The sequence below is a fragment of the Amycolatopsis sp. NPDC102389 genome, from assembly GCF_044765885.1.
Taxonomy (GTDB): domain Bacteria; phylum Actinomycetota; class Actinomycetes; order Mycobacteriales; family Pseudonocardiaceae; genus Amycolatopsis.
In genome coordinates this window covers 16,799-72,418 of the sequence record NZ_JBIWKX010000018.1, presented here as the reverse complement: position 1 = coordinate 72,418, position 55,620 = coordinate 16,799, and the positions used below count along the sequence as shown (strand labels likewise).

Below are 55,620 nucleotides of genomic sequence, written 5' to 3'. Positions count from 1 at the left end.
GTCACCGCCGCCACGGCCTGACCTCGTCCGTCCGGCCGGGGGGGGGGGGGGGGGGGGGGGGGGGGGGGGGGGCGGCTCCCCCCCCCCCCCCCCCCCCCCCCCCCCCACCACCTGCACCCAGCCCGTTCCGGCGCCCTGTGGCCGCGCGACCGCTGTGACTGTTGGTGCGTGTGGGGCGTACAAGGCGATCATCGAGTCCGTGAAGGCCTCCTTGAGGGACTCTGGGTCCCTCAAGGGGGCCTTCACGGCACAGCTGACTGGGTAGGTAGGTGAACGGCCGGCGGTCAGAGACCCGCCATGAGGTCGGTCTCCGTGATGCCCGGACCCTGCCCGGCACGGATGAACCACTCGACGCCGAACGCCTGCGCGAACCCCTCGTCCGGCATCGCGAGGAAGAACGAGTCCTCGCTGATCTGGCTGGCGTGCGCGCGCATCGCGGCCCGTTTGTACGGCAGGTACGCGCTGACGTCGACCCTCGCGGTCAGGATCTCTTCCGGCTTGCCGAACTCGGAACCGTCCTCGAAATCGGGGAGGTCCTCGGCCTTCAGTTGCCCGGTCCGCACCGCCTCTTCCATACCGCGGCGCATCTCGTCACTGTTGCTCGTCGCCTCGTAGACGCGCGGCGTGCCCGCCAGCTCGGCCGCGCGCATCCCGACGCGGTGCACCTGGATGTGGTCCGGATGCCCGTAGCCGCCGTTGTCGTCGTAGACGGTCAGGACGTCGGCCTGCTCCTCGCGCAGGATCGCGGCCAGCCGCTGCGCGGCCTCCTCGACGTCGGCCTGCCAGAACGTGCCGGGCACGTCGTTGCGCGGCTCGCCCATCATGCCGGAATCGGTGTACCCCAGGAACTCCACCCGCTTGGCCCCCAGGACCTCGGCGGAAGCGTGCGTCTCCTGCACGCGGCGCTGCCACAACTCCTCTCCGTCGTCGAGGAACCCGTCCGGTACCTCGCCGACCTCCCCCTTGGTCGCGACGACGAGCACGACACGGTGACCTTCCTCGAAGGCCTTGCGCATGACGCCACCCGCGACGATGCACTCGTCGTCGGGGTGGGCGTGAAAACTCACCAATGTGGCCATGCTGGGGAAACTACCGGGAGGCACCGACATATTCCGGCGGTCCGCCTCAGCCGTCCGAGCCGTCCGGACCGGAGGGCGAGGCGAGCGGGGGTCGACAGGGAACCGGACGAAAATCACTCCGCTGTCGAATAATCGGCTGAGCCATTCGGGTTGTGTTGAAACTCAGCAGACTTTCGCCCGCCGGCGACTAAAGTAGGGACTTTTTCCTCGCGATCATCCCTATTCGGCGCCTCGCCAACAAGGGATTTCGGCGAACCGGCCTGAATCGTTAAGAGTGGGCTCCTTAAACTTGAAGCTTTCTCTGTTAGCGTGCCTTGCTTCGGCTTGATTTTTCGGGTCGCGCGACGGGGATGAGGGGTTCGATGCTTGAGGCGCGGGAACTGCTCGGTCCGACGAGTGGAACGAAGGAGCAGAACCGCCGCAAATTGATCATCGAAATCATGATCAAAGCGGATCAGCAGTCACGTCTCGCTCAGCGGCTCGGGGTTTCCGGGGCGTCGGTGTCCACCGCCGTCGCCGATCTGGCGGACGAGGGAAAGGTGGAGGTCGAATCGGGGCGCAAGGGTGGCGTCGTCCGCCTGCCCCAGACCCGGGGAATCGCGCTGGGCATAGATCTCGGTTTCCGCCGGGTGGCGGTCATCGCCCGGCCGGTGGACCGGTCGTTCGACTCGGTCGACCCGCAGATCGAGATCGAAGGGGCCAATCACGGATTCCCCCGGCTGCTTCCCCAATTGGAGAGCATGATCCGCGCCGCCGTGCGCTCGACCGGGCAAGAACTGGGGGACGTCGTCTCGGCGGGCCTCGCCGTGCCCAGGATGATCGACCCCCGTAGCGGCCGGTTCACCACTCCGGTCCTGCCGCCGTGGTCCGACGCCGACGACCCCGCCGCCAGTTTGGGGAAACTTCTCGGCGTCCGGGTGGCGGTGGACAACGACGCCAACCTCGGCGCGATGGCCGAGCAGACCTACGGCCTGGACAAACCGCTGGAAACGGTGGTGTACATCAAGGCGTCCACGGGCGTGGGCGCGGGAATCATGATCGGCGACAAGCTGCTGCGCGGCGAGCGGGGGATGGCCGGCGAGATCGGCCACCTGACCATCGAGCGCGACGGCCAGGTCTGCCTGTGCGGCGGCCGTGGCTGCCTCGACACCCTCGTCGGTGCCGAAGCCTTGACCGGGCAGGTGCGCCGCGCGGGGCGGCGGGACTACCGGCCGCCCGACAATCTGGGCCTGCTGATCGGCTTGGCGCAGCAGGGCGACGCGGCCTGCCGCCGGATCATCAACGACGCCGGCCGGACGCTGGGGTTCGCACTGGCCCAGCTGTGCAATCTGGTGAACCCCCGCCTGGTGGTGCTCGGCGGGGAGCTCGCGGGTGCGCAGGAACTCGTCATCGATCCCTGCCGTCAGGAACTGGAGCGCTTCGCCCTCGCCGGAACGGTCACGGACGACACCCGGTTCGAGTTGCGGACCAGCGGGCTGAACTCGCTCGCCGAGGCGCACGGCGCGCTCATTCTGGGGCTGCGCGCCCGGCAGCAGGATCATCCCGGTGACGGTGCCTCGGGCGGCGTCGTTTCGAATTGAAGAAAGGGACGTTCCGTTCCCGGCGTCATGGTTGAAATCCGTTCGGGAAGTATGTCGATTAAGACGGCTCACTCAGACGTGTGATTCTTGCGGGGCGGCGAGACCGCTTCTCCCGGATCGCCGTATCGCCCGGCTCTTTCGCGCCGGACTTCCCGTGGGGCCGCCCGAGGCAGACAATCGACTCCCGTTACGATCCTGCCTTCCCTGGCGATTCGTAAAGCCGGGGGATGCTTCTTCTCCTGCCGACCAGGAGACAGCCTGACTCGAAGGTGCTGATCATGAAACTGCTTCCTGTGCTCCGTCCGTCGCCCGCGCGCGACACCGCCGACGCGGTCATGGAGCCGTCCGCCGAGGATGTCGGGTACGAGCCGCCTTTGCTCTTCGACCTCGGGCACGTGCGAGAGCTGACCCTGGGCAGCTCCTCCAGCGGAAGTGCCGACTCCAATTCGCAGTATTACTGGTGATACCCGGTGAGCGCAGACGTGCCGGGCCTGCTGGGTTCCTTCCCCGGAACCGCGACGGCGACCGCCGGAACCCTCCGCGTACCCGCGGAACCGGTGTGGCCGGAAGAGGCTTCGTGGGTGTCGTTCGGGGAATGGCGGCCCCGCGAACTGCGCGCCCTGACCTGCCCGGGAGGGAAGCTGGTGCTGGTCGGCCAGTGTTTCGCGACCGATGCGGAGATCCGCCGGGACTTCCGGCGCGCGCTCGACGGTGACCGGCCCGCCGAAGTCACCCGGTGGCCGGGCAGCTATCTGGCGGTGGTGATCCGGCCCGGCGACGTGACCGCGTTCGTCGATCTGGCGGGGCAGTACCCGCTCTACTTCCACGCGGCATCGGGGCGGACCGTGCTCGGCACCAGGGCGAGAGTCACCGCGCGCGCCGCCGGGCTGCCGTGGGAACCGGACGTGACCGCGCTGGCCGCCGAGATGTTCTGTCCGGGCGTCCCCCTCCCGACCGGAAACCGCTCCGTCTACCGTGGGCTCGGCCGGCTGTCCGGCGGGCAGGCCGTCCGGGTGGACCGTGACGGTCGATGCCGGACCTGGACCTACGAAACTCTCGCGCCGGACCGGGGCCGGTCGCCCGAGGACGCCGCGCAGGCCTTGCGAGTCGCCCTCGAGAACGCCGTCCGCGCCCGCGCCGCCCAGCCGTTGACCGCCGATTTCAGCGGTGGCTTCGACTCGACGTCGATAGCCTTCCTGGCCGCCCGGTACCGGGACGAAACGCTGCCGGTGTTCACCTACCACCATCCGGACGCGCCGGCGGACGATCTGGTCCACGCCGAGCGCTACCTGCGCTTCGATCGGCGACTGCGTTCCACGGTCGTCGCCGGCACTCCTTCTTCTCTTTCCTACCAAGGACTCGACACGGCCACCGCCACTGACCTCCCCGATCCCGGCGCGGTCAACCAGGTCCGGACGAGGCTGCGGTTGAGGCAGGTCGCGGCTGCGGGCGCCGGGGTGCACCTCGGTGGCGAAGGGGCAGACGCCCTGCTCGTGGCGGCGCCGGGGTATCTGGGCGACCTCGCGAGGGAAGGAGCGTTGCGACGGCTGGGGCGGGAGAGCCGTCAGCTGGCCAAACAGCGCCGGGTCGCCCCCGCGCGGGTGCTGGCGCGCTCCGCGGAGCTTTCGATGACCTCGCTCGGCCGGGCGCTGCGCCTGCTGGCGAAACGCTTCGAGCGGCCGTCGGAACGACACATCCAATGGCTCGACGCGATCGCCTGGTGGCCCGGCCCCGGCACCGAGACCACTTGGCTGTCCCCGTCGATGGGGCGGGGGCTGGCCGAACTCGCGCGGGCCGGCGCCGGTGAACTCGCGCCTCCGGACGGCGCGGGCGTCGGTGACTGCACGGCGGTGGCGGAAGTCCGGGCCTCCGGGGCGGTCCAGCGTCAGCTCGACGAACGCGCGCGACCGTGGGGGGTGTGGCCGCAGGCGCCGTTCTTGGACAACGACGTCATCCGGGCCTGTCTTTCCCTGCCCTCCCATCGGCGTGCCGATCCGATGACCACCAAGCCCCTGCTGGGCCGGGCACTCTCCGGTCTCGTCCCCGACGCGGTTTTTTCCCGGCGTACCAAGGGAAACTACACCGGTGAGGACTACAAGGGCGTACGTCTGGCCTCGACGGAACTGAGTGCCCGGGTGTCTTGCACGAGACTCGCCGACCTCGGCGTGATCGAACCGGCCAAGGTGAAGACGGTCTTTTCGCGTGCCGAAGCGGGCCTTCAGGCGCCGTTTCCCGCGCTCAACCGGTTGCTCGCCGCGGACCTGTGGCTGCAGGGGCTCGAAAGGTGTGACGTATGACCGGGGCTTCGAAGGTGGTCCATCTCGAAGGCGCCGCCCACGAGGGGGGTGTGGTGCTGAACCTGCGAAGCGGCCGGTGGTACGCGCTCAACTCCACCGCCACCTTGCTGTGCCGTGAACTCCGTACCGGCGGGATCGAAACCGCGGTCCGTGCCATCGGCGATCGCTATCCGGCGGTGGACGAACACCGGGTTCGCCGGGACGCGGGCGAGATGATCAAGACGCTCGCCGATCGGGACCTGGTCGTTTTCGAGCCCCCGGCCGTCGCGGAGAGGGGCGCCGCCGGTCCGCCGGTCGTCGCCAGCTCCGGGACCGGCCGCTACCGGCTACGCGCCGGTGTGGCGGTGGCCGTCGCGGTGGTCATGCTGAGCCTGCCGTTCCGCTGGACCTTGTGGGTCGCGTCCGTGCTGCGTGCCCGTGACGTCCCCGAGGCGACGACGGAGGAGGCGGTCGCGATGGTGCGGACGGTCGAGACGATCGCGGGGCGGTACCCCTGCCGGACGGCCTGCCTGGAGCAGTCGCTGGCCGCGGTGTTCACGGCGGCCATGTCGCGCCGGAAACTCGGCTGGGTCATGGGGGTCGCCGAAGATCCGTATCGGTTCCACGCTTGGGTGGAGGCTCGCGGTGTACCGGTGCTTCCGGTCGAAGAACCCGAGTTCTCCGAATATCGGAGGGTGCTGATCCGGTGAACGCGGAAAGGCGACCGCGAGGGACCGCGATCGCCTTTCGTCGTCGCCGCTCAGTGGTGCAGTAGCGTGCTCCACTCGTAAGACGGCACGAGGTAGATCACCACGATGATGATGATCAGCCGGCGGACCTTGAGGAAGGGCGGAACGGTGCAACGACCTTCCAGTGTGAAACGGAATTTCATTTCTTCACCTCACCCGAATAATCACCCGCCCCGCCCGGTTCTGTCGTGCTCGAGCGGGGATTACTTCGAGTCTTACACGCTTTGCGGAGTCGGGACGTCGTGCGTTCACGGCACTGATCGTACGTTCCGCTCGTGACGTTTTTCGGCTTGAGTGCCGATTTCCGTCAAATGTGCCAGGGATCGATTTCGAAAAAAAGATCACTCGCCGGAAAGAAGGCCGGTCCGGTCCGAATTGAAGGAGCGGCCGGGTTTCGGCGGCCGACGGGCTCGCTTCGCCTGATTCAGGCCCCGGCCCGCCGGTCGTGGCGATCGGCGAGCCGGTGGGCGGGACCGCACCGGCCCGCCGAAGCCGCGTCTGGCGAATCCAGTACTTCCGGGCGGCGGGCCGCCCGACGATTTGAACGTCCTGCGAGCCACCCAGGCGCGGCGAAGATAATCCCGAAGCCGGGCCCCCGGTGGCCGGACCCCGGGCCGGGCCTCGGTAACGGCCTGGGCGAATCACCCGTTCGGGCTAGGCCTACGCGGGGAAGGTCCGCCCCAGGAACTCCAGCGTCAGCGCCCAGGCCGCCGCGGCTGGCTCCGGCTGATGGAACATCGGCGCCACATGGTTGTGGAACGCGTGCCCCGCGCCCTCGTGGATGTGGATCTCCGCCCCGTCGTGGGTGGCGACCGCGTCGGCCAGCTTCCGCACCCCTTCGGCGGGAATGTAGGGATCCGCGCCCCCGAACTGGAACTGGATCGGGCAAGTGATCTCCTTCAGCAACGGAAGCTGCTCCGGAACCCGGGACCCGTAGTACGAAACCGCGACGTCGGGGTCGCCTTCGGCGGCGGCCGCGTAGGCCATCGAGCCGCCGAGGCAGAAGCCGAAGACACCGGCGCGGCCATCGGTTGCGGGCAGTGCCCGCAACGTCGCCAGTGTCGCGAGCACGTCGGTGACGGCGCTCGCCGGGTCGAGCCTGCCCGCGACCGCCATCGACGCCGAGACCCCGGCTTCGTCGTGCGTGGCCGACCAGCCGGGGGAGATCCGCCAGAACAGTTCGGGCACCGCGACGACGTAGCCGAGGGCGGCCAGGTCGGCGGCGACCGACTTGAGGTAGTCGTCGAGACCGAAGATCTCCTGGATCAGCACCAGACCCGGGCCGGAGCCGGATTCGGGCAGCCAGAGCGGGGCGTCGAACGAGCCGTCGGCGACGGTCACCTTGGTCATCGGGTTCCTTCCAGCGCGCGCACGAGGCAGTCCGTCACGAGGGCGGCCTGCGTACCGTCGGGGTCGAGGTCGGGATCGAAGATGGTCAGCTCCAGCCCGGCGGCGCCGGGGATCGCGAGCAGCCCCCGGAGCAGCTCGACGAGCCTGTCCGGGCTGAGCCCGCCGGGATCGGGACTGTCCACGGCGGACACGAATTCCGGGTCGAGGGTGTCGATGTCGATGTGGATCCAGAAACCGTCCAGTGGCGCGAAAATCTCCCGTGCAGCGGCGAGCGCGCCGTCGGTGCCGGCCGCCATGATCTCCTGGCTGGTCACGACCCGAAGCCCGGCTTCCCGTGCCTCGGCGGACTCCTCCGCGCGAACGCCGAGCACGAGGACGTCTTCGTCGCGGACGTAGGGGCGCAGACCGTCCACATCGGCCAGTTCCGGCTGGCCGCGGCCGGTGACGACGGCGAGGGCCTCGCCGCCGACGGAGGCGACGTGATCGGAATTGCCGAGATGCCGGAAGTCGTCGTGCCCGTCGAAGTAGACGATGCCGAAACGGCCTTCGCGACGCAGTGTCAGCATCGCCGCGAGCGCGATCGAGCAGTCGCCGCCGAGCACGACCGGGAAGCCGCCGTCCGCGCGGATCTTCGCGAGGCGTCCGGCGAGGGCGGCGGTGTAGGTCGCGATCCCGGCCGCGTTGCGCACGCCGGTGCCGGGCGACCACTCGGGCAGATACCGCGGCGGGGTGACGACACCGCCGTCCCGTGCGCCCAACCGGGTGAGCAGGCCGTGGTCGCGCAGCGCGCCAGGTGCCTTGTAGCAACCCGGGACCACCCCTTCGGCGGGCGGGCGCAGTCCGAGATTGGACGGAGCGTCGAGCAGTACGAAATTCCCCATGCCCCCACCGTAGTAGTGACGCCTGGTGCCACGCCGTCCGTCCCTTTAGGTTGATGGGACGGACAGAGGAGGCTCAATGGCGGAGCGGACGAAATACATCCTCGACGAAGCGGACATGCCGACCCGGTGGTACAACGTCGTCCCGGATCTGCCGGAGCCGCCACCGCCGCCCTTGCACCCCGGCACCCGCGAGCCGGTCGGCCCGGACGACCTCGCGCCCCTGTTCCCGCAGGCGCTCATCGCCCAGGAAGTCAGCACCGAGCGCTACATCGACATCCCGGAAGAGGTCCTGGACGTCTACCGGCTCTGGCGTCCGTCGCCGCTGTTCCGCGCGAGGCGGCTGGAGAAGGCGCTCGGCACCCCGGCCCGTATCTACTACAAGTACGAGGGGGTCAGCCCGGTCGGTTCGCACAAGCCCAACACCGCCGTGCCGCAGGCGTTCTACAACGCGGCGGAGGGTGTCACCAGGCTGACCACCGAGACCGGCGCCGGGCAGTGGGGGAGCGCGCTCGCGTTCGCGTGCGCCACCTTCGGGCTCGAGTGCGAGGTGTGGCAGGTCCGCGCCTCCTACGACCAGAAGCCGTATCGCAAGCTGATGATGGAGACCTTCGGCGCGACGGTGCACCCGAGCCCGTCCGAGCTGACCGAATCCGGCCGCGCGATCCTGGCCGCCGACCCGGAATCGACGGGGAGCCTCGGCATCGCGATCAGCGAGGCGGTCGAGCAGGCGGCGCAGGCGGAGAACACCCGCTACGCGCTCGGCAGCGTGCTCAATCATGTGCTGCTGCACCAGACGATCATCGGCGAAGAGGCGCTCAAGCAGTTCGAGCTGGCCGGGGACACCCCGGACGTCCTCGTCGGCTGCACCGGCGGCGGGTCCAACTTCGGCGGGCTCGCTTTCCCGTTCCTGCGCGAGAAACTCGCCGGCCGGATGGACCCGGTGATCCGCGCGGTCGAACCGGCCGCCTGCCCGACCCTCACCCGCGGGAAGTATGCGTACGACTTCGGGGACACCGCCGGGCTGACGCCGTTGCTGAAGATGCACACGCTCGGTCACGACTTCATCCCCGACCCCATCCACGCCGGTGGCCTGCGCTATCACGGGATGTCACCGCTGATCTCGCATATCTACGAACTCGGGCTGATCGACGCGATCGCCGTCGGGCAGGAGGACTGCTTCGCCGCGGGCGTGCGGTTCGCCAGGGCGGAGGGCATCATCCCCGCGCCCGAGCCGACCCACGCGCTCGCCGCGTGTATCGAGGAAGCGTTGCGGTGCAAGGAAACCGGGGAGGAGAAGGTGATTCTGACCGCGCTGTGCGGCCACGCGCACCTCGACCTTCCGGCGTACGGCGCGTACCTGGCGGGCGACATCTCCGATCACGCGCTGTCCGATGAAGTCCTCGAGAAGTCACTGGCCGGTCTCCCGTAACGCGCGGGTCAGCCGGTCACCTGGTAGCCCGAAGTCCGGTTCCGCCCGGTGTTCTTGGCCTCGTACAGCGCCCGGTCGGCGACGGCGATCACCGCGTCCAGATCGCTGACGCCCGGCCGGTCGGCGAGACCGATCGACACGGTGACGTGCTCCGGCAGATCGTCGTCGCGCGAAGCCACGCTCGACCGGATCCGCTCCGCGATCGCGTGGGCGTGCACGGCGGGCGTGCCGGGCAGCAGGACGACGAACTCCTCGCCGCCGAACCGGCCGACCAGATCCGTGCCGCGCACCTCGGTGCGCAGCGTTTCCGCGATCGCCGCCAGATACCGGTCGCCGACCAGATGCCCGTGCCGGTCGTTGATCAGTTTGAACCGGTCGACGTCGACCATCAGCAGGCTGGTGTGCCGCCCCGCGCGCCGCGCGCGGTCGAGTTCGTCGGTCGCGGCCTCGCGCCACGCCTTGGCGTTGAGCAGGCCGGTCTTGGCGTCGCTGCGCGCCTGCCGTTTCAGCTGCCGCAGCAGGACGCCGCGATGCAGTACCAGCGTGATCCCGACGACCAGCAGCAACACCACCGGCCAGTCCCGCAGCGCCCACGCGACGATGACGCCGAGCGCGATCGTCGCCGCTTCGAGCGCGTATTCGAACGGTTTCGCCAGCGCGTCGCGCAGCCGCTCGTGCGGCGTGCCGTAGTACACCGCGACCGTCATCAGCACGGTGTTGACCAGCAGGAACACCCCGCCCGCCACGACCACCGAACCGAACGAGGACGCGTCGCGGGGCAGCACGTCGAACGGCGCCGCGTACCGGGAGAGGAAGGCGGCGGCCGCGAAACCCGCGAGCACGGTCGCCGAGGCGGAGAACGTCCGCCGGAACAACGGATTCGGCTGCCCGCGGAGCCAGCGGTAGAAGAACGACACGGCGATGACCAGCGCGGCGAGCGCCGGATGCACCAGCAGTACGGCGGCGAAGGTCCAGACACTGTCGAGCGAGATGTGGGGCGTGCCGGCGAACCGCTCCCGCACCCGCTCCACCGGACGCGACAATTCCGTGTACAGCACGGCGCTGAGGATCAGGATCGCGAAGGGGACGGCGTCGCCCGGAGTGAACGGGACGCGGAGAAGAGACCAGGCGGATCCGGTGATCGCCGCGACGTCCACCAAGAGGACGAAGCCGATCAAATTACGGTTGGGTAGCCGCCACAGCGCCCAATTCGTTAGCGCCACGGAGACGAACGTAATCGGTTGGATACTAGGTGTCACTACGCTGTATGGGTAGGCGTGGGTGCACCACGCGTGACCGGATCGGGGAAGCGGAGGGGGTGAGCTCCATGCGCGGGCAGAACTGGTGAACACCCGGTTCCGGTCAAAGGGGGTGAAGCGGGGCCACGTGGCGCCAAGCCCGGGTGGCCGGAACAGCCACTACGAGACCGGCGAGTGCGATGACCGAGACCGTCGTCGCCGGTGAACCGAGCACGCCGACGAGCAGGCCGCCGGCGATCAGCCCGATTCCCTGCACGGCGATGAGTCCCGACCCGGCGAGGCCGAAGGCCTGGCCTCGTTCGGTGTCGGGTACCAGCCGCATGAACGTGGTGCTCGCGGTGACCTGGTAGGCCGCGCACATCCCGGACAGCACGAGCAGTCCGGCGGCGTAGGGGAGCGTCGGCCGGAACCAGAACGCCGCGAGCGGCACGATCGCGCCGAGTGCCAGCGCGCCGACCAGGCGCAAGCGGATCTCGGGCCGTACGAGACGGCCCAGCACGAACACCCCGAGCACGATCCCCGCGGGATGCGCCGCGAGCAGCAGCCCCGCGGTCGCCGCCCCGCCGCCGATCTCCGCGGCGTAGGGCACGGCGAGCCCTTCCGGCACGATCACGAAACCCGCCAGCCACGCCAGGCCGACCAGCGCGCGCAACCGGCGGTCACGCCAGATCGTGGCGGCCCCGGCCGAAAGCCGCCGCAGGGTCGACGTCGCCGGTCCGCTCGCTCCCGTCGCGGGTCGCGCGCGGACACCCAGCCGCAGGACGATCGCCGAGACGGCGAACGTCACCGCGTCCAGTGCCAGCCCGCGTCCCGGCCCGATCGCGGCGATCACGGCGCCGCCCAGCGCGAACCCGGCGAGCTGACCGATCTGGTTGGTGATCTTCAGCAGTGACTGGCCGAGCACGTACTGATCCCCGCTGAGCACCGACGGCAGGACGGCGGCCTGCGCGGCGGTGAACGGCGCGTTGGCCAGTTGCACCACCACCAGCACGGCGGCGAGCGCGGGCAACGGGATACCGGGGACGGCGAGCACCGCGACCAGGAGTGCGCGGACGACGTCGGAGCAGACCATCACCGCGCGACGCGGATACCGGTCCGCCAGCCCGCCGAACACCGGCCCGCCGATCAGATCGGGGAGGTAGGTGAGCGCGTAGGTCAGCGCGGGCCACGTCGCCGAACCGGTGCGCTGGAACACCAGCACCGACAGGGCGACCCTGGCCACCTGGTCGCCGAGGATGGACTGGAGTTCCGCGAACCAGATCGCCCGCAGCTCACCGACCGCGAGGAGCTGCCGGAAGGTCGTCTTGGTGCCCACGAGGTGACCACCCCCCGCCCGGTCGGTGAGTTACTTACCGTACCGCTCCGGACGCGTGTGGTGAACCCTCCAAGGAGCCTGCTCCGCTACTCCGTGCCGCAGGTGATCTTCGGCTGCGGGTTGTAGTGCACGTTCCGGGTGTGGCGCCGGATCTCGCGGCCGGTCGCGGCGTCCTTGATGACCCGGGTGTCCGAGGTGGTGAAGCCGGGCGCGCCGTTGCTGGGCTTGCAGTTCTCGGCGGGGCCGGGCTTCGTCGGCGGGTCGGACGGGTTGCTGCGGCCGCCCGGGATCGACTCGACGGTGTACTTCTTGGTGCCCCACAGCCGGATGGTGATGTCCGACGGCGTCCAGATGGTCTGGATCGCGACGCCGGTGTCCCCGTCGTTGGTGAACTTCAGGTCGATCACGCTGCCGCCGTTGTGGTTCTGGAACACGGTCGCCTCGCGCGCGGCGGGGTAGCGGCTGATGTAGTAGCTGTGCTCCTTGTGCTCGGTGTCCTTCATCCCGGCGAAGTACGAAGCGTTGTACAGCGTGGTCGCGAACTGCGAAATCCCGCCGCCGACCTCGCGGCCGGGCGCGCCGTCCTTGATGACACCGGCCTCGACGTAGCCCTGCGCCGCGCCGCGCGGCCCGGTGAACCCGTTGAGGCTGAACGTCTCGCCCGGTTTCACGATGGCGCCGTTGACCTTCTGCGCCACGACCCGGATGTTCGTCCCCGAGTCCGCCGCGAAACCGCCGGTCTTGAACTCGCTGACGACCTCCTTGATGCCGAGCTGGTTCGCCTGCTCGGTGGTCACCTTGGCCGGGGTCTTCTTGTAGGTCACCGGCAGCTCGCGGGGCGCGGCGCGCTTGAGCACGTCGAGCACCGGCTTGAGGCTCGGCTCCCAGTCGACGACGTTGGCGTCCTCGGAGGGCTGCACGGTCGGCTTGCCGCCTTCGAAGACGATCTGCGCGTCCTTGCCCTCCTTCTCGGTGGACTTCAGCTGCGGGCCCGCGGCCTCGATGATCTTGTTGTTGTCCACCTTCGGGTTCAGCACGCCGCCGTCGACGGGTTCGAAGGTGAGCGCGGCCGCGATCTGCTCGGGTTTGACGACCGCGTCCTTGCCCTCGCCCTTGACGACCATCGGCGACGCCACGGCGGGCTTCGCGATCTGCTCGAGGGCGGCGTGGACGGCCTCCGGCGAGACCTTGACCGGGGTCTGGGTGACCGCGAGGGTGAGCGGCTCGCCGCCGGCCCAGCGCTCCAAGATGGTCTTCTTGGCGGCGTCGACGTCGAGCTTCTGCCCGGTCTTCGGCTCGACGGCGACCGGCCTGGCCTCCTCGAAGCGCACGGTGCCCTCGACGGGGTCGCGGTCGACCTTGTCGCGCAGGTTCTCCAGCGCTCCGGTGAGCTTGGCGTCGTCGGTCTGGGTGACGACGCCGACCTCGGTGGTCGAGAAGAACGACGCGATCCGCGTGAACGGGTTCAGCGGCTGATCGCCCGCCTGGTCCAGGGTGGCGGGCCAATCGAGGCGCAGGCCCGCGTTGGTCGGCGCCAGCGACTCCTCGGCGTCACCCGCGACGATCTTCACCGGCCGGGTCAGCCGCGGTTCGATCGTTCCCTTGAGCTCCTTCTCGGCCGCGGTCCGGTCCATCCCGCCGACCTCGACCCCGGCGACGGTGACGCCGCGGGGGACGCTGCCCTGGGAGACCAGCACGTCGAGGGCGTACGCGACGACCAGCAGGCCGAACACGCCGCCGCCGATGAAGGCGGCCTTGCGGTAGCTGCGACGGCGCTTCGGTGGCGTGGGCTCCCGCGGCGTGGCAGACTCCGCGAACCCGGACGTGACGACCGGGAGAATGTCCGTCTGCTCAGCGTGGGACTCGGGCCAGCGCGGTTCCTGCGGCAACTCTCCACCCTCCACGGTCCGGCGAGGCCGGGCGTCGTGATCGAACATCCGGGCCTTCCACACGTTCCGGACGTGAGTTCAAGATACGGGGCACGTTTTGTGGGCGTGCAACTCGCCCGGTTGGGTGAGCGGGTCACTCCGTCGGGTGGTCACTGGGCGTCAGGTTCCGGGTTTTCGCCCACTCTCGCGAGAAAGTCGAAGTCACAGCCCTGATCGGCTTGCGTGATGTGTTCGGAGTACAACGCGCCGTAACCACGTTCGTAGCGTGGCGCGGGCGGGATCCACTGCGCCCGGCGGTGTTGCAATTCCGCATCATCGACGTCGAGGCTCAGCCGTCGCGAAGGGACGTCCAAGGTGATCGGATCGCCGTCGCGGACCAGCGCGAGCGGTCCGCCCACATGGGATTCCGGCGCGACGTGCAGTACGCAGGCGCCGTAACTGGTGCCGCTCATCCGGGCGTCGGACACCCGGACCATGTCCCGGATCCCCTTGGCCAGCAAGTGATCCGGCAGGGGCAGCATCCCGTACTCGGGCATCCCGGGGCCGCCGAGCGGGCCGGATCCGCGCAGTACCAGAACGGAATCCTCGGTGATGCCGAGAGCGGGATCGTTGATGCGGTTCTTCAAGTCCTTGTAGTCGTCGAAGACCACCGCGGGTCCAGTGTGGACGAGCAGCCGGGCGTCGGCGGCGATGTGCTTGATCACCGCGCCCGACGGCGCGAGATTGCCGCGCAGCACCGCGACTCCGCCTTCGGTGGCGACAGGGTTGTCGCGAGTACGGATGACGTCGTCGTCATGCACGCGCGCCGAAGCCAGGTTCTCGCCGAGAGTCCGGCCGGTGACCGTCATGCGATCCGTGTGCAGCAGGTCGGTCAGCCGGGAGAGCAGGCCGGGAAGCCCTCCGGCGTAGTAGAAGTCCTCCATCAGCCAGTCGCCGCCCGGGCGGATGTTCGCCAGTACCGGGACCCGGCGCGCGATAGCGTCGAAATCGTCGATGGACAACGGGATCCGTCCGCGTCCGGCCATCGCGATCAGGTGGATGACGGCGTTGGTGGAGCCGCCGAGCGCCAGCACCGTGGTGATCGCGTCGGCGTACGCGCGCTCGTCGAGGATCTTCGTGATGGTGAGGTCCTCCCACACCATCTCGACCGCACGCGCGCCGCTCGCCGCGGCCATCCGGTGGTGCGCCGAGTCGACGGCGGGGATCGACGCCGCGCCGGGCAAGCTCAGCCCGAGCACCTCGGCGACCGACATCATCGTGGACGCGGTCCCCATCGTCATACAGGTTCCGGGAGAACGGGCCAGCCCACGCTCCAATTCGGACAGTTCCTCGTCGCCGATCAGCCCGGCCCGCTTGTCGTCCCAGTACTTCCACATGTCGGTGCCGCTGCCGAGCACCTCGTTCCGCCAGTGCCCGCGCAGCATCGGCCCGGCGGGCACGAAGATCGCGGGCAGCCCCGCGCTCGTCGCGCCCATCAGCAACGCCGGTGTCGTCTTGTCGCAGCCGCCCATGAGCACCGCGCCGTCGATCGGATAGGACCGCAGGATCTCCTCGGTCTCCATCGAAAGCAGATTGCGGTAGAGCATCGGCGTCGGCTTCTGGAACGTCTCGGACAGCGTCGAGACCGGGAACTCCAGCGGGAATCCGCCCGCCTGCCACACCCCGCGTTTGACCTGTTCGGCCCGCTCGCGCAGATGCATGTGGCAGGGGTTGACGTCGCTCCAGGTGTTGAGGATCGCGATCACGGGTTTCCCGAGGTGCTCCTCGGGGTTGTAGCCGAGTTGCCTGCTCCGGGCCCGATGGCTGAAACCGCGCAGTTCGTCGCCGCCGAACCAGCGGTGGCTTCGGAGTTCCTCAGGGTTCCTCATGACCGCCAGTATGGCATCTCATATATGATCGACCCATGCCTTCGACCTTCAACCTGCCCGCTTCACGGACCGAAGTGGTGCTCGACGAGATCCGCCGTGGCATCCTCACCCGGGAGCTGAAGCCCGGCCAGCCGCTGGTCGAAGCCGAACTCGCGGCCCGGCTCGGGGTGTCGAAGACGCCGGTCCGCGAGGCGCTCAAGGTGTTGTCGAACACCGGGCTCGTGACGTTCAGCCCGTACAAGGGCGCTTCGGTGTGCGTGGTGGACGCGGAGCTGGCGAAGTCCGTTTACGACGTCCGGATGGTGCTGGAACCCGAGGCCGTGCGGCGGTCGGTCGAACGCCGCTCCCCGGACCTGCTCGAAGACGCGGCGGAAGCGTTGAAGGAGGCGTCGGCGGCGATCTCGGACAAGGACCAGGCCGCGCTCAGCCTGCTCAACCGCCGGTTCCACCGCGCGCTGTACAGCGGCTGCGGCAACCCGCTGATGGTCTCGATGCTGGACGACCTCAGGGACCGCGCCGCGCTGATCAGCGTGGTCGGCTGGGAAGCGAATCCCAGCTGGCGCAAGGAATGGACCGAGCACAAGGCGGTGCTGGCGGCGGCGAAGAAGGGCGACGCCGAAGGTGCGGCCGGGTTGCTGCGAGCCCACATCGGCGATTTCCTGGAGCGGATCCTCGAGACCATCGGAGATGCTTGATGCGGCTGCTGCTCATCGCCGACACACATCTGCCGCTGCGCGCGAAGGCGCTGCCGGACGAGGTCTGGCGTGAGGTCGAGGCGGCGGACGTCGTCGTCCACGCCGGCGACTGGGTCGAGGCCGCCCTGCTGGACGAACTCGAAGCCCGGAGCGAACGGCTCATCGGCGTCTACGGCAACAACGACGGCGCGGACCTGCGGGCACGGCTTCCCGAGATCGCACGGGCGGACCTCGGCTGTGTCCGCCTGGCAGTCATCCACGAAACCGGCGGCAAACAGGGACGCGAGCGGCGCTGCGACGAACAGTTCCCGGACACCGACGTCCTCGTGTTCGGGCACAGCCACATCCCGTGGGACACCGTCACGCCGCGCGGGCTGCGGCTGCTGAACCCCGGCTCGCCGACCGACCGGCGGCGGCAGCCGTTCTGCACCTATCAGACCGCCGAGATCCGTGACGGCGAATTGCGCGACGTCACGCTGCATGAGCTGCCTCTTCGCCGCTGACGGGGTAGACAGGTAGTCATGGAACCGGCGCAGGCGTTGAGGGAGATCGCGTTCCGGCTGGAGCGCGCGGGCGAGCCGACCTACCGGGTGCGGGCGTTCCGGCAGGCGGCCTCGGTGATCGCCAAGGTCGAGCCGGACGACCTGCGCAAACGTGCCGCGGCGGGCACCTTGACCGCGTTGCCGAATATCGGCAAGGCGACCGCGGCCGTCGTCGAAGACGTCCTCGCCGGCCGCCGTCCCGCGTACTTCGAGAAGATCGGCGAGCCGAAGCTGCCCGACGGCGGCGCGATGCGGGCGGCGCTGCGCGGCGACTGCCACACCCATTCGGACTGGTCCGACGGCGGGAGCCCGATCGAGGAGATGGCCGAGGCCGCCCGCGCGCTCGGCCACGAATGGATGGTGCTGACCGACCATTCGCCGCGGCTGACCGTCGCCAACGGTCTTTCGCCCGAGCGGCTGCGACGGCAGATGGACGTCGTCGCGGAACTGAACGAGACGATGGCGCCGTTCCGGGTCCTGCACGGCATCGAGGTCGACATCCACCTCGACGGCACACTCGACCAAGAGGAAGAACTCTTGGAGCGGCTGGACTTCGTCGTCGCGAGTGTCCACTCGAAACTGCGGATGCCCGCGAAGGAGATGACGCCGCGGATGATCGCCGCCGTCCAGCATCCTCGGGTCCGCGTGCTGGGGCATTGCACCGGACGGCTGGTGATGGGCGGCCGCGGAAAGCGGCCCGAGTCGGAGTTCGACGCGGAGGCCGTGTTCACCGCGTGCCGGGACAACGGCGTCGCCGTCGAGATCAACTCGCGTCCCGAGCGCCGGGATCCGCCGACGCGGTTGCTGAACCTGGCCGTGGACCTGGGCTGCGACTTCGCGATCGACAGCGACGCGCACGCGCCGGGCCAGCTGGACTGGCTGGTCTTCGGCTGCGCGCGGGCCAACGAACTGGGGATCGAGCCGGACCGGGTGATCAACACGCGGAGCGCCGAGGACCTGCTGGCCTCGTGAGTGGTAAGGACGGTTCTATTTGAGGGGTAAGTCAAACGTGGCGTGTTCTCGGGCGGGCCGATGATGGGATGAAGGCTCCCTTCGCCGCGTCTAATGCGGTGAAAGGAGCCTTCGGCCTTGGTCAAGCGCGGGTCGTGGGGGGGGGGGGGGGGGGGGGGGGGGGGCCCACCCCCCCCCCCCCCCCCCCCCCCCCCCCCCCCCCCCCACCCACCCGTACCGACCATGCCACGTTTGACTTACCCCTCAAATAACCGTCCTTACCACTCACGAGAGGTGACCTAGCCGATCTCGTACGGATCCCCGTAGACCGCCCACTTCAGCGGGGTGTGCAGGTCGAGGTTGCCGTCGTTGAGCCACACCAGCTGCGCCGTGTCGATCCGCGAGGTGTCGGCGTGCGCCTCTTCCTGCTTCATGACCACGCGCCGCGCGTCGAGGAACGCCTTGAGGTACGCCGTCTCGTCACCACCCTGGGCGGGCGGCTTGGCCTGCTGGAGTGCGGCCGAACGGATGCCGCCGAAACTGTCCTGGCTGGTGCCCGGACCGTGCATCACGATGGCGTCGTAGTAGATGAATTGTCCCAGTGCGCCCAGACCGTCCGATTTCGCCTGGTTCACCGCCGGGTCGAAATAGACGCGGTCACGTTCGCTGTTCTGCGCGGCTTGGAAGTCTTCGCGCGCGGCGGCCTCCCGCCACGCGTTTTCGAAACCGCTGCCGAGCCCTTCGTGCGAATCGCTGCCGTCGACCTTGCGCAGCGCCGGGAGGTATTCCGCGAGCGGGTTGTCCGGGACCGAGTTCGTGTAGCGCTCGACGAGTTCCAGCATGTCCCCGGTGCCGGAGCAGAACCCGATGATGCCGGCGGTGTACCCGCGCCCGTCGCCGATGTCCTCGATGTAGGAGTACTGCGCTTTCCAGTCCAGGGAGGAGTTTTCCGCGCTGGAGACGATCTGCATCGCGATCTCCTTCTTCTCCGGCGAGGCGAGATCGCCACCGGAAGCGAAGATCGACGCCGACGCCGGAACCGGTTCGGCCGCCGCGAGTGAGGAGATCGCGACAGGACCGGAAACGGCGAGGGCGAGAACGGAGACCGCGCCGAGCGCGCGACGCATCGAAGGCCGCAGGGTGTCACTCATGAAAGGTGTCCCTTTCCACAGAGAATTGTCATCTTCTGTCAGGTGTTGCTGCGGCGTGCGCACACGATAACCACGGGTGACAGTTTCCGGCAAGGGGTCGAGGCGGTTAAAGATTTTTGCGTAGTAAGGCCGACCCCAGCGGCGTGAGGTGATGTCGCACGGTGTTGCCCTCACGCATGCTGAGCACGAGACCCGCTTCACGCAGTACGGTGGCGTGCTGGCTCGCCGAAGGCATGGAGATCCCGGCGCGTCGCGCGACGTCGCAGGTCCGCCCGCCGTCTTCGATCGTCTCCAGCACGGCGGCACGGGTGTGCCCCAGCAGCGCGGACAGGGCGGAGCCGTGGTCGTGGGGCACCGCTTCGGGAAGCTGCTCTTCGATGGGGTAGACGAGCACCGGCACCTGGTCGTTCTCGACCAGGGTCACCCCGGTCCGCCAGCAGAAGAACGACGGGATGAGCAGCAGCCCGCGCCCGTCGAGGTGCAGGTCATGGTGCACCGGGTAGTCGACCTCGAGCACCGGCGCTCGCCACCGCATCGCGGAGGAAAGCCCGCGCAGCAGCCCTTCGACGCCGTCGGCGAGCAGGATCCGCGCCTGCCTCGCCCGCTGACGATCGAAGCACGCGAGGATGTCGTTCCAGACCGGTTCGATCGCCGCCTGGTGGTACGACCGGACCGCTCGCGTCAGCGCGCCGAGCGCCGCCGGATTGGCGTCGCCCAGATCCCGCGACCACGGCGTCGGCCGCCGGGAGCGGGCCAAGATCGCCAGATCCCGGCGCAAGACGGGCGCTCGGTGCCGCTCACGCGTTCCAGCTGCTCGTCGAGGTCTTCGCCGGACGGCGTGAGGAAATCGGGAAAGTACCCGCTGGGCGGGACCAGCGTCAGCAACGGACCGGCCGCCTTCGGAAGGCGGCTACGGACGGTGCCGCGCCACTTCCGCACCGGCAGGCCGCCGTCCCCACGCTGCAGCCGGTGCAGGCTCAACGTCGTCTCCCACAACGGATCCGGCCTCGTCGCGACCCTGACCCTGCCCAGATCCTCCCCGGAAAAATGCACGCGCAGCACAGCTTCCCCCTCCCCAGGTCCCCGGGAGAATTAACGCACGGGAGACGCGGTTTGGCGATGTTTCAGCCAGGACCAAAACTTCGCCGGACGACTCGGGGCGGCTGGCACGGTCCGTGGAGCAGGGTCCACTACCGAGGGGATGAAGATGAACATCAAGAAATTCGGTCTCGCCGCCACGGGTGCGGTGATGGCGTTCGGGTCGCTGTTCGCGGCCACGCCCGCCACCGCGGCGCCGGTCGCCTCCGACGGTGACGTCTCGATCCAGCAAGAGTGCCGGGAGAGGGCGTTCAACCTCTACCCGTCGGGTGGCTGGGCTCAGTTCAACGTCATTTGCGGGGGCAACACCGTGACCGTCACCGGTTGGGTGCTGGACACGGACGCGGACGGCAAGTGCGCCTACGTGAAGGTTTACTGGCCGAGTGAAAACCGGACCGTCACGAGCCCGAGGGCGTGCCCTGAGGGGAACAAGAAGTACTACACCTTCTATGGGGTGTACGCCGCCAGCCCGGTGGTCAGCGCGCACACGAGCTAGTCCTCAGCCGACGTGGTGGGGCAGGGTCGCGAACCGCAGGCCGGCGTCGCTCAGCCGGTCGATCAGCGCCTGCCCCATCGCGGTCGCCGTGGTGACCTGCCCCGCCGTCGCGGGCAGGTCGTCCAGCGCCAGGCACAGGGCGGACTCGCCGAGCATCTTCGCGGTCTCGCCGTAACCCGGGTCGCCGCCGGACACTTCGGTCACGACGCGCTCGCCGCCGCTCTCGGCGTGGAACCGCACGGAGAACCACGACCGCGCCCGCCGCTGCTCGTCCGGGCCGCCGCCGGGTTTCAGCAGCTTCGACAGCGCCCGCCGCGCGGGCGGGATCTGGGCGGCGGCGAAGACGAGACCCATCCCGGCGGCACCGGCGGCGACCACCGGAAGCCGTTTGACGGCCGCGAAATGCCGGTACGTGAAGTCGGGGCCGTACGCCGGGAGAGCGGCGGCGGACCGTTCGACGATCATCGGGTCGATGGTCGGCAGCGGTACCGCCCAGAAACCGTTGGGGCTCCGATGAGGTGTGCCGAGCGAGGCGCGCGCTCGGCGGCCCTCCGGTCGTGGTTCGGCCGCCGCGCGATCCCGGGCGGCGCGGAAACTCGACGGCAGCCGGGAAAACGCGGTCAGCGCCGAAAGGAAAGTGCCGCCCGACGGTGCCGCGCCGACGCGGACATAGCCGTCGATCCTGATCGGTTTTTCTTGCGGTAGACGGGAAACCGTGAAGAGTGCGCCGAGATCGTGCGGGATGGAGTCGAAACCGCACGCGTGCACGAGCCGGGCGCCGGTCTCGACCGCGCGGGCGTGGTGGGCGACGTACATCCTGTCGACGAACTCGGGCTCGCCGCACAGGTCGGCGTAATCGGTCCCGGCCTCGGCGCACGCCGCGACCAGCGGCTCTCCGTAGTGGACATACGGGCCGACGGTGGTGGCGACGACCTTCGCGGACTCGGCGACCTTCCTCAGTGAGTCCACGTCGGAGACGTCCGCGCGCAGCAGCGGAAGCGCGGAGAGCTCCGGGTTGATCGAAGAAAGCTTCTCCCGCAACGCTTTCAGCTTGGCGGGGTCGCGTCCGGCGAGGGCGAGGCGCAGACCGGGCGGCGCGGCGCGGGCGAGATACTCCGCCGTCAGGCCGCCGGTGAACCCGGTGGCGCCGAAGAGTACGACATCGTGGTCACGGCCGGTGGGCATGGCGCCAGGCTACCTCCGGTCATCGCCGGTCGCCGGTGTAGACGACGGCGGCGACCACCGCGTCCACCCCCGAGATCAGTTCGGCGAGCGCCTTCGGAAGTTCCCGGTGAGTGGACTCGGTCCAGGCTCGCAGGCCTGCTCGGTCGATTTCCGGTTCGCAGAAGTCGTCGAGCCCGATGGTCCAGGCCAGCAGGGCCAGGCAGACCGAATGCGGATCCGGCTGTTCGGTGCCGAGGACGGCCGTCCGCACCTTGCTGCGCGCGGCCGTCGACATCAGCAGATCCCGTGGCGGGTACCGGTGATTCTTCCGCATCAGCATCCGGTCGGTTTCACGGTCGACCACTCCCGCGGCGAGCAGATTGTCCGCGACCGTTTCCGCGACGTCGTGCCGCAGGTGGTTGACCCATTCCCGGACGGTGTGCCGCTCGCGTTCGCGGAGGATTTCCGTGAACACCCGGTCCAGCGGGGGATGGGCGAGGCCGCGCCGGGTCAGCGGGCGGATTCGCTTGCGTTCCACGGTGATCCGCTCGGCGAGGAGGAGATCGCAGAGCGCGGAACCGGCCATTCCGATGCCGAGTCCCGTGCGGCGCAGCGCGGGTTTTCCGGTGAACTCGTCGTGGGCGAGGAAGAACAGGGAATCGACCAACGTCAGCCGACGCATGAATGGCACGCCCTCCGGCGTTGTGGTGCGGGACGGCCAAAGTAGCGGTAGCGCGCGGACCAGTGCGAGCCGAGGTCCGTTTTTAGCCTGAACGGACGTACCTCGCCGGGGTGCCCGGCCCTAGGGTGGGATGGCTCTCGCAAGATCAAGAACGACCGACGTCCGGGGGGACCGGGTCATGGGTAGGCAAAGACCGCGGCGCGGTCTCGGTCATCGGCGGCTCGGAGCCGCCCAGATCGTGTTCTTCGTGGTGGCCGCGGCGGGTCCGCTCTTCGCCATCGCGGGCGGGGTCCCGACGAACTACGCGGTCACCGGCAGTGTCGGGGTACCGCTGTCGTTCCTTCTGCTCGCCCCGATCCTGGGGCTGTTCGCGGTCGGGTACGCGGCGATGAGCCGCTACATCACCAACGCGGGCGCCTTCTACCCGTACGTCGCCAACGGGGTCGGCAAATCCACCGGCGCCGGGATCGCGTTCGTCACGCTGTTCTCCTACAACGCCATCCAGATCAGCATCTACGGCCTGTTCGGCTGGTCGGTGTCGACCTGGCTGGGCACGCTCACCGGATCCCCGCCGCCGTGGTGGCTGTGCGCGCTGGTGATGGTGCTGATCGTCGCCGCGCTCGGCGTCCTGCGGATCGACCTCAACGCCAAGGTGCTCGGGGTGGCGCTGTGCCTCGAGGTCGCCGTCGTCGCGATCGTCGACATCGCGCTGTTCGCGAATCCGGCGGGCGGCGGGGTTTCCTGGGTGCCGCTGGAGCCGTCGAGCCTGTTCACCACCGGCGCGGGCGCGGTGTTCGCGTTCTCCGCGGCGGCGTTCATCGGCTTCGAGGGAGCGGCGACCTACGGCGAGGAGACCCGGGAGCCCAGCCGCACGGTCGGGCGGGCGACGTTCGCCGCGATCCTGCTCACCGCGGTGCTCTACGTGGTCTCGTCGCTCGCGCTGGCCGTGGGCACCGGGCCGGACGTCATCGTCACGACCGCGGCCGCGCAGGGGCCGGATCTGCTGTTCAACCTGGCGGGCGAACATCTCGGCGGCACCTTCTCCGACGTCGCCTACACGCTGTTCGTGACCGGCCAGTGCGCGGCGCTGCTGAGCTTCCACAACGCCGTCGCGCGGTACTTCTTCGCGCTGGGCCGGGAAGGGCTCCTGCCACGTTCGCTGGCCAAGACCAGCAAACGCACCGGCGCGCCGGTGGCCGGTTCGCTCACGCAGACCGCGCTCGCGCTGGCGGTCGTGTCGCTGTTCGCGATCGCGGGCCGTGACCCGGTGACCGAACTGTTCACCTGGCTCGGCACGACGGCGTCCACCGGTGTCGTGGTGATCATGATCGCCGTCTCGCTTTCGGTGATCGGCTTTTTCAAACGGCGCCGTCAGGCCGAAAACGCTTGGCGTCGCTGGATCGCGCCGTCGCTGGCGATCCTCACGCTGTCGGCCGTCCTCGCGCTGATCCTGCTCAACTTCGATCTGCTGCTCGGCCCGGCCGGGACGTTCGTGTTGCGCTGGGGGCTGCCCGGGCTCGTGCTCATCGCCGCCCTGGTGGGCTTCCTGCGCGCGGAAGTGTTGCGGACAAAGGATCCCGAGACCTACGCGGCGATCGGTGGTCCGCTCGAAGAGGACGGCGAACCGGTCGAGCTGAGGACGGGACGATGATCGTACGCGCCGCCCAACCGTCCGAAATGGACACTGTGGTCGAGGTGCTGGCCGAGGCCTTCCAGAACGATCCGGTCAGCAGGTGGGTCTTCCCCGGCGACGAGCGGCGCGCGGTGGCGCAGCCGATCTTCCATCGGGCGGTCCTGACGGGGACGCTCGCCGCGGGCGGCCACGTCGACGTCACCGATGATCTGTCCGGCGCCGTCCTCTGGACGCCCGGCGGCGAGGACGACGTGGACGGCGACGCGTTCGCCGGGCTCACCGGGGAAGAGATCGGCAGGCTCAGCGCGTTGTTCGAGTTGATGACGGAGCACGCTCCCGGCGGCGAGTACCACCACGCGCAGTTCATCGGCGTCCGAGAGAATGCGCGGCGGCAAGGGATCGGCGCCCGGCTGCTGAAGCACGGTCTCGACCGGTACGGCGCCGTGCCCGCGTACTTGGAGGCGAGCAGCCCGGAGAGCGCGAAACTGTACCGGCGGCTGGGTTTCCGTGATCACGGGCCGGCTTTCGCGGCCGAGGGCGGGCCGCCGATGCTGCCCATGTGGCGCGAGCCGTGACAGATCTCTCGTCGATATGTCTATAAAGGACTGGTAAAGTCGCGGGCAGATGACGACTACCCGTGCCCCCGCCGCACGGCACCGTTCCGTCTTCTTCCTGCTGATCTTGCTCGTCTTCGCCTTCGTCACGCCGACCGTTCCCCACGGGCACGGCCGCGCCGCGAAGGAAGACCCCGTCGCCGTCTTCGCGACCCATCCGCTGCCCGCCTTCCATGGCGGGCAAGCCGTTCCCCTCGCCGACGCTCCCGCCGACGCGGAGACCGTTGACCTCCCCGACGCCGGCCACGCCCCTGAGCAGGGCGAACCCGTCGTCATCACCCGAGCGGTGCCCCAGGCGCCCGCACGGGCACCTCCGCGCTGATCGGCGTCTTCTTCCCGTATCAGCCATCCATCGGAGGTCTCCATGAGTTCCGGTCATGCCCTGCTGGCCGTCGGCGGGGCGTTCCTCGCCGCCGGTGTCATCGCCAGAGCCGGCGCCCGCATCGGGCTGCCCACCATCCCCCTGTTCATGCTGGCCGGTTTCGTCTTCGGCCCCAACACTCCCGGACTGTCCCTTGTGGACGATCCGGCCGAGCTCGGTGTGCTCGCCGGGCTCGGTCTCGTCTTCCTCCTGTTCTACCTCGGCCTCGAGTTCTCCCTCGACGACCTGGCCAAGGGCGGGCGCAAACTCGTCTGGTCCGGGCTGATCTACCTGATCCTCAACATCGGCGGCGGGCTCGCCTTCGGTTTCCTGCTGGGCTGGGGGACCAGGGAGGCGCTGGTCATCGCCGGCGCCATCGGTATCTCGTCGTCCGCGATCGTCACCAAACTCCTGCTCGAAGCACGCCGGATGGACAACCCCGAATCCCGGCTGATCATGGGCATCATCGTGATCGAGGACATCTTCCTCGCGCTGTACCTGGCGTTGCTGCAGCCGGTGCTGTCCGGCGCCGGGAGCTTCGGCTCGGCGCTGGCCGACTTCGGCAAGGCCTTCGCGTTCCTGATCGTCATGGCCGCGCTCGCCCGATGGGGTGGCCGGATGGTGTCGAAGCTGTTCGGTTCGGCCGACGACGAACTGCTGACCGTCTGCTTCGTCGGTGTCGCCGTCATGGGCGCCGCCGTCGCCGAGGAGGTCGGGGTGTCCGACGCCATCGGCGCGTTCATGGTCGGCATGATGCTCGGCGGCTCGAAGGTCGCGCCGCGGATCCACAAGCTGGTGCTCCCGCTGAGGGACGCGTTCGGCGCGCTGTTCTTCTTCATCTTCGGGCTCAGCATCGACCCGAACGCGGTCGGTTCGGTGGTCGTGCCGGTGCTGATCGCGGTGGTGCTGACGATCGTGCTGAACCTGGGCGCGGGCGCACTGGCCGCGCGGGTGAACGGGTTCGATCGCCAGGCCGGGGTGAACATCGGGCTGACCGTGCTCACCAGGGGCGAGTTCTCGCTGGTGCTCGCGGCGATGGCCACCGCGGCCGGGCTCGACTCGCGGGTCGCCCCGTTCGTCGCGGGCTACGTCCTCCTGCTGGCCGTGATCGGTCCAGTCGCGGTCATCCGCTCCGAGAAACTCACCTGGTTGCTACCGGCGAGTATTGTCCGAGGCTCGACCCGCCGCGACGAGCCGGCCAGGGCGACGTGACGAGGAGGCCTGGGTGACGGAGCGGTTCGGCGGCTACCAGAACGAGATCTACCTGCAGGGGCTCGGCGGGACCCTCCCGCCGTGCTCCACCGACGCCACGAAACTGGAGGAGTCGGCGCGGGAGATCCTGGAGCCCGGGCCGTTCTGGTACGTCGCGGGCTCGGCCGGTTCCGGCGCCACCGCCCGCGCCAACCGCGAGGCGTTCGACCGCTGGCGCCTGGTGCCCCGGATGCTCACCGGCGCCACCGAACGCGACCTCTCGACGACGGTCTTGGGGACGCCCGTTCCGGCGCCGGTGCTGCTGGCGCCGGTCGGCGTCCAGTCGATCGTGCACGAGGGCGCCGAACCGGCGTCGGCGCGGGCCGCGGCGTCGGTCGGCCTGCCGTACGTCATGTCGACGGCGTCGTCCACGAGCATCGAGGACGTCGCCGAGGCCAGTGGCGAGGGGGCGCGCTGGTTCCAGCTGTACTGGCCGACGGACAACGAGGTCTGCGCGAGCATCCTGGCGCGGGCGAAGGCCGCCGGGTTCACCACGCTGGTCGTCACACTCGACACCTGGACCCTCGCGTGGCGCCCGAGCGACCTCGACCACGCGTACCTGCCGTTCATCAAGGGCATCGGGCTGGGCGTCCCGCTGAGCGACCCGGTGTTCCGCGGCCTGCTGGAGAAGACGCCCGAGGAGGACGCGCCCACCGCGATCCTGCGCTGGATCTCGATGATCACCGGCACCGACAGCACCTGGGACCGGCTGCCGTTCCTGCGCGAGCACTGGGACGGGCCGATCGTGCTCAAGGGCGTCCAGCACCCCGACGACGCGCGCCGCGCCGTCGACGCCGGGATGGACGGGATCGTCGTGTCCAACCACGGCGGCCGCCAGGTCGACGGCGCGATCGCCTCGCTCGACGCGCTCCCGGAGATCGTGGCCGCGGTCGGCGACCGGCTGGAAATCCTGTTCGACTCCGGCATCCGCACCGGCGCCGACATCGCCAAGGCGCTCGCCCTCGGGGCGAAGGCCGTGCTGGTGGGGCGGCCGTGGGTGTACGGCCTGGCGCACGCGGGGGAGGACGGCGTCCGGCACGTGCTGCGGAGCCTGCTCGCGGACTTCGACCTGACCATGGGCCTGTCGGGGCACCGGCGGCTCGCCGACCTCACGCCGGGGTCGCTCACCCGCTCCTGACCAGCGCGATGTCGCCTCCGGCATATTCGGAGGCCCTGATCGTCACGCACGGCTATCCTGGTGCCGGTCATGGCTTCTCAACCTTCCCCGCTCGGCGCCCTGCGCGCTCGCCTGCCCGAACTGATGTCGCGCGACGAGCACCGCCTCCGGCGCCGGCTCGACGGTGCCCGGAAAGCGCGCAACGCCGAGTCGATCGCCGCGCAGATCGAGGCCGACATCGAGGCCGCCGAACTCCGGGTCACCCGCAGGCGTGACAGCGTCCCGAAGATCTCGTTCCCCGAAGAGCTGCCCGTCAGCCAGCGGAAGGACGAGATCGCCGCGGCCATCCGCGATCACCAGGTCGTGATCGTCGCGGGCGAAACCGGGTCCGGGAAGACGACCCAGCTGCCCAAGATCTGCCTCGAACTCGGTCGCGGTATCCGGGGGCAGATCGGGCATACGCAGCCACGGCGGCTGGCCGCGCGCACAGTCGCCGATCGCATCGCCTCCGAGCTGAACACCGAACTCGGCGAGGCCGTCGGCTACAAGGTCCGGTTCACCGACCACTCCGGCCAGGACACGCTGGTCAAGCTGATGACCGACGGCATCCTGCTCGCCGAGATCCAGACCGACCGGATGCTGCGCCAGTACGACACCCTGATCATCGACGAGGCACACGAGCGCAGCCTCAACATCGACTTCATCCTCGGCTACGTCAAGCAGCTCCTGCCGCGCCGTCCCGATCTCAAGGTGATCATCACCTCGGCGACGATCGACCCGGAGCGGTTCTCCAAACATTTCGACGACGCGCCGATCGTGGAGGTCTCCGGCCGGACGTATCCGGTCGAGGTCCGCTACCGGCCGATCATCGACCCGGACGATCCGGACGCCGATCAGGATCGCGACCAGACGCAGGCCATCTGCGACGCCGTCGACGAACTCCAGCACGAGGGCCCCGGCGACATCCTGGTGTTCCTCTCCGGCGAGCGGGAGATCCGCGACGCCGCCGACGCGCTGTCCAAACAAGACCTTCGCAACACAGAGATCCTGCCGCTGTACGCGCGGCTTTCGTCGTCGGACCAGCATCGGGTGTTCCAGCGCCACACCGGGCGCCGTGTCGTGCTCGCCACCAACGTCGCCGAGACGTCGCTGACCGTGCCGGGTATCAAGTACGTCGTCGACCCCGGCACCGCGCGGATCTCGCGGTACAGCCACCGCACCAAGGTGCAGCGGCTGCCGATCGAGCCGGTCTCCCAGGCGTCGGCGAACCAGCGCAAGGGCCGCTGCGGCCGGACGTCGGACGGTATCTGCATCCGGCTGTACTCCGAAGACGACTTCGACGCGCGGCCCGAGTTCACCGATCCGGAGATCCTGCGGACGAACCTCGCTTCGGTCATCCTGCAGATGACCTCGCTCGGCCTCGGCGACATCGCCGCGTTTCCCTTCGTCGAGCCGCCGGACCGCCGTCAGGTCACCGACGGCGTCCAGCTGCTTCAGGAACTCGGCGCGTTCGAGATGTCCGACGGGAAGAAGCTCACCGAGACCGGCCGCAAACTCGCGCTGCTCCCGGTCGATCCGCGGATGGCGCGAATGGTGCTGGAGGCCTCCCGCAACGGCTGCGTCCGCGAAGTGATGATCATCGCCGCCGCACTGTCCATTCAGGACCCACGTGAGCGGCCGGCGGAGAAGCAGCAGGCGGCGGACGAGCAGCACGCGCGGTTCGCGGACAAGACTTCCGACTTCCTGGCGTACCTGAACCTGTGGGAGTACGTCACCGAGCAGCAGAAGGCGTTGTCCACCAACCAGTTCCGCCGGATGTGCCGCAACGAGTACCTGAACTACCTGCGCATCCGCGAATGGCAGGACATCTTCAGCCAGCTGCGTCAGCTGGCCAAACCGCTCGGCATCACGCTCAGTACGTCCGGCCCGGCCGATCCGCAACGCGTGCACACGTCGCTGATCGCCGGGCTGCTGTCGCATGTCGGCCTCAAGGATCCGGCCAAGGGCGACTACCTCGGCGCGCGCGGGGCGCGGTTCTCGGTGTTCCCGGGGTCGGCGTTGTTCAAGAAGCAGCCGCGGTTCGTGATGTCGGCGGAGCTCGTCGAGACCTCGCGCCTGTGGGGCCGGGTCAACGCGCGGATCGAGCCGGAATGGGTCGAGCCGCTCGCCGGGCACGTCGTGAAGCGGAACTACTCCGAGCCGCACTGGGAACGCAAGCAGGGCGCGGTGATGGCGACGGAGAAGGTGACGCTGTACGGCGTCCCGCTCGTCGCCGACCGCCGGGTCAACTACGGCCGGATCGACCCCGAGGTAAGCCGGGAGCTGTTCATCCGGCACGCGCTGGTCGAGGGCGACTGGGAGACGCGGCACCACTTCTTCCGCGAGAACCGCGCGCTGCTCGACGAGGTCGAGGACCTGGAGAACCGGGCGCGCCGCCGCGACATCCTGGTCGACGACGAGACGCTGTTCGAGTTCTACGACCAGCGTGTCCCGGCCGACGTCGTCTCCGCGCGGCATTTCGACAGCTGGTGGAAGAAGGCGCGGCACACCGAGCCCGACCTGCTGAGCTTCGAGAAGACGATGCTCATCAACGAGACCGCGGGCGGCGTGCGCGAGGCCGACTACCCCGACTTCTGGACGCAGGGCAGCCAGACCTTCAAGCTCACGTACCAGTTCGAGCCGGGCGCCGACGCGGACGGCGTCACCGTGCACATCCCGCTGCCGGTGCTGAACCAGGTCACGCCGGACGGTTTCGACTGGCAGGTCCCCGGCCTGCGCGAAGAACTGGTGACGCAGCTGATCAAGTCGCTGCCCAAGGCGATCCGGCGCAACTTCGTGCCGGCGCCCGACCACGCGAAACTGGTGCTGTCGCGGGTCGGTCCGGCCGACGGGCCGCTGCTGCATGCCGTCGCCGACGAGCTGGAAGCGTTGCGCGGGGTGGTGATCCCCGACGACGCCTGGCAGCTGTCGGCGGTCCCCGAACATCTGAAGATGACCTTCCGCGTGGTCGACGTTCGCGGGAAAAAGGTGTCCGAGGGCAAGGACATCGAGGCGCTCAAACGAGATCTGAGCGGCCAGGTGCGCGCGACGATCTCCAAGGCCGCCGACAGCATCGAGCGTGAGGGCCTGACGACGCCCGCGTTCGGCGAACTGCCGAAGGTGTTCGCGAGCAAGCAGCGCGGGCACGACGTCAAGGCGTATCCGGCGCTGGTCGACGAAGGCGGCTCCGTCGCGGTGCGGCTGCTGGACACGCCGGGCCAGCAGGAACAGTCGATGTGGGCGGGCACGCGGCGGATGCTGCGGCTGAACATCCCGTCGCCGATGAAGTTCATCACCCGCAACCTCGGCAACTCGTCGAAACTCGTGCTGAACCGGAATCCGCACGGTTCGGTGGCGGCGTTGCTCGAAGACTGCGTCGATTGCGCCGTCGACAAACTCGTGGCCGACAACGGCGGACCACGCTGGGACGAGGCCGGATTCGCCGTCCTGCTGGAAAAGGTGCGCGCGGGCCTGAACGCCGGGGTGCTCGACGTGCTGACCAACGTCGAGAAGATCCTGCGAGCGGCCAACGACGTCGAAACGCGGCTGGCCGACACGCGCGGCCCGAAGGACTCGCTCGCCGACATCCGCGCGCAGCTGGACGGCTTGGTGCACAAGGGTTTCGTCACCGAAACCGGACAGGACAGGCTCAAGCACGTCGTCCGATATCTGCGCGGGATCGAGCGGCGGCTGGAGAAACTCCCGACCGAGCCCACGCGCGACATCCAGCGCACCGGCGACATCGCCTGGCTCCGCAACGAGTACCAGACCGCGCTGGACGCGCTGCCGCCCGGCACCTCATCGCCCGCGCTGCGGGACATCCGGTGGATGATCGAGGAACTGCGGGTGAGCTTCTTCGCCCAGACGCTGGGCACCGCCCACCCCGTCTCGCTGAAGCGCGTCATCAAGGCCCTGGACGACGCCGCCGCCTCCTGACCCGAGTTACGCCCCCAATCACGCGAGTTACGTCCCCAATCACGCGAGTCGTCCATCTGATCACGCGAGTTCGCCGTCTGATCACATGCGTGCCCGTGGCGCGAAAACGGAACTCACGTGATTGGGGGTGTAACTCGCGTGTTTGAGGGGCGAACTCGCGTGATTGGGGGCGTAACTCACTTGGCGTCGGCGTAGGTGTCCACGGCGGCGATGTGCAGCGGGAACCGGACCGGGCAAGCGGCCCCGAACAGCATCCGCGCCGCTTCGGCCATGCTGTCCATAATGGACTGGGCGACCTCGTCGGCGAACTCGGCGGGGGTGTGCACCAGGACCTCGTCGTGCTGGAAGAACACCAGGTGCGCGGGCGAGGGGAGCCTGCTGCGCAGGGTCGCCAGCAGGACCGCGGTCATGTCCGCCGCGCTCGCCTGCACGACGAAGTTCCGGGTGAAGCGCCCCCAGTTGCGGGACGCCTGGCGCGCCTTCAGCTCACCGGCCTCGTCCTCCGCGACCCCGCCTGTCAGCGCGCGCCACGCTTCCGACGGCGCGGGCGACGTCCGGCCCAGCCGGGAGCGGACGCGCTCACCGCGTTCCCCGGCCTGCGCGGCACGCTCCACATAGGACACCGCGTCCGGGAACCTGGTGCGCAGCAACGCCAGCAGCGGACCGGCCTCCCCGGACGTACCGCCGTACATCGCCGACAGCATCGCGATCTTCGCGCGGTCCCGATCGTCCCTGTCGTCCCACGCGGGCACCGGCACGCGGCGCACGCCGGAGAACATCGCCTCGGCGAGGCTCGCGTACAGATCCGTGGCCGCGGCGACGTCGGCGAGCTTGCGGTCTCCGGACAACGCCGTCAGCACCCGAGGCTCCAGCTGTGCGGCGTCGGCGACCACCAGCTTCCAGCCTGGATCGGCCCGGACACAGGTCCGCAGGATCTTCGGGATCTGCAGCGCGCCCCCGCCCCGGCTCGCCCAACGGCCGGAAACGACCCCGCCGACGACGTAGTGCGGGCGGAACCGGCCGTCGTGCACCCACTCGTCGAGCCAGGTCCAGCCGTTGGCCGAATGCAGCCGCGCGAGCTCCTTGTACTCCAGCAGCGGCGGGACGGCGGGATGGTCGATGTCGCGCAGCAGGTACTTCCTGGCCGACGAGACCTCGATGCCCTCCCGCCCGAGCGCCCGGACGACGCTGGCCGGGGCGTCCGGATTGACCGGGCGCCCGCCGAACGCGTCGCTGATCTTCGCCGCCAGCTCGACCAGCCGCTTCGGGCGGTGCCCGGCCGGGACTCGGGGCCCGAGCTGCTCGGCGAGCAACGCCAAATGCAGGTCGGCCCGCCAGGGCAGCCCGTCGAACGACATCTCGGCGGCCGCCAGCGCACTCGCCGACTCCGCCGCGAAGAGCAGCCGGAGCCGCTCCGGACGCTCGGTGACGGCGACCCGCTTCTCCTGCTCGGCCAGCACCCTGCGCACCGCGTCGACCACCGTGACGCCGGCGGGCAGCCGCGGGCCGCGCGTCTCGAACAGCGTCGGCTGGTCGTCCTCGGCCCAGAGCGGCGGCTCGTCGGCGGGAGGCTCCTGTCCGTTCGCCCTGGCCAACGCCGCGCGCAGGCTTCGCGACTCTTGCGGGCGCCCCTCGTGGGCCAGGAGCAAGCCCTCGATCAGGGTCAGGTCGTGGCAGCGCCGCACCCGGACGCCCGCCTTGATCAGCGCGGGGTACGTCCCTTCGACCGACGGGAACACCCACCTGGGTGAATGCTCCGCCTCCAGGCTCCGTACCTCGCCGACGAACTCCGGGAGCTTCAGGCCCCGCCGCGGCGGCTGGCCCGAAAGAGCGATCGCGAAGTCGCCGTCCTCCTCTTGACCTGCGATCGCCTGCACACTCACATTGTGGTGGTTCCCCCCGACATTTCTGTCACCAGACGGTTAGTGCGCCTGCGCTATCGGTCGGCTACTGTCGAGTAGCAACCCCATACCGCCGGTACGCGAACCGCCGGCGGCATGGTGTCTCGCCGCAGCAGCAACGGAGGTGCCCGGATGAGAAACCCCACCGGCCTCGCCACCCTGGTGGCGGGCAAGGTGACCGAGACCGTGCGCAGCATCGACGTGATGCGCCAAGCGGGCCTGCTCCCGATCCCGCGGGTCGACGAGGGCCTGCGTTCGCTGGTCATGGTGCGGAAGTGGGGCCCGTTCGCCGGGGCGAACATGATCGCCGCCCGCCGGGACCCGACCGCGACCGGCATCATCGACGAGCTGGGACCGCTGACCTTCAAGCAGCTCGACACCCAGTCGAACGCGCTGGCCAGGGCATGGTCCGAACGCGGCCTCGGCCCGGGTTCCGTGATCGCCGCGCTGTGCCGCGACCACCGCGGTCTCGTCCTGACGATGCTCGCCTCGGGCAAACTCGGCGCCAAGCTGCTGCTGATGAACACCGGGTTCGCCAAACCCCAGCTCGCGGACGTCGCGAAGCGTGAAGGCGTCACGGCGCTCGTGTACGACCAGGAGTTCACCGAGCTGCTGGACGCGGTCGAGGGCGACGTCGACCACTACCTCGCCTGGGTCGATTCGGACACCGAGCTCTCCGGGCACAAGATCCCGATCGTCACCGAACTGGTCGCCAGCACCGACGACCGCCCGTGGCCCGCGCCGGCCAAACCGGGCGGCTTCATCCTGCTGACCAGCGGCACCACCGGGACACCGAAGGGCGCGCCGCGGCCGCACACCTCCGCGCTCGCCTCCGCGCAGTTCCTCGACCGCATCCCGCTGCGCACCGGCGAGGCGACCTACATGGGCGCGCCGCTGTTCCACGGCACCGGGTTGTCGCAGTTCATCCTGTCCTTCGCGCTCGGTTCGAAGGTCGTCATGCGGCGCAAGTTCGTGCCAGAGGAGACGTTGCGCGGGGTCGCGGAGAACCGCTGCACCACGCTGGTCCTCGTGCCGACGATGCTGCAGCGGATCGTCGACCTGCCCGAGGAGGTCCGCGCCAAATACGACACCTCGTGCCTGCGGATCATCTTCGTCGCCGGCTCCGCGCTGTCCCCTGATCTGGGGAACCGCGCGACCGCCGCGTTCGGCGACGTCGTGCACAACCTGTACGGCTCCACCGAGGTCGCGGTCGCGACGGTCGCGACGCCCGAGGACTGGCGCAAGGCGCCGGGCACGGTCGGCCGCGCGCCGGTGGGCTGCAAGGTGGCGCTGTACGACGAAAAGGGCGGCAAGATCACCGAGCCGCATGTCACCGGCCGGGTGTTCGTCGGCAGCGGGCTGAGCTTCGAGGGCTACACCGACGGGCGCAACAAGGAGATCATCGACGGGCTGCTCTCCAGCGGCGACGTCGGCCATTTCGACGAGGACGGCCTGCTGTTCATCGACGGCCGCGACGACGAGATGATCGTTTCCGGCGGCGAGAACGTGTTCCCGATCGAGGTGGAGAACCTCCTGGTCGAACGCGAGGACGTGATCGAAGCCGCGGTCGTCGGCGTCGAGGATCCCGAGTTCGGGCAGCGACTGAAGGCGTTCGTGGTGCGGTCCGAGAAGTCGGAGCTGGACGTCGACGGCGTGCGCGAGTACGTCAAGGCCAACCTCGCGCGGTACAAGGTGCCGCGTGACGTCGAATTCCTCGACGAGCTGCCCCGCAACGCGACCGGGAAGGTGCTGCGCAACAAGCTGCGCTAGTACTCCCAGTCGATGCCGAAGACGCCGGGGCCGAAGTCGAGCGCAACGGCGTGGACACCGTTGCCTTGGTCCGGTTTGAGTTCCTTCCGGTCCATCGGTGACGTGCCCTGACCGTGCTTGGAGTATTGCCAGCACTTCGCCGGGGTGGACTCCGGATCGAACCGGACCTCCAGCAGGTACTCGCGCACGGGACGCCGGAACTCGCGGTAATGCGTGTTCCGGCACTCCGGGTACGGCGGCCCGGGGTTGGTCAGCGAGTACTCGATCAGGTGCGTCTCGCCGCGGTCGATGGGCCGGTCGAAGAGCAGTTCGGCCACCGTGAGCCCATGCTCGTCGTCGACCTCGGCGCGGCCGACGTGGCAGTTGCGCAGCGTGTTCAGCACCGGCGGCCCGGCTTCCGGGTCGCCTTGGGCGTAGACCAGCAGCCAGCGGTCCTGCCCGTCCGCGCCCGCCTGGAACACCGCCCGCGCGGTCACCGCGCGTTGCCCGCCGTCCTCGGCGATCTCGCACAGGTCGTGCAGGCCGACGAGCTTCAGCTGATGGTGTTGTTCGAGCGCGTTGGGCGCGCCGACCTTCTCCAGCAGCGCCTGGAGGGCTTCGAGCGGGAAGGTCAGCGGCTGCTCGGTCGTGGCCCGGCTGCGGCGTGACGACGCCCCGCGTGGTCGCGGCGGCGGCAGCAGGCTGAGCAGGGAACCGGCGGGAATCGCCAGGACCTCTTCCAGGACACGGACCGCGGACAGCGAACTCTGCCGTTCCGGCTGACGTTTGCCCGATTGCCAGTAACTCAGCGCGGTCACGCTCACCGACGCGCCGCGCGCGAGCAGCCGGGCTTGGATACGGTCGAGACTCAGGCCGCTCGTGGCGATGGCCGATCGCAACGCGGTGGCGAACGCGGTACGCGGTTGATCTTCATCGTCCGTGGTCACTCGGTCCGCCGCGCTCCCCGCCACCATATGCTGCCCGACCGCCCCCGTCTGCCGTTCACTGACACCGCCCGGTTGATAACAACACGAATAACTTTAACAGTCGGAGGTAACGCTTCAGGGGCGCCTTCTGCCAGGCGAAAACGACTTTCCGGACGAGCGTCGTTAGTCCGAATGGCCTAGTACTGGTAACTGTGAATCATTGCCCGGCCACCAGCGCACCGGCTTGCATGGCTCTCAGCAACGATCATCCTCCCGGGTGATCCGCATGGCGCGGCAGGAAGGGAACCAGTGAGCAAGTCCCGGAAGAACCTGAAGTCCCGAAAGACCCGTAGCGGCCTGGTGGCGGGAGTCGCCCTCGCCGGTGTGACCGCGGCGGTCGCCACGTTCGGCGCGGGCGCCGCCAACGCCGACCAGCTGGGCGAGATCCGCGACGCGGGTGCCGCCAACGCCGTCGGCGGCAGCTACATCGTCGTCCTCAAGCCCACCGCGGTCGGCCAGGGCGTCGCCGCGGCGAGCGAGATCACCGCGAACGTCGCCGCCAAGGCGCAGGGCCTCACCGGTCAGTACGGCACCACGCTGTCCCGCACCTTCGGCTCGGCGCTGAACGGCTTCTCGATCAAGGCCGACGAGGCCGCCGCGAAGCGTCTCGCCGCCGACCCGCAGGTCGCGTACGTCGTCCAGAACAAGACGTTCAAGATCAGCGAGACCCAGGACAACCCGCCCTCGTGGGGCCTGGACCGCGTCGACCAGGCGGACCTCCCGCTCGACAACAAGTACACGTACCCGACGAAGGCCGACAACGTCACCGCCTACGTCATCGACACCGGTGTCCGCGGCACGCACAAGGACTTCGGTGACCGCGCGACCGGCGGCAAGGACTTCGTCGACAACGACGACACCCCCAACGACGAGCACGGCCACGGCACGCACGTCGCCGGCACCATCGGCGGCACGGACCACGGCCTGGCCAAGGGCGTGAAGATCGTCGGCGTCCGCGTGCTGGACGCCAACGGCAGCGGCACCACCGAGGGTGTCGTCGCCGGTGTCGACTGGGTCGCGGCGAACGCCAAGGGCCCGTCGGTCGCCAACATGAGCCTGGGCGGCGGCGCGGACGACGCCCTGGACGCGGCGGTCAAGGGCGCCATCGACAAGGGCGTGACGTTCGCGCTCGCGGCGGGCAACGAGTCCTCCGACGCCGGCACCACCTCCCCGGCCCGTGTCAAGGAGGCCATCACGGTGGCCGCCAGCGACAAGACCGACAAGCAGGCCAGCTTCTCGAACTACGGTTCGGTCGTGGACCTGTACGCGCCGGGTGTCGACATCACCTCGACGTGGGGCACCGGTGACGACGCCACCAACACCATCAGCGGTACCTCGATGGCTTCGCCGCACGTCGCGGGCGCTGCCGCGCTGTACCTCTCGGCGCACCCTGACGCCACCCCGGCCCAGGTCTCCGAGGGTCTCGTCGCCGCGGCCGCGGACGGCAAGATCAGCAACCCGACCGGTGGAACCGCGAACAAGCTGCTCCAGGTCAAGTAAGACCCTTGCGGACAGGCTGCCCCCGGCGTACTCCAGGCGCCGGGGGCAGCCCCGTGTCCAAGGGGATCCCAGACTTGTTACCAACGGGTAAGCTCCTGCCCATGGTCCTGCGGAAGAACATCCTGATCACCGGGGCGAGCTCCGGACTCGGCGAAGGAATGGCCAGGCAGTACGCCGCGAGAGGCCGCAACCTGGCGTTGGCCGCCCGCCGTGTCGACCAGCTGGAAGCCCTCGCCGCGGAGCTCAAGCAGGCGTATCCCGGCATCACCGTGGTCACCCGGAAGCTCGACGTGAACGACCACGATCAGGTCTTCGCCGTCTTCGAGGAGTTCCGCGAGGAGCTCGGCTCCCTCGACCGTGTGATCGTGAACGCGGGGCTCGGCAAGGGGCAGCGGGTCGGCACCGGCCGGTTCGACGCCAACAGCGAGACCCTGCGGACGAACTTCCTCGCCGCGGCCGCCCAGATCGAGGCCGCCGTCGGCATCTTCCGCAAACAGAAGGACGGCCACCTCGTGGTCGTTTCCTCCTTCCTCGCGCTCCGCGGTGTTCCCGGCAACGCCACCGCGTACGCCGCCTCGAAGGCGGGTATCTCGGCGTTCACCGAAGGAACCCGGATCGAGCTGCGCAAGACGCCGATCAAGGTCACCACGCTGCTTCCCGGGTTCATCGAATCGGGAATGAACCCGGACATCTCGAAGCTTCCGGGCGCGGTCAAGGCGGAGGCCGGCGCGCAGGCGCTGGTGAAGGCGATCGAATCCGAGACGGCGAAGGCGTTCGTGCCGACGTGGCCGTGGAGCGTGCTCTCGAAGCTCTTCCCGCTCGTCCCGGCGTCGTTGCTGAAGAAGTTCGGATGACAGCGCCGGACAAAACCGTCGAGGTACGCGGAGAGGACTCGTTCGACCCCGCTGCGGTGCACACCTGGCTGGCCGCGCGGGTGCCCGGTCTCGGTGACTCGCCGCCCGGGGTCCGCCAATTCCCCGGCGGCGCCTCGAATCTCACGTATCTGCTGACCTATCCGGATCGCGAGCTGATCCTGCGGCGTCCGCCGCTCGGGCACAAGGCCGCGTCCGCGCACGACATGCGCCGTGAATTCCGGGTGCAGCAAGGGTTGCGGCCGGTCTTCCCGTACGTGCCCGAGATGCTCGCCTTCTGCGACGACGAAACCGTGCTCGGCGGCGACTTCTACGTGATGGAGCGGCTCGAAGGCCTGATCCTGCGCGGAGATCTGCCCGCCGGTTTCGACCTGCCGCCCGACAGCGCGCGCGAACTGTGCGGCAAGGTCGTCGACCGGCTGGTCGAGCTGCACGCCGTCGACGTCGAGGCCGCCGGGCTGGCCGACCTCGGCAAGGGCGCCGGCTACGTCGAGCGCCAGGTGCGCGGCTGGTCGGAGCGGTTCCTCAAGGCCCGCACGGAGAACGTCCCGGACTGCGCCGAGGTGATGGCGTGGCTGAAGGAGAACCAGCCGTCCGAGGTGAAGATCTGCCTGATCCACAACGACTACCGGCTCGACAACCTGGTGCTCGACGACGAGCTGGGCATCATCGGAGTGCTCGACTGGGAGATGGCCACCCTCGGCGATCCGCTGATGGAACTGGGCAGCACGCTGGCGTATTGGGTGCAGGACGACGATGACGACGTCATGAAGCTCAGCCGTCGCCAGCCGACGCACGTGCCGGGGATGTACACGCGCGAGGAGTTCGTGCGACGGTACGCGGAGCGGTCGGGCCTCGAAATCGGAGACTGGACGTTTTATGAGGTGTACGGCCTGTTCCGGCTCGCGGTGGTGATCCAGCAGATCTACTACCGGTTCCACGAAGGACAGACGACCAACCCGGCGTTGAAGGACCTCTGGCAGTTCGTCGGCTACCTCGATGGACGCTGCCGCCGGATCACCGGAGGAGGGCACGCGTAAATGGGTGCGATCTACCTGGTCCGGCACGGGCAGGCGTCGTTCGGCGCGGAGAACTACGACCAGCTCTCGCCGCGCGGTTTCGAACAGTCCACTGTGGTCGGTGAGGAACTGTTGCGGCGGGGTGTCGAGTTCACCCAGGCGCGAGCGGGTTCCCTTGCCCGGCAACGGGACACGGCCGCGACGGCGTTGAAGGTGCTCGGCTCCGGGATCGCCGTCGTAGAGGACGAGCGCTGGAACGAGTACGACCACGTCGACATCGCGAAATACCACGCCGCCGGTGCCCAGCAGAACGATTCGCGGGCGTATCAGGCCGCTTTGGACGGTGCGCTGAACGCCTGGGTCTCGGCGGGAGCTTCCGGTCCCTGCGCCGAAACCTGGCCTCAATTCCTGGAGCGGGTCAAGGGCGCGCTCTCCGACGTCGTGGCGTCGCTGGGCAAAGGCGAGCACGCGGTCGTCTTCAGCTCCGGTGGCGTGATCGCGACGGTCTGCGGCTTGCTCATGGGTACGCCGGAAGCGGGGCTGCTGAAGCTGAACCGGGTCACCGTGAACGCGGGCATCACCAAACTCGTGTCCGGCCGCGGCGGGGTGACCCTGTTGTCGTTCAACGAACATCCGCATTTCGAGGCGGAAGCCGCGGAATTGCTCACCTACCGCTAGGAGACACGCGATGGCGTTCGGCGAGGTCAGGGTCATCCCGGTCAACGGGCACGGTCCCGAGGACGTCGTGGTCGACGACCAGGGGCGGATCTACACCGGCGTCGACGACGGGCGGATCCTGCGCGTCACGCCGGACGGCAAGCGGATCGACGTCCTCGGCGACACCGGCGGCCGCCCGCTGGGGCTGGAGTTCTACGGCGAAGACCTCCTGATCTGCGACGCCAAGGCCGGTCTGCTCACCATGCCCCTCGCGGGCGGCCCGATCACCACGCTGGCGACTTCGGCGGTGGGGCTGGACTTCGTGTTCTGCAACAACGCCGCCGTCGCCTCGGACGGCACGGTGTACTTCACCGATTCGTCGCGCCGCTTCGGCATCGAGAAATGGCGCGACGACCTGATCGAGCAGACCGGCGGCGGACGGCTCCTGCGGCGCACGCCGGACGGCAGGATCGAGCAGCTCGCCGACGGTTTCCAGTTCGCCAACGGCGTCGCGCTGCCGCCCGACGAGTCCTATGTGGCCGTCGCCGAGACCGGAGCCTGCCGGGTCACGCGCGTGTGGCTCACGGGCGACAAAGCGGGCACGCGGGACTACCTCGTCGACGACCTGTGGGGCTATCCCGACAACATCTCGACCGGAAGCGACGGGCTGATCTGGATCACCGTGGCGAGCCCGAAGGTGCCCGCGCTTTCCTTGGTGCAGAAGCTCCCCGCGCCGCTGCGGGCCGGTGTCCGGGCGTTGCCGACCGCCCTGCAGCCCGCGCCCGCGCGGGAATGCGGGGTGCGCGGCGTGACTCCGGACGGGAAGCAGGTCCACGAACTGCGCGGGGAGATCGACGGGTTCCATGTGCTCGTCGGCGTCCGCGAGCGGGCCGGGACCCTCTACTTCGGATCCCTTGAGGACAACGCGATCGCGGTAACGTCAGTCTAGGCAGAATTCGTTGCCCTCGGGGTCGTTCATCACGATGAAGCCGAGGCTCAACGGCTGCTCGGGCTCGAAGCGCTGAATCCGCTTCGCCCCCAGGGCGACGAGCCTTTCGCACTCGGCTTCGAGCGCCGCCATGCGTTCGTCCCCCACGAGCCCGGGAGCGGCACGGAGATCGAGGTGGACTCGGTTCTTCGCGATCTTGTCCTCGGGGACCTGCTGGAAGAAGATCCTCGGCCCCTCGCCGTCCGGGTCTTCGAGGGCCGAGCGGGTGTTGCGCTGATCCACGGGCACGCCGACCCGCTCGAGGAACTCGTCCCACACGTCCAGCGGATCGGTGCCCTCGGGCACCTCGACCCCAGGCGGACCGGGGTGGACGTAGCCCAGGGCGTCGCGCCAGAAGGTCGACAGGGCTTTCGGGTCGAGGGCGTCGAAGCTGACCTGGATTTCGCGGCTCTTGCGGTTCATGGGACCACTCTGACATGCCTAGCGGACAGGATCGGTCCGCTATCTCTGGCACAGTGAGTGACATGGCGGAGGAGCGCGGCACGACCGAGCGGGTGCTCACCCTGCTGGGGCTGTTGCAGCAGCGCGCCGTGTGGACCGGCCCGGAACTGGGCGAACGGCTCGGCGTCACGCCGCGCACGATCCGGCGCGACGTCGAACGCCTGCGCGCGCTCGGTTACCCCGTGCTGGCCAGCAACGGTGTCGGCGGGGGTTACCAGCTCGGGCCCGGCCACGACATGCCGCCGTTGCTGCTGGACGACGAGGAGGCGATCGCCACCGCGGTCTCGCTGCTCGCCGGCGCGGGCAGCGGGGAAGCCGCCTTGCGGGCTTTGACGAAACTCGACCGCGTCCTGCCGACCAGGCTGCGGCACGAGGTGAGCGCGCTGTCCGGCTCGGTGGTCTCCTTCGACGGAAGCCGCGCGCCGATCGACCCCGACGTCCTCATGACCCTGGCTCGCGCTTGCCGCGACGAGGTCGAGGCGGGCTTCGAGTATCCGTCCTCTTCGGGTCCTGCGCTGCGGCGTGTCGAGCCGTACCGTTTGGTGGCCTCCGGGCGGCGTTGGTACCTGCTCGCCTACGACCTCGACCGCGACGACTGGCGCACCTTCCGCGTCGACAAGATGACCGAGGTTTCCGCGCGGTCGTGGCGATTCCGGCCGCGTCCGGCACCCGACGCGGCCGCCTACGTGCAGGAGAACATCGCCAGCCGGGTCTACCGGCACCAGGCGCGGTTCTTGGTGCACGCGCCTGCTCCGGTCGTGCGGGCCCAAATTCCGGCGTCGGCGGCTGTCGTGCGGGAACGGGGACCTTCGCGGTGCGAGGTCTTGAGCGGAGCCGGGGATCTCGACTTCATGCTGATGCACGTGGTGGTGCTGGGGCACAAGTTCGAGGTGATCGAGCCGGTGGAATTGGGGGAGCGGTGCCGGGTGCTGGCCGAACGATTATTGGCAGCGGCTGGTTCAGCCTCGCATTTAGTCGACTAATTGCGAGGGGTGCTCGAAGAGGGACGATTTAGTGGCTGACTTGCCCTTCGGTGCTATTCGCTCCCTCTCGACAGGATACTTAGGGTGCCCGGCGTTGCTCGCATTTAGTCGACTAAATGCGATGGTCGCCGAGGGTGATTCGGTGTTGGCGACAGTTTCACTCTTCGGTGGTGTTCGGCAGGTTCGCTTGTTGCTTAAAATTACGAACACATGTTCGGCAGGATTGCGGTATTATGGGGACGTGTCCGAGACCTTCCTCCCCGAACTGCCGCAGGAACTGTGGCGTGCCGGCAAGCTGGAGCTTGCCCAGGGCGTGCAGCAGTCCCTGCAGGTGATTCGGATGGCCACCGCTGCTTTGGGGCAGTTTCTGGCGGAGATCGAGGCTCGGGGCGCGAAAGACTTGTACGGCTACGGCCGGACGGCTGCCTGGTTCGCCGATATAGCGGGATTGTCGGCCGGCGAGGCGGGTGCGGTGGTGAAGCGGGCTATCGCCCTGAACCCCACCCGCGCCTTGGACGGCACCGAGCTTCCGCCCGTGGCTCCCGCGACCGCCGCGGTGGCGGCGGAGGGGTTGGTCGGGGATGAGCGGATCGATCAGATCCTGGAGATCTTGAAGCGACTTCCCGCTGACACCTCTGCTGAGGATCGGGAGAGTGCGGAGAAGATCCTCGCCGATCTGGCTCCGAATGCCGGTCCCCGTCAGCTCGCCGACGCTGAGATGAGCCTGCTGGGCTGGCTCGACCCGGACGGCAAGGAACCCAAGGACCCCGAGCCGAAGGAGCCGCGCCGCGAGATCACCCTGGAGCGCCGCAAGGACGGCTTCTGGAAACTCACCGGTATGCTCGATGACGAGACCGGTGCCCGCACCGCGGCCGTCCTCGATGCCTACGCCCGGCCACGGCCGGTGGACGAGTTCGGGCAGGCGGATCTGCGGATGAAGTGCGAGCGCATGGGGGATGCGTGGGTCGATATCCTCGATCTGGCGATCGCGTGTCCTGATCAGCCGGGAACCAGCGGCTACCGCACCTTGGTGCATGTCACCATCGGGCTCGACGAGTTGAAGTCCGGTCTCGGGACCGCGTGCCTGGATTTCGTGGGGACGATGACCGCCCGCGAAGCCCGGCTCGCCGCATGCGACTGCCTCATGCTGCCGGTCGTGATGAGCGCCGCGGGTGAACCGCTGGACGTGGGTCGCCTGAGACGGTTCGTCACCCCGGGCCAGCGACGCGCGTTGAACATCCGGGACGGGGGCTGCGCGTTCCCCGGATGTCACCGGAAGCCCAAGAACTGCCACGCCCATCACATTCACCATTGGGCGGATGGTGGGCCCACGGATCTTCGGAATCTCGTGCTGCTGTGCGGTTTCCACCATAGGTTGATTCATCACGGTGACTGGGAAGTCTGCATGGCGGCAGATGGGCTACCGGAGTTCATCCCACCCCAATACCGAGATCCGCTTCGACAACCCCGCCGCAACACCCTGCACCACGTCTGAACACCGAGGAGCCCGCCAGCCACCCAGGCGACGGGCCCCTCGTCATGCCCAGGGTCGGCGGCCGTGTGGATTTCAGGACATCTGACGTCCCGAAATCCACACAGCCCGCCACCTCGGCGACGAAGACGTCCGTCTCAGAGAAGTTCCCGAGGTTTCATAGATGACCCAAGAACTGCCACGTCCACCATATTCACTGTGAGGTTTTCCCGCGCCATGCTCAGGACCGGCGACTGTGTGGATTTCGGGTCATCCAACGCCCCAAAATTCACACAGTCGCGTATCACCGGTCCGATCACGGCCGGGACTCCGCACTTAGCCGACTAATTGCGGAAGAGGAAAGAGCTCACCGCCCGGTCCACTGAGGCGAACGCCCCGCGGTCCAGGCCGCATAGAACTCCCCATGGTCCTTGGCCGTCATCAGCAAAGCCTGCGTGATCGCCTCCAGCTCGATGGAACTTCCCAGATCCATGTCGAGCTCGCGCGTCAGCAGAACCTTCGTCGTGCTGTAAGCCAAAGCCGGCCCATCGGCCAGACGCCGCGCCAAAGCAGAGGCGGCAGAAGGCAAGTCGGAGTCGGGAACGACCTGAGAAGCCAGGCCGATCGCCTCGGCCCGGGCGGCGTCGATCTTGTCGCCCAGCATCAGCAGTTCCGTCGCCCGCCCCAGCCCGACCAGCCGCGGCAGCAGGTACGCCGAGCCCATGTCCGCGCCGGCCAGGCCGACCTTCGTGAACAGGAAAGCGAACTTCGCCGACGACGCCAGCAGCCGGAAGTCGCTCGCCAGCGCGATCACCGAACCCGCGCCCGCCGCGATGCCGTTCACCGCGGCGATCACCGGGATGGGGCACTCCCGCAGCGCCTTCACCACCGCGCCGGTCATCCGCGTGAACTCCAGCAGTTCCGCGGACTCCATTTTCTGCAGTTCGCCGATGATCTCTTCGACGTCGCCGCCGGAGCAGAAGCCACGCCCCTGACCCGTGATGACCAGCACCCGGACGTCACCGCGATGCGGCAGCTCGGCCAGCAGGTCACGCAGGTCGGCGTAGCTGTCGAAGGTGAGCGCGTTCAGTTTGTCCGGGCGGTTCAAGGTGACCGTGGCGACGCCGTCGTCCACGGTGAACTCGAAGTGCTCCCAGTCCGTCGTGATCGGCGGCGTGGCGCGGAACGGGCTCATGACTGGATCCCACCTCCATCGAGGACGAGTGTCTGTCCGTTGATCGCGGCGGCTTCGGGCGCCGCGAAGAAGGTCACCGCGTGGGCGACCTCGTCGGGTTCGAGCAGGCGGCCGAGTGGCGACGCGGCGGCGAGGGCTGCTTCCGCGCCGGCTTCGTCGCGGCCCGTCCGTTCCTGGATGCGGGCCACCGACGCGGCCGTCATATCCGTGCGCACGAAGGCCGGGCAGACGGCGTTCGCGGTGACGCCGGTGCCCGCCAGTTCCGCGGCGGTCGCCCGCATCAAGCCGACGGCCGCGTGCTTCGAGGCCGTGTACCCGGCCGTGTAGCGGTAACCGATATGCGACGCCGTCGAGGCGACGGTGACGATCCGGCCGGTGTCGCGCGACCGCATACCGGGCAGAACCGCCCTGGTGCAAAGGAAAGCGCCGGTCGCGTTGACCTCGAGCTGGCTCCGCCACTGCTCCAGCGACGTCTTCGCCAGCGGGGCGCTCGCCGAGATCCCGGCGTTGTTCACCAGCACGTCCACCGGCCCGAGGCCGTCGAAGTACCGCGCGACGGCGTCTTCGTCGGTGACGTCGCAGTCGGACCGGCCGGGGGCGTGCACCTTGTCTCCGGCGGCCTGGAACCGGGCGGCGATGGCCGCGCCGATCCCGCGTGTCCCGCCGGTGACGACGACGATCCTGCTCACTCTGCCTCCACCCGGCGCAACGCGCGCCGATCGAGTTTTCCGTTGGCGGTGCGGGGGAGTTCGGTCACGAACACCACCTCGCGCGGGTATTTGTGCTTCGCCAGCTGTGCCCGCGCGTGATCCTTGAGCTCCTCGGCCGTGACGGAAGCGCCCTCCGCCAGGACGACGCACGCCCGCGGGACGACCAGGCCGTCGACGGTCACCCCCAGCACCGCGCAGTCGACGACGGCGGGATGGCCGATGAGACAGTCTTCGATCTCGCTCGGCGCGACGAACACACCGGACACCTTCAGCAGGTCGTCGGCGCGGCCGTGGTGGTGGAAGTACCCGTCGGTGTCGCGGCTGAACAGGTCGCCGGTGCGCAGGGTGTCGCCGTGGAACGTCCGCGCGGTCTTCTCCGGGTCGCCGTAGTACTCGCGCGCGATGGTCGGCCCGGTCACCTCCAAGGTGCCGATCTCCCCGTCCGGCAACGGATCGCCGCTCTCGTCCAGCACGCGCGCGGTGTAGCCGGGGACCTCGCGGCCGAGGCTGCCGACCCGCTGAGCGCCGGGCACGTTGGACAGATAGATGTGATACGCCTCCGATGAGCCGATCCCGTCGATCACCGGAACCCCGAACGTGTTGTCCCACTTGCGATGCAGCTCCGACGGCAGCGCCTCGCCCGCCGACGTCGCGAGCCGTAGTGAGCTCATGTCCACAGTGGACGCCGTCGGATGGGCGATCATCGCGCTCATCATGGTCGGCACGTTGACCAGGATCGTCGGCCGGTAACGTTCGATCAGCGAGAACAGCAGATCGGCGGTGCTCCGCCGGCCGAACACGATCCCGGACGCGCCCACACCGAACGGGAACAACGCGGTCAGATCGCGCGCGTAGCCGAAGAACAGCTTCGGCACGGCCAGCACGCGGTCGTCCTCGCGGAGCCCGAGCACGCCGAGCGCGTACCGGTCGAAGCTCTCCAGCGCGCTGCGCGCCGGGTGCACGCACGCCTTGGGCGAACCGGTGCTGCCGGTGGTGAACTTCCAGATCGCGACGTCGTCCAGCGTGGTCGGCGCGGCCTCCAGTTCAGGGGAAGCCGCATCGGTCAGCGTGGAGAACGAGTGCTCGCCTGGCTGTAGCTCCGCGTCACCGACGACCAGCAGGTTCCGTGCGCCGGCTTCGCGCAGCGCGGGCAGCGTCGAGGCGTCCGCGATGACGACGACGGCCTCGGTGTAGGCGAGGTAGTACGCGTAATCCTTGGGCTGCAGAAAGGAATAGACCTCGGCGGTGACCGCGCCGATCTTCTGTGCCGCGTACCAGACGGCCACGAACTCGATGCTGTCGTTCAGCGCCAGCAGGACCCGCTGTCCACTTCGGACACCGAGTTCGCGCAGCACGTTCCCGGCCCGGTTCACCAAAGCCGCCAGCTGCGCGTACGTGACTTCCTCGTCGCCGCACAGCAACGCCGTCCGCTGGCCGGGGAGGCGGTCCACGAAATGGGTCGCCAGATTGAAGGTCATACGAGCTCCCGGATCGCTTCGACCAGGATGTCGGTGAGCACCGAGAAGGTCTTCTCGCCTTCTTCGGCGCTTGCCTGGGCGGGGGTGCCGCAGTAGGCCTCGGTCATCCCGGCCGAGGCGAAGTCCGTGACCCCGCCGCGCGCCAGGTCGACGTGGACCGGGGGCAGCGCGCGCTGGACAGCGGCGTCGACGAGATCCGGCCGGTCGGCGAGCACCAGCGACGTCTCGTACTGCCCGGCATGGCATTCACCCGAGCGGAATTCGTCGGTGAGCCGCGCGGCGTACCGGCGGCGGACGAGGTCGACGAAACCGACGCCCGCCGTCTCCGCCACACGCCGCAGCACGGCCAGATGTGCCGGTTCGAAATGGTTGTTGACCAGCAGGATCCGGGTGAGCCCCTGCTCAGTGAGCGCGCCACAGATCTCGGTCAGCAGCGCGAACAGGGTCTCTTCGCCGATCGAGACGCCGCCCGCGAACCCGGCGGCGAACCGGGTCACGCCGTACGGCACCTCGGGCAGGATCAGCACGCGCAAGCCGGGATCGCCGGCCAGCCGGGCGGCGGCCCGCTCGCACATCCCGCGTGAGATCAGGGGATCGGTGCCCAGCGGCGCGTGCGGTCCGTGCGGCTCGACGGCGCCCACCGGGAGCAGCAGCACGGGAACGCGCGCGTCGGACGCGAGCGCGGCCACCTGACGCGAGCTCAACTCCGCGAAGTACGTCACTCGAATCAAGCTACACCGCAGCGGCCTGAGGTGTATAGAGTTGCGCTCATGCCCGAATCGGCCCCGCCCCACAGCGACCCAGGTCCCCAGGAGCTGGTGATGACCCTGCTCGGCACCTACGTGTCGCCGCGCGAGAGCCGCCGTGTCTGGTCCGGCGGCCTGGTCGGCGTGCTCGCCGGGCTCGGCTTCTCCGACGGCGCCGCGCGGATCGCGCTGGCCAGGCTCGCCCGCCGCGACCTGCTCGCGAGGCACAAGGCGGGCAGGCTCGTCCACTACTCGCTGACCCGCCGCACGATCGCGCTGCTGGAGGACGGCGACCGCCGGATCTTCTCCCTCGGCAGGCGCGAACGCGAGGTCGGGGAGTGGACGGTGCTGTGGCAGAGCATCCCGGAAAGCCGCCGCCAGGCCAGAGAACGGCTGGTGCGTCGGCTGCGCTTCCTCGGTTTCGGCCCGGTCCAGGACGGCACCTGGATCGCCCCGCACGACCGCGAGGCCGAGGTGCTCGCCCTGCTGAGCGAACTCGACGTCTCCGAACACGCCGGGCTGATGCTCGGGAAACCGTCGGCGGGCCTCGACGTCAGGCGCTTCGCCGCGCGGGCGTGGAACCTCGACGGCCTCGCCGCGCGGTACGACGCGTTCGTCCGAGATTTCGGCGGATATTCAGGCGACCTGCCTGACGCCGAGGCGTTCCGGGTCCGAACCTGGCTGACGCACACGTTCCGCGCCTTCCCGTCACTCGATCCGGAGCTTCCGGTCGGGCTGGTGCCCGCTCCGCCGAGCCGGGCGGCCGCGGTCGAACTGTTCCACGATCTCTATCAGGCGCTGGCCCCGGCGGCGCAACGCCATTTCGACGAGGTGACAGAAAAATGAACGACACTCAGGCCGCATTGAGTTACACGTCCTACCTTTCGCTGGACGAATTGCTGGACGCGCAGCATCCGCGGTCCGACGAGCACGACGAATTGCTCTTCATCGTGATCCACCAAGTGTATGAACTTTGGTTCAAACAAGTTCTCCACGAGGCGCTTTACCTGCAGGAGCAACTCGAAGCGGGTAACACCGCTCACGCTGTCCGCACACTGAGGCGAATCCTGACTATCTTCAAGGTGGTGGTCGCGCAGATCGATGTGCTCGAGACGATGACTCCGAGCCAGTTCACCAGTTTCCGTGCGCGACTCGACGCTTCGAGCGGGTTCCAGTCGGCTCAGTTCCGTGTCCTGGAGGCCGTCCTCGGCCGCCGGGACGAGCGGGTGTTCGCGCATTACCCCGAAGGCGGTGACCAGCGCGCCCAGATCTCGGACGCGATGTCACGGCCGTCGCTCTTCGACTCCTTCGTCACCTACCTCGCGGTGAAGGGGTACGACGTCCCGACCGGGCGCGATGTCACCAAGCCACTCGAACCCTCTCCGGCGCTCCAAGAGGTTCTGTTGCGGGTCTACCGCGATGACACCGGGCCGTCCGTCGTGGCGGAGCACCTGGTCGATCTGGACGAAGGGATGCAGGAGTGGCGGTATCGGCACGTGAAGATGGTCGAGCGGACCATTGGAGACAAGACCGGGACGGGGGGTTCGTCGGGAGCGCACTATCTGCGTACGACGCTTTTCTCCCCGATGTTCCCGGATCTCTGGGCTGTGCGGAGCAGGCTTTGACGAACCTCGACGAACTTCGCCGCGATCCCAACGCGCTCGCGGAGCACTACCAGGCATTCGGTGTGGCGGACCGGATGCTGTTCACGGGGCATTCGCACCAGGCCTGGCCGGACGTCGCGCGCGAAGGCCTTCTCGAGGCCTTCGCCGACGCAGCCGAAGAGGTCGACACGAAGTGGGACCGCGCCTTCGCGAAGGCCGACGAGATGCGGGCGGGGTTCCGTGCCCTGCTCGGTGATCCGCACGGCGCCATCGCGCTCGGCGCCAGCACCCACGACCTGGTGATCCGGTTCCTCTCGGCGATGGACCTGCCGCGCCGCCCGCGGCTGGTCACCACCGACGGCGAGTTCCACACGCTGCGCCGTCAGCTGGGCAGGCTGGCGGAAGAAGGCGTCGAGGTGGTCCGCGTCCCCGCGTCGCCGGTCGCCACGCTGGCCGAACGCGTCGCCGCCGAGGTCACCGAAGACACCGCCGCCGTGCTCGTCTCGGCCGTGCTGTTCGAGACCTCCCGGCTCGTGCCGGGCCTCGCACATCTCGCCGACGTCTGCCTTTCGAAGTCGGTGAACCTCGTCGTCGACGCCTACCACGCGCTCGGCGTCGTCCCGTTCTCGCTGCACGACCTCGGGCTCACCAACGCCTGGGTGCTCGGCGGCGGCTACAAGTACCTCCAGCTCGGCGAGGGCAACTGCTTCCTGCGGATGCCCGCGCACGCGCAGGAGCTGCGGCCGGTGGTCACCGGCTGGTACGCCGAGTTCGGCGCGCTCGCGGACGAGCGCCGTCCCGGCCAGACCGCCTACGCGAGCGGATCGGACAGGTTCGCCGGAGCGACCTACGACCCGACGAGCCACTACCGGGGCGCCCGCGTCTTCCGGTTCTTCGCCGAGCACGGGCTCACGCCCGAATTCCTGCGGGAGGTTTCGCGGCACCAGGTGGGCTTCCTCGCCGAGGGCTTCGACAAGCTCGGGCTGCCCGAGGACGTCATCACCCGTGACCGGGAGACGCCGCTGGACCGCGTCGGCGGTTTCCTGTCGCTGAAGTGCGCGGACGCCGGCGCGCTGCAGGCCGCCCTCGCCGAACGCGGCGTCCGGACCGACAGCCGCGGCGCGTACCTGAGGTTCGGGCCGGCGCCGTATCTGTCCGACCGTCAGCTCGATTCCGCGCTCCGCGTCCTCGAAGAGGTCGTCAACGGCTGAGACGGCTCGACCCCGGCTTGGCGAACGGACCGGGGCGATCTAGGTTTGCGATGTGGCACCGTCGCCGCCGGACGACCTTCGTCGGGGACTGTGCCTTGTTGCAGGAACTTCGCACGTGAGCCACAAGCCGCGCGCACTCCAGGACAAGGAGTCACCACAGTGACCGAAGTGTTCGGCCGAGGTACCGGCCATGAACAGGTCGTCTTCTGTCAAGACCAGGCCACCGGCCTGAAGGCCATCATCGGGATCTACTCGACGGCGCTCGGGCCGTCGCTCGGCGGGACCCGGTTCTACCCCTACGAATCCGAAGACGCCGCGCTCGCGGACGTCCTCGCGCTGTCGAAGGGGATGGCGTACAAGAACGCGCTCGCCGGGCTCGACCTCGGCGGCGGCAAGGCCGTCATCATCGGCGACCCCCAGAAGCACAAGACCGAAGCGCTGCTTCGCGCCTTCGGCCGGTTCGTCCAGTCGCTGGGCGGCCGCTACATCACCGCTTGCGACGTCGGCACCTACGTGCAGGACATGGACATCGTCGCCCGCGAATCGGAGTTCGTCACGGGCCGCTCGCCGGAGAACGGCGGCGCCGGCGACTCCTCGGTGCTCACCGCTTTCGGCACCTACCAGGGCATGCGCGCCTCCGCGGACGCCGTCTGGGGGGTCCCGGAGCTCGCGGGCCGCAAGGTCGGCGTCGCCGGGGTCGGCAAGGTCGGGCACATCCTGGTCGGGCACCTGATCGAGGCGGGCGCGCAGGTCGTCATCACCGACGTCTCGCCCGCGGCGATCGAGCGCACCCGCGCGGCGTACCCCGGGGTCGAGGTCGTCGACGACCTCGGCACGCTGATCCGCACCGAACTCGACGTCTTCGCGCCGTGCGCGCTGGGCGGGGTGCTCACCGACGAGACCGTCGGCGAGCTCCGGTCCAAGATCGTCTGCGGCGCGGCCAACAACCAGCTCGCGCACCCGGGCGTCGGCAAGCAGCTCGACGACCGCGGCATCCTCTTCGCGCCGGACTACCTGGTCAACGCCGGTGGCGTGATCCAGGTCGACGACGAGCGGCACGGCTTCGACTTCGCGCGGGCCAAGCGCAAGACGACGGCCATCTTCGACACCACCAAGGCGGTGTTCGCGCTGGCGAAGGCCGACGGTGTCCCGCCGGCGACGGCGGCGGACCGGCTGGCGGAACGCCGGATGGCCGAGGTCGGCGGGCTGCGGTCGATCCTGACGGTGTAGCTCCCTGAACGCTATAAACGGGCCGTTCCTTGCGAATTTCGCGAGGAACGGCCCGTTCATAGCACTCGGTGCGGGGGACTCAGCCGCTCTTGCGACGGAAGGTGCGCTTGTTCGCGGCCGGACCGTGTGCGTGCAGGTTCTTCCCGCCGGCGTTTTCGTGCGCCGAGCCGGAGCGGGCCTGTGCCTGCTTGCGCTCCAGGGCCTCGCGGAACTTGCGCTTCGTGTCGTCCTCTTCGCCATCCGCCGGGGACGGTGCGGGTTCAGTCATTCTTACCTCCGAGGTGACGACGTGTGACCACGCCAGCCTGTCAGGAACAGACCGGCTTGGCGAGTCGATTTACGTCACCTGGGCGGAGCGGGCAGCTGGACCGGGCCGCCGAACCGGACCCGGTTCCGCAGCAGGGGGCGCCAGCAGTGGTCGCACAGCAGGATCGGCTTCAGCCGGTTGCCGCAGTCGACGTGCTCCAGCGTGATGTCCGGCTCCTGACCGGGGACCTCGAAGCCCCGCGACCATTCGGCGATGAAGGCCAGGGCGGGAAAGAACGCGAGCCCTTTCGCCGTCAGCCGATAGTCGTGCGCGTCGGTGCGGGTCTTCGCGGTGCCGGTCCGCAGCACGCCGACGTCCACGAGTTTCGACAGCCGCCCCGAAAGCACGCTCGGCCCGATCCCCAATTCGCGTTCGAACTCCGAGAAGTGCCGTGCCCCGAGCAGCGCGCTCACCACGAGCCCGGTCGACCATCGGTCGCCGAGGAGTTCCATGGTGTCCGGGAAGAACATCAGCGGATCGCCCGCGAGGGAGTCGGCGTCCTTGCGACGGAAGCGTTTCGACGCCGTCGCTTCGACGACGCCGGTGTCGTCGAGCCGTCGCGCGCGGACGTCGCGGGCGTCGACCCGGCGTTCGCAGGACGCGCAGCCGAGCGGCGCCGAGGTGGCCAGTTCGCAGTCGAGGTGGATCAGCGTGGGCAGTACGGCACGCCGTCCTTCGACCCATTCCCGTTCCCAGGCCCAGATCGAGATCAGCAGCGGCCACAGATCGAGGCCGCGTCCGGTGAGCCGGTACTCGTGCCGGGTGCGGCGCGCGTCCCGGTACGGCGTGCGGACGAGTACGCCGGCCTCGACCATCGCGCGCAGCCTGCCGGACAACGCGGTGGGGGAGATGCCGAGCCGCAGCCGGAGTTCCTCGTAACGGCGGAAGCGCAGGAAAAGGCTCTGCAGGATCAGCAAGGTCCACTGATCGCCGAGCAGTTCGAGCGCGTGGCGCAGCGGATCGCCCGCCGGCCTGACGCGGTGCGCCGTCGCTTCTGTCACCTGGTTCCTTCCGAGGGGGTGTCGCTGTCAGCGTACTACTGACTACAGCAGTAGAAGCCTATTGACACCTGGCTACAGCAATCGTAGTGTCTCGGCATGGCCAGTACCTCCGAGCAGCCGGTGCTGGTGGCAGCCGCCACCGGCGAACCCGAGGTCAACCCGTACCTGATGGGCGTCTACGCCCCGGTCGGCGACGAGATCGACGGGAGCGATCTCGAGGTCATCGGCAAGATCCCCGCGGACCTCAACGGCGTGTACCTGCGCAACGGGCCCAATCCCCGGTTCGAGCCGGAAGGGCGCTACCACTGGTTCGACGGCGACGGCATGATCCACGCCGTCCATCTGGAGAACGGCAAGGCCCGCTACCGCAACCGCTGGGTGCGCACCAAGGCCTTCGAGGCCGAATCCGAGGCGGGCAAGGCGCTCTGGAAGGGCGTCATGGAATCGCCCAAGGGCAACCCGTTCGGCAACTCCCACGGCCTGAACGTCAAGGACAGCGCCAACACCGACCTGATCTTCCATCGCGGCAAGGTGCTCTCCACCTGGTACCTGTGCGGCACGCCGTACGCCGTCGATCCGCTGTCGCTGGAGACGCTGGGTGCCGAGGACTTTCTCGGCACGCTGGTCGGCGACATGATGGCCCATCCGAAGGTCGACGAGCGCACCGGTGAGATGTTCTGGTTCGACTACGGGCCGCGGCCGCCGTACCTGCGCTACGGCGTGATCAGCGCGGACGGCAAGGTCGCGAGCACGACCGAGATCGCACTCCCCGGCCCGCGCCTGCCGCACGACATGGCGATCACCGAGAACCACGCGATCCTGATGGACTTGCCGCTGGTCCAGGACATGGAGGCGGCCCGCAACGGACGGCACAAGCTGCTGTTCGACCGATCCTTGCCGAGCCGGTTCGGGGTGCTACCTCGCTACGGTAACGGTAGCCAGATCCGCTGGTTCGAAGCCAGCCCCTGCTACATCTACCACGTCGTCAATTCTTGGGAGCAGGGCGAGGAAATCGTCCTCGACGTCTGCCGGGTTCAACGCCCCGAGCCGCGAGCCGACGCGCACACCCCGCTCGCCAAAATGCTGTCGTACCTGCGGCTGGACGCCTCATTGCACCGCTACCGGTTCAACCTGCGGACCGGGCAGTGCCTCGAGAACCAGCTCGACGACGACAACACCGAATTTCCGTCCGTCGACTCGAGGGTGGTCGGCGGCCGGAATCGCTTCTCCTACGCGGTGCACATCTCGCCGGACTCGACGCTCAAGTTCGACGGCCTGGTGTGCTACGACAATCTTGCCGGCACCAAGACCGAACACCGTTTCGGTCCGGGCCGGTGGGGCAGTGAGGCGCCGTTCGCACCCCGCGACGGCGCGGCCGCCGATTCCGACGACGGCTATCTGGTGACCTTCGTCCAGGACGAGCGCGAGGGGCGCTCGGAGCTGGACGTCTTCGACGCCGCCGATCTCGCCGCCGGACCCGTGGCCAGGGTCCTGTTGCCCCAGCGTGTCCCGCTCGGTTTTCACGCGACCTGGGTCCGGGCGGACCAGCTGGAACCTTCTGTAGCCGAGTGATCCCCTTGCCGCGTCCGAGTCGCCCCTTCCAGGGGGTGGGGCGACTCGGGCCCGGCGTCGTGCACGGAACGCCGGACCGCTCCGGCGAGCGCGCCGAGCGCCGTGGCGGCGGCGAACACGACCGCCGCGACCCCCGTCTCGGCGGTGAACTGGAGCGCGCCGAGCGTTCCGACGGTGAATCCGGAATGGACACCCCAGGCGATCACCGCCGTCCCGGCGGTCGCGGCGGGCCTCGTCGCGATTCCGGTGGCGAGTACGACGAAACCCAAGGCCAGCAAGGAAAAGCCGTGATGTCGAGCAGAGCCGAGGAGCCCGGCCGCCGACGCCGCGGCGACGACGGCGACACAACCGAACGGGAAACCGAAGCACTCGGGATTCCTCATCCGCCCAGTCAACTTCGCGTCACCGGACGTGCCGCCGGTGTGAACGGGTTCCCTACGCCTCCGCCGGGATTTTTGACGCCATATTGAGGAGAAGGTCAAAGGTGTCGTGAGGCTGGTGGTGGTGGGGGGGGGGGGGGGGGGGGGGGGGGGGGGGGGGGGACGGGCCACGCCCCCCCCCCCGCCCCCCCCC

Annotated in this window: 52 protein-coding genes (1 of these 52 running past the window's edge); 29 read left to right on the top strand and 23 right to left on the bottom strand. The window is 69.0% G+C overall.

Annotated elements, in window-relative coordinates; all coding sequences use genetic code 11:
* Positions 1-21 carry the 3' portion of a RidA family protein gene (locus tag ACIRGA_RS17875; RefSeq protein ID WP_400942360.1) on the top strand. It extends 378 nt beyond the left edge of the window, so only the last 21 of its 399 coding nucleotides appear in the window; its start codon lies off the left edge, out of view; its stop codon occupies positions 19-21.
* A 263-nt stretch (positions 22-284) separates the two neighbouring features.
* Here the strand turns inward: ACIRGA_RS17875 and ACIRGA_RS17870 are convergent, their stop codons facing one another.
* On the bottom strand, positions 285-1,079 hold the full coding sequence (locus ACIRGA_RS17870) for a PIG-L family deacetylase (protein WP_400942359.1): 795 nt from the start codon (positions 1,077-1,079) through the stop codon (positions 285-287).
* Between the two features lie 362 nt (positions 1,080-1,441).
* Here ACIRGA_RS17870 and ACIRGA_RS17865 point away from each other — a divergent pair, with 362 nt between their 5' ends.
* From ACIRGA_RS17865 to ACIRGA_RS17850, 4 genes are all read left to right on the top strand, one after another.
* On the top strand, positions 1,442-2,659 hold the full coding sequence (locus ACIRGA_RS17865) for an ROK family protein (RefSeq protein WP_400942358.1): 1,218 nt from the start codon (positions 1,442-1,444) through the stop codon (positions 2,657-2,659).
* Positions 2,660-2,937: 278 nt separating this feature from the next.
* Complete coding sequence (locus ACIRGA_RS17860) at positions 2,938-3,123, top strand: lasso RiPP family leader peptide-containing protein (RefSeq protein WP_400942356.1); 186 nt, start codon at positions 2,938-2,940, stop codon at positions 3,121-3,123.
* Positions 3,124-3,129: 6 nt separating this feature from the next.
* Positions 3,130-4,956, top strand: a complete 1,827-nt coding sequence (locus tag ACIRGA_RS17855) for an albusnodin/ikarugamycin family macrolactam cyclase (protein WP_400942354.1) — start codon at positions 3,130-3,132, stop codon at positions 4,954-4,956.
* On the top strand, positions 4,953-5,645 hold the full coding sequence (locus ACIRGA_RS17850) for a lasso peptide biosynthesis B2 protein (protein WP_400942352.1): 693 nt from the start codon (positions 4,953-4,955) through the stop codon (positions 5,643-5,645). The genes ACIRGA_RS17855 and ACIRGA_RS17850 overlap by 4 nt, the downstream gene beginning before the upstream one ends.
* Positions 5,646-5,695: 50 nt before the next feature.
* On the opposite strand, the gene ACIRGA_RS17845 is transcribed toward ACIRGA_RS17850, so the two are convergent.
* The 3 genes from ACIRGA_RS17845 to ACIRGA_RS17835 form a co-directional block, all read right to left on the bottom strand.
* Positions 5,696-5,827 carry a hypothetical protein gene (locus ACIRGA_RS17845; RefSeq protein ID WP_400942351.1) on the bottom strand — a complete coding sequence of 44 codons (132 nt, stop codon included), beginning with the start codon at positions 5,825-5,827 and terminating at the stop codon, positions 5,696-5,698.
* Positions 5,828-6,344: 517 nt separating this feature from the next.
* Complete coding sequence (locus ACIRGA_RS17840) at positions 6,345-7,034, bottom strand: dienelactone hydrolase family protein (RefSeq protein ID WP_400942349.1); 690 nt, start codon at positions 7,032-7,034, stop codon at positions 6,345-6,347.
* The gene (locus tag ACIRGA_RS17835) at positions 7,031-7,915 is read right to left on the bottom strand and encodes an arginase family protein (RefSeq protein ID WP_400942347.1); all 885 of its coding nucleotides are present in this window, start codon (positions 7,913-7,915) and stop codon (positions 7,031-7,033) included. Before ACIRGA_RS17835 ends, ACIRGA_RS17840 begins: the two co-directional genes overlap by 4 nt.
* Positions 7,916-7,991: 76 nt before the next feature.
* Here ACIRGA_RS17835 and ACIRGA_RS17830 point away from each other — a divergent pair, with 76 nt between their 5' ends.
* Complete coding sequence (locus ACIRGA_RS17830; RefSeq protein ID WP_400942346.1) at positions 7,992-9,344, top strand: TrpB-like pyridoxal phosphate-dependent enzyme; 1,353 nt, start codon at positions 7,992-7,994, stop codon at positions 9,342-9,344.
* An 8-nt stretch (positions 9,345-9,352) separates the two neighbouring features.
* Here ACIRGA_RS17830 and ACIRGA_RS17825 read toward each other — a convergent pair whose 3' ends face one another.
* The 4 genes from ACIRGA_RS17825 to araD form a co-directional block, all read right to left on the bottom strand.
* On the bottom strand, positions 9,353-10,522 hold the full coding sequence (locus ACIRGA_RS17825; RefSeq protein WP_400942344.1) for a GGDEF domain-containing protein: 1,170 nt from the start codon (positions 10,520-10,522) through the stop codon (positions 9,353-9,355).
* A 184-nt stretch (positions 10,523-10,706) separates the two neighbouring features.
* Positions 10,707-11,918 (bottom strand): MFS transporter, encoded by a 1,212-nt coding sequence (locus ACIRGA_RS17820; protein WP_400942342.1) that lies wholly within the window; start codon positions 11,916-11,918, stop codon positions 10,707-10,709.
* A gap of 86 nt (positions 11,919-12,004) precedes the next feature.
* On the bottom strand, positions 12,005-13,807 hold the full coding sequence (locus ACIRGA_RS17815) for a VanW family protein (protein ID WP_400942340.1): 1,803 nt from the start codon (positions 13,805-13,807) through the stop codon (positions 12,005-12,007).
* Between the two features lie 149 nt (positions 13,808-13,956).
* Positions 13,957-15,675: an L-arabinonate dehydratase gene (araD, locus tag ACIRGA_RS17810; protein WP_400942339.1), complete on the bottom strand. Its 1,719-nt coding sequence runs from the start codon at positions 15,673-15,675 to the stop codon at positions 13,957-13,959.
* A 35-nt stretch (positions 15,676-15,710) separates the two neighbouring features.
* Here araD and ACIRGA_RS17805 point away from each other — a divergent pair, with 35 nt between their 5' ends.
* Genes ACIRGA_RS17805 through ACIRGA_RS17795 form a run of 3 tightly spaced genes read left to right on the top strand, consistent with a single transcriptional unit; the run spans position 15,711 to position 17,884 of the window.
* On the top strand, positions 15,711-16,370 hold the full coding sequence (locus ACIRGA_RS17805; protein ID WP_400942338.1) for a GntR family transcriptional regulator: 660 nt from the start codon (positions 15,711-15,713) through the stop codon (positions 16,368-16,370).
* Positions 16,370-16,873, top strand: coding sequence for a metallophosphoesterase family protein (locus tag ACIRGA_RS17800; RefSeq protein WP_400942337.1), 504 nt, complete (start codon positions 16,370-16,372; stop codon positions 16,871-16,873). Before ACIRGA_RS17805 ends, ACIRGA_RS17800 begins: the two co-directional genes overlap by 1 nt.
* Positions 16,874-16,891: 18 nt before the next feature.
* Positions 16,892-17,884: a PHP domain-containing protein gene (locus ACIRGA_RS17795; RefSeq protein WP_400942335.1), complete on the top strand. Its 993-nt coding sequence runs from the start codon at positions 16,892-16,894 to the stop codon at positions 17,882-17,884.
* Positions 17,885-18,162: 278 nt separating this feature from the next.
* Here ACIRGA_RS17795 and ACIRGA_RS17790 read toward each other — a convergent pair whose 3' ends face one another.
* From ACIRGA_RS17790 to ACIRGA_RS17780, 3 genes are all read right to left on the bottom strand, one after another.
* Positions 18,163-19,014, bottom strand: coding sequence for a chitosanase (locus tag ACIRGA_RS17790; protein WP_400942334.1), 852 nt, complete (start codon positions 19,012-19,014; stop codon positions 18,163-18,165).
* Positions 19,015-19,120: 106 nt separating this feature from the next.
* Complete coding sequence (locus tag ACIRGA_RS17785; protein ID WP_400942332.1) at positions 19,121-19,771, bottom strand: ArsR/SmtB family transcription factor; 651 nt, start codon at positions 19,769-19,771, stop codon at positions 19,121-19,123.
* Positions 19,696-20,076, bottom strand: a complete 381-nt coding sequence (locus ACIRGA_RS17780) for a hypothetical protein (protein ID WP_400942331.1) — start codon at positions 20,074-20,076, stop codon at positions 19,696-19,698. Before ACIRGA_RS17780 ends, ACIRGA_RS17785 begins: the two co-directional genes overlap by 76 nt.
* A gap of 145 nt (positions 20,077-20,221) precedes the next feature.
* Here ACIRGA_RS17780 and ACIRGA_RS17775 point away from each other — a divergent pair, with 145 nt between their 5' ends.
* On the top strand, positions 20,222-20,608 hold the full coding sequence (locus ACIRGA_RS17775; protein WP_400942329.1) for a hypothetical protein: 387 nt from the start codon (positions 20,222-20,224) through the stop codon (positions 20,606-20,608).
* A 3-nt stretch (positions 20,609-20,611) separates the two neighbouring features.
* Here the strand turns inward: ACIRGA_RS17775 and ACIRGA_RS17770 are convergent, their stop codons facing one another.
* Complete coding sequence (locus tag ACIRGA_RS17770) at positions 20,612-21,793, bottom strand: saccharopine dehydrogenase family protein (protein WP_400942327.1); 1,182 nt, start codon at positions 21,791-21,793, stop codon at positions 20,612-20,614.
* 19 nt (positions 21,794-21,812) lie between these two features.
* Positions 21,813-22,454: a GPP34 family phosphoprotein gene (locus ACIRGA_RS17765; protein WP_400942326.1), complete on the bottom strand. Its 642-nt coding sequence runs from the start codon at positions 22,452-22,454 to the stop codon at positions 21,813-21,815.
* 178 nt (positions 22,455-22,632) lie between these two features.
* Here ACIRGA_RS17765 and ACIRGA_RS17760 point away from each other — a divergent pair, with 178 nt between their 5' ends.
* The 6 genes from ACIRGA_RS17760 (at position 22,633) to hrpA (ending at position 31,405) form a co-directional block, all read left to right on the top strand.
* Positions 22,633-24,105, top strand: coding sequence for an APC family permease (locus ACIRGA_RS17760; protein WP_400942325.1), 1,473 nt, complete (start codon positions 22,633-22,635; stop codon positions 24,103-24,105).
* Positions 24,102-24,662 carry a GNAT family N-acetyltransferase gene (locus ACIRGA_RS17755; RefSeq protein WP_400942323.1) on the top strand — a complete coding sequence of 187 codons (561 nt, stop codon included), beginning with the start codon at positions 24,102-24,104 and terminating at the stop codon, positions 24,660-24,662. Before ACIRGA_RS17760 ends, ACIRGA_RS17755 begins: the two co-directional genes overlap by 4 nt.
* A gap of 49 nt (positions 24,663-24,711) precedes the next feature.
* The gene (locus ACIRGA_RS17750; protein ID WP_400942322.1) at positions 24,712-25,023 is read left to right on the top strand and encodes a hypothetical protein; all 312 of its coding nucleotides are present in this window, start codon (positions 24,712-24,714) and stop codon (positions 25,021-25,023) included.
* A gap of 42 nt (positions 25,024-25,065) precedes the next feature.
* Positions 25,066-26,274: a cation:proton antiporter gene (locus tag ACIRGA_RS17745; RefSeq protein ID WP_400942321.1), complete on the top strand. Its 1,209-nt coding sequence runs from the start codon at positions 25,066-25,068 to the stop codon at positions 26,272-26,274.
* A gap of 13 nt (positions 26,275-26,287) precedes the next feature.
* Positions 26,288-27,451 carry a lactate 2-monooxygenase gene (locus ACIRGA_RS17740; RefSeq protein WP_400942320.1) on the top strand — a complete coding sequence of 388 codons (1,164 nt, stop codon included), beginning with the start codon at positions 26,288-26,290 and terminating at the stop codon, positions 27,449-27,451.
* Between the two features lie 69 nt (positions 27,452-27,520).
* A complete protein-coding gene (hrpA, locus tag ACIRGA_RS17735; RefSeq protein ID WP_400942319.1) occupies positions 27,521-31,405 on the top strand; it encodes an ATP-dependent RNA helicase HrpA in 3,885 nt (1,294 codons plus the stop codon).
* 176 nt (positions 31,406-31,581) lie between these two features.
* Here the strand turns inward: hrpA and ACIRGA_RS17730 are convergent, their stop codons facing one another.
* Positions 31,582-33,288, bottom strand: coding sequence for a bifunctional 3'-5' exonuclease/DNA polymerase (locus ACIRGA_RS17730; protein WP_400942318.1), 1,707 nt, complete (start codon positions 33,286-33,288; stop codon positions 31,582-31,584).
* Between the two features lie 150 nt (positions 33,289-33,438).
* On the opposite strand from ACIRGA_RS17730, the gene ACIRGA_RS17725 reads away from it, so the two are divergent.
* Complete coding sequence (locus tag ACIRGA_RS17725; RefSeq protein WP_400942317.1) at positions 33,439-35,076, top strand: acyl-CoA synthetase; 1,638 nt, start codon at positions 33,439-33,441, stop codon at positions 35,074-35,076.
* Here the strand turns inward: ACIRGA_RS17725 and ACIRGA_RS17720 are convergent.
* A complete protein-coding gene (locus ACIRGA_RS17720) occupies positions 35,073-36,029 on the bottom strand; it encodes a hypothetical protein (RefSeq protein WP_400942315.1) in 957 nt (318 codons plus the stop codon). The two genes, ACIRGA_RS17725 and ACIRGA_RS17720, sit on opposite strands and share 4 nt — an antisense overlap.
* Positions 36,030-36,290: 261 nt before the next feature.
* Between ACIRGA_RS17720 and ACIRGA_RS17715 the strand changes: the two genes are divergently transcribed.
* The 5 genes from ACIRGA_RS17715 to ACIRGA_RS17695 all read left to right on the top strand — a co-directional run bounded on the left by ACIRGA_RS17715 (position 36,291) and on the right by ACIRGA_RS17695 (position 41,038).
* Entirely contained in the window at positions 36,291-37,541 is a 1,251-nt protein-coding gene (locus tag ACIRGA_RS17715) for a S8 family peptidase (protein WP_400942313.1), read from the top strand.
* 101 nt (positions 37,542-37,642) lie between these two features.
* Positions 37,643-38,395, top strand: a complete 753-nt coding sequence (locus ACIRGA_RS17710; RefSeq protein ID WP_400942311.1) for an SDR family oxidoreductase — start codon at positions 37,643-37,645, stop codon at positions 38,393-38,395.
* Entirely contained in the window at positions 38,392-39,453 is a 1,062-nt protein-coding gene (locus tag ACIRGA_RS17705) for a phosphotransferase family protein (RefSeq protein WP_400942310.1), read from the top strand. Before ACIRGA_RS17710 ends, ACIRGA_RS17705 begins: the two co-directional genes overlap by 4 nt.
* On the top strand, positions 39,454-40,110 hold the full coding sequence (locus ACIRGA_RS17700) for a histidine phosphatase family protein (RefSeq protein WP_400942309.1): 657 nt from the start codon (positions 39,454-39,456) through the stop codon (positions 40,108-40,110). It begins immediately after the preceding gene.
* Positions 40,111-40,120: 10 nt separating this feature from the next.
* The gene (locus tag ACIRGA_RS17695; RefSeq protein ID WP_400942308.1) at positions 40,121-41,038 is read left to right on the top strand and encodes an SMP-30/gluconolactonase/LRE family protein; all 918 of its coding nucleotides are present in this window, start codon (positions 40,121-40,123) and stop codon (positions 41,036-41,038) included.
* Here ACIRGA_RS17695 and ACIRGA_RS17690 read toward each other — a convergent pair.
* Entirely contained in the window at positions 41,030-41,500 is a 471-nt protein-coding gene (locus ACIRGA_RS17690; RefSeq protein ID WP_400942306.1) for a VOC family protein, read from the bottom strand. The genes ACIRGA_RS17695 and ACIRGA_RS17690 overlap by 9 nt on opposite strands.
* 62 nt (positions 41,501-41,562) lie before the next feature.
* On the opposite strand from ACIRGA_RS17690, the gene ACIRGA_RS17685 reads away from it, so the two are divergent.
* Together ACIRGA_RS17685 and ACIRGA_RS17680 are read left to right on the top strand one after the other, a co-directional pair.
* Positions 41,563-42,522 (top strand): helix-turn-helix transcriptional regulator, encoded by a 960-nt coding sequence (locus ACIRGA_RS17685; protein WP_400942305.1) that lies wholly within the window; start codon positions 41,563-41,565, stop codon positions 42,520-42,522.
* Between the two features lie 241 nt (positions 42,523-42,763).
* A complete protein-coding gene (locus ACIRGA_RS17680; RefSeq protein WP_400942303.1) occupies positions 42,764-44,017 on the top strand; it encodes a DUF222 domain-containing protein in 1,254 nt (417 codons plus the stop codon).
* A 343-nt stretch (positions 44,018-44,360) separates the two neighbouring features.
* On the opposite strand, the gene ACIRGA_RS17675 is transcribed toward ACIRGA_RS17680, so the two are convergent.
* Genes ACIRGA_RS17675 through ACIRGA_RS17660 form a run of 4 tightly spaced genes read right to left on the bottom strand, consistent with a single transcriptional unit; the run spans position 44,361 to position 48,098 of the window.
* Entirely contained in the window at positions 44,361-45,188 is an 828-nt protein-coding gene (locus tag ACIRGA_RS17675; protein ID WP_400942302.1) for an enoyl-CoA hydratase family protein, read from the bottom strand.
* A complete protein-coding gene (locus tag ACIRGA_RS17670; protein ID WP_400942301.1) occupies positions 45,185-45,877 on the bottom strand; it encodes an SDR family NAD(P)-dependent oxidoreductase in 693 nt (230 codons plus the stop codon). The genes ACIRGA_RS17675 and ACIRGA_RS17670 overlap by 4 nt, the downstream gene beginning before the upstream one ends.
* A complete protein-coding gene (locus tag ACIRGA_RS17665; RefSeq protein ID WP_400942300.1) occupies positions 45,874-47,376 on the bottom strand; it encodes a benzoate-CoA ligase family protein in 1,503 nt (500 codons plus the stop codon). The genes ACIRGA_RS17670 and ACIRGA_RS17665 overlap by 4 nt, the downstream gene beginning before the upstream one ends.
* Positions 47,373-48,098, bottom strand: coding sequence for a creatininase family protein (locus ACIRGA_RS17660; RefSeq protein ID WP_400942298.1), 726 nt, complete (start codon positions 48,096-48,098; stop codon positions 47,373-47,375). Before ACIRGA_RS17660 ends, ACIRGA_RS17665 begins: the two co-directional genes overlap by 4 nt.
* A gap of 48 nt (positions 48,099-48,146) precedes the next feature.
* On the opposite strand from ACIRGA_RS17660, the gene ACIRGA_RS17655 reads away from it, so the two are divergent.
* From ACIRGA_RS17655 to ACIRGA_RS17640, 4 genes are all read left to right on the top strand, one after another.
* The gene (locus ACIRGA_RS17655) at positions 48,147-48,968 is read left to right on the top strand and encodes a PaaX family transcriptional regulator C-terminal domain-containing protein (protein ID WP_400942296.1); all 822 of its coding nucleotides are present in this window, start codon (positions 48,147-48,149) and stop codon (positions 48,966-48,968) included.
* A complete protein-coding gene (locus ACIRGA_RS17650) occupies positions 48,965-49,747 on the top strand; it encodes a tryptophan 2,3-dioxygenase (protein ID WP_126735534.1) in 783 nt (260 codons plus the stop codon). The genes ACIRGA_RS17655 and ACIRGA_RS17650 overlap by 4 nt, the downstream gene beginning before the upstream one ends.
* Positions 49,744-50,937: a kynureninase gene (locus tag ACIRGA_RS17645; RefSeq protein ID WP_400942294.1), complete on the top strand. Its 1,194-nt coding sequence runs from the start codon at positions 49,744-49,746 to the stop codon at positions 50,935-50,937. The genes ACIRGA_RS17650 and ACIRGA_RS17645 overlap by 4 nt, the downstream gene beginning before the upstream one ends.
* 159 nt (positions 50,938-51,096) lie before the next feature.
* Positions 51,097-52,167, top strand: coding sequence for a Glu/Leu/Phe/Val dehydrogenase (locus tag ACIRGA_RS17640; protein ID WP_400942292.1), 1,071 nt, complete (start codon positions 51,097-51,099; stop codon positions 52,165-52,167).
* Between the two features lie 79 nt (positions 52,168-52,246).
* On the opposite strand, the gene ACIRGA_RS17635 is transcribed toward ACIRGA_RS17640, so the two are convergent.
* Positions 52,247-52,435: a DUF5302 domain-containing protein gene (locus ACIRGA_RS17635; RefSeq protein WP_076164687.1), complete on the bottom strand. Its 189-nt coding sequence runs from the start codon at positions 52,433-52,435 to the stop codon at positions 52,247-52,249.
* A 74-nt stretch (positions 52,436-52,509) separates the two neighbouring features.
* Positions 52,510-53,475 (bottom strand): winged helix-turn-helix transcriptional regulator, encoded by a 966-nt coding sequence (locus ACIRGA_RS17630; protein ID WP_400942290.1) that lies wholly within the window; start codon positions 53,473-53,475, stop codon positions 52,510-52,512.
* 96 nt (positions 53,476-53,571) lie between these two features.
* Here ACIRGA_RS17630 and ACIRGA_RS17625 point away from each other — a divergent pair, with 96 nt between their 5' ends.
* The gene (locus ACIRGA_RS17625) at positions 53,572-55,047 is read left to right on the top strand and encodes a carotenoid oxygenase family protein (protein ID WP_400942289.1); all 1,476 of its coding nucleotides are present in this window, start codon (positions 53,572-53,574) and stop codon (positions 55,045-55,047) included.
* Here ACIRGA_RS17625 and ACIRGA_RS17620 read toward each other — a convergent pair.
* Positions 54,996-55,430, bottom strand: coding sequence for a hypothetical protein (locus ACIRGA_RS17620; protein WP_400942287.1), 435 nt, complete (start codon positions 55,428-55,430; stop codon positions 54,996-54,998). The two genes, ACIRGA_RS17625 and ACIRGA_RS17620, sit on opposite strands and share 52 nt — an antisense overlap.
* Positions 55,431-55,620: the final 190 nt, after the last annotated feature.

Excerpts from the sequence above, each read along its gene's own strand:
- ACIRGA_RS17665 (WP_400942300.1), bottom strand. The coding sequence starts at position 47,376 with ATGACCTTCAATCTGGCGACCCATTTCGTGGACCGCCTCCCCGGCCAG.
- ACIRGA_RS17850 (WP_400942352.1), top strand. The coding sequence starts at position 4,953 with ATGACCGGGGCTTCGAAGGTGGTCCATCTCGAAGGCGCCGCCCACGAG.
- ACIRGA_RS17710 (WP_400942311.1), top strand. The coding sequence starts at position 37,643 with ATGGTCCTGCGGAAGAACATCCTGATCACCGGGGCGAGCTCCGGACTC.
- araD (WP_400942339.1), bottom strand. The coding sequence starts at position 15,675 with ATGAGGAACCCTGAGGAACTCCGAAGCCACCGCTGGTTCGGCGGCGAC.
- hrpA (WP_400942319.1), top strand. The coding sequence starts at position 27,521 with ATGGCTTCTCAACCTTCCCCGCTCGGCGCCCTGCGCGCTCGCCTGCCC.
- ACIRGA_RS17845 (WP_400942351.1), bottom strand. The coding sequence starts at position 5,827 with ATGAAATTCCGTTTCACACTGGAAGGTCGTTGCACCGTTCCGCCCTTC.
- ACIRGA_RS17840 (WP_400942349.1), bottom strand. The coding sequence starts at position 7,034 with ATGACCAAGGTGACCGTCGCCGACGGCTCGTTCGACGCCCCGCTCTGG.
- ACIRGA_RS17800 (WP_400942337.1), top strand. The coding sequence starts at position 16,370 with ATGCGGCTGCTGCTCATCGCCGACACACATCTGCCGCTGCGCGCGAAG.
- ACIRGA_RS17620 (WP_400942287.1), bottom strand. The coding sequence starts at position 55,430 with ATGAGGAATCCCGAGTGCTTCGGTTTCCCGTTCGGTTGTGTCGCCGTC.
- ACIRGA_RS17790 (WP_400942334.1), bottom strand. The coding sequence starts at position 19,014 with ATGAGTGACACCCTGCGGCCTTCGATGCGTCGCGCGCTCGGCGCGGTC.
- ACIRGA_RS17765 (WP_400942326.1), bottom strand. The coding sequence starts at position 22,454 with ATGCGTCGGCTGACGTTGGTCGATTCCCTGTTCTTCCTCGCCCACGAC.
- ACIRGA_RS17835 (WP_400942347.1), bottom strand. The coding sequence starts at position 7,915 with ATGGGGAATTTCGTACTGCTCGACGCTCCGTCCAATCTCGGACTGCGC.
- ACIRGA_RS17865 (WP_400942358.1), top strand. The coding sequence starts at position 1,442 with ATGCTTGAGGCGCGGGAACTGCTCGGTCCGACGAGTGGAACGAAGGAG.
- ACIRGA_RS17725 (WP_400942317.1), top strand. The coding sequence starts at position 33,439 with ATGAGAAACCCCACCGGCCTCGCCACCCTGGTGGCGGGCAAGGTGACC.
- ACIRGA_RS17700 (WP_400942309.1), top strand. The coding sequence starts at position 39,454 with ATGGGTGCGATCTACCTGGTCCGGCACGGGCAGGCGTCGTTCGGCGCG.
- ACIRGA_RS17625 (WP_400942289.1), top strand. The coding sequence starts at position 53,572 with ATGGCCAGTACCTCCGAGCAGCCGGTGCTGGTGGCAGCCGCCACCGGC.
- ACIRGA_RS17805 (WP_400942338.1), top strand. The coding sequence starts at position 15,711 with ATGCCTTCGACCTTCAACCTGCCCGCTTCACGGACCGAAGTGGTGCTC.
- ACIRGA_RS17720 (WP_400942315.1), bottom strand. The coding sequence starts at position 36,029 with ATGGTGGCGGGGAGCGCGGCGGACCGAGTGACCACGGACGATGAAGAT.
- ACIRGA_RS17760 (WP_400942325.1), top strand. The coding sequence starts at position 22,633 with ATGGGTAGGCAAAGACCGCGGCGCGGTCTCGGTCATCGGCGGCTCGGA.
- ACIRGA_RS17860 (WP_400942356.1), top strand. The coding sequence starts at position 2,938 with ATGAAACTGCTTCCTGTGCTCCGTCCGTCGCCCGCGCGCGACACCGCC.
- ACIRGA_RS17755 (WP_400942323.1), top strand. The coding sequence starts at position 24,102 with ATGATCGTACGCGCCGCCCAACCGTCCGAAATGGACACTGTGGTCGAG.
- ACIRGA_RS17770 (WP_400942327.1), bottom strand. The coding sequence starts at position 21,793 with ATGCCCACCGGCCGTGACCACGATGTCGTACTCTTCGGCGCCACCGGG.
- ACIRGA_RS17635 (WP_076164687.1), bottom strand. The coding sequence starts at position 52,435 with ATGACTGAACCCGCACCGTCCCCGGCGGATGGCGAAGAGGACGACACG.
- ACIRGA_RS17650 (WP_126735534.1), top strand. The coding sequence starts at position 48,965 with ATGAACGACACTCAGGCCGCATTGAGTTACACGTCCTACCTTTCGCTG.
- ACIRGA_RS17830 (WP_400942346.1), top strand. The coding sequence starts at position 7,992 with ATGGCGGAGCGGACGAAATACATCCTCGACGAAGCGGACATGCCGACC.
- ACIRGA_RS17675 (WP_400942302.1), bottom strand. The coding sequence starts at position 45,188 with ATGAGCCCGTTCCGCGCCACGCCGCCGATCACGACGGACTGGGAGCAC.
- ACIRGA_RS17745 (WP_400942321.1), top strand. The coding sequence starts at position 25,066 with ATGAGTTCCGGTCATGCCCTGCTGGCCGTCGGCGGGGCGTTCCTCGCC.
- ACIRGA_RS17685 (WP_400942305.1), top strand. The coding sequence starts at position 41,563 with ATGGCGGAGGAGCGCGGCACGACCGAGCGGGTGCTCACCCTGCTGGGG.
- ACIRGA_RS17695 (WP_400942308.1), top strand. The coding sequence starts at position 40,121 with ATGGCGTTCGGCGAGGTCAGGGTCATCCCGGTCAACGGGCACGGTCCC.
- ACIRGA_RS17795 (WP_400942335.1), top strand. The coding sequence starts at position 16,892 with ATGGAACCGGCGCAGGCGTTGAGGGAGATCGCGTTCCGGCTGGAGCGC.
- ACIRGA_RS17870 (WP_400942359.1), bottom strand. The coding sequence starts at position 1,079 with ATGGCCACATTGGTGAGTTTTCACGCCCACCCCGACGACGAGTGCATC.
- ACIRGA_RS17750 (WP_400942322.1), top strand. The coding sequence starts at position 24,712 with ATGACGACTACCCGTGCCCCCGCCGCACGGCACCGTTCCGTCTTCTTC.
- ACIRGA_RS17705 (WP_400942310.1), top strand. The coding sequence starts at position 38,392 with ATGACAGCGCCGGACAAAACCGTCGAGGTACGCGGAGAGGACTCGTTC.
- ACIRGA_RS17690 (WP_400942306.1), bottom strand. The coding sequence starts at position 41,500 with ATGAACCGCAAGAGCCGCGAAATCCAGGTCAGCTTCGACGCCCTCGAC.
- ACIRGA_RS17775 (WP_400942329.1), top strand. The coding sequence starts at position 20,222 with ATGAACATCAAGAAATTCGGTCTCGCCGCCACGGGTGCGGTGATGGCG.
- ACIRGA_RS17655 (WP_400942296.1), top strand. The coding sequence starts at position 48,147 with ATGCCCGAATCGGCCCCGCCCCACAGCGACCCAGGTCCCCAGGAGCTG.